Annotated in this window: 57 protein-coding genes, 1 pseudogene and 1 riboswitch (2 of these 59 only partly in view); of the genes and pseudogenes, 22 read left to right on the top strand and 36 right to left on the bottom strand. The window is 58.2% G+C overall.

Going from position 1 to position 57189, the window contains the following annotated elements; translation table 11 throughout:
* The 5 genes from ABJD00_RS14600 to ABJD00_RS14580 all read right to left on the bottom strand — a co-directional run.
* A protein-coding gene (locus tag ABJD00_RS14600; protein ID WP_413836252.1) for a glycosyltransferase crosses the window boundary here: on the bottom strand, positions 1-237 show its beginning. The gene continues 1599 nt to the left of window position 1, outside the view; the window shows 237 of its 1836 coding nt (coding positions 1-237); its start codon is at positions 235-237; its stop codon lies off the left edge, out of view.
* On the bottom strand, positions 234-1766 hold the full coding sequence (locus ABJD00_RS14595) for a hypothetical protein (protein WP_413836255.1): 1533 nt from the start codon (positions 1764-1766) through the stop codon (positions 234-236). The genes ABJD00_RS14600 and ABJD00_RS14595 overlap by 4 nt, the downstream gene beginning before the upstream one ends.
* A gap of 89 nt (positions 1767-1855) precedes the next feature.
* A complete protein-coding gene (locus tag ABJD00_RS14590; RefSeq protein ID WP_413836257.1) occupies positions 1856-3076 on the bottom strand; it encodes an NAD-dependent epimerase/dehydratase family protein in 1221 nt (406 codons plus the stop codon).
* 151 nt (positions 3077-3227) lie between these two features.
* Positions 3228-5765: a response regulator gene (locus tag ABJD00_RS14585; protein ID WP_413836260.1), complete on the bottom strand. Its 2538-nt coding sequence runs from the start codon at positions 5763-5765 to the stop codon at positions 3228-3230.
* Between the two features lie 44 nt (positions 5766-5809).
* Positions 5810-6325: a molybdopterin-dependent oxidoreductase gene (locus tag ABJD00_RS14580; RefSeq protein ID WP_413836262.1), complete on the bottom strand. Its 516-nt coding sequence runs from the start codon at positions 6323-6325 to the stop codon at positions 5810-5812.
* A 144-nt stretch (positions 6326-6469) separates the two neighbouring features.
* Here ABJD00_RS14580 and ABJD00_RS14575 point away from each other — a divergent pair, with 144 nt between their 5' ends.
* Positions 6470-7087 (top strand): response regulator, encoded by a 618-nt coding sequence (locus ABJD00_RS14575; RefSeq protein WP_413836264.1) that lies wholly within the window; start codon positions 6470-6472, stop codon positions 7085-7087.
* A 241-nt stretch (positions 7088-7328) separates the two neighbouring features.
* Here the strand turns inward: ABJD00_RS14575 and gcvP are convergent, their stop codons facing one another.
* From gcvP to ABJD00_RS14555, 4 genes are all read right to left on the bottom strand, one after another.
* A complete protein-coding gene (gene gcvP / locus ABJD00_RS14570; RefSeq protein WP_413836266.1) occupies positions 7329-10166 on the bottom strand; it encodes an aminomethyl-transferring glycine dehydrogenase in 2838 nt (945 codons plus the stop codon).
* Between the two features lie 13 nt (positions 10167-10179).
* Entirely contained in the window at positions 10180-10539 is a 360-nt protein-coding gene (gene gcvH, locus ABJD00_RS14565) for a glycine cleavage system protein GcvH (RefSeq protein ID WP_413836268.1), read from the bottom strand.
* 16 nt (positions 10540-10555) lie between these two features.
* Entirely contained in the window at positions 10556-11680 is a 1125-nt protein-coding gene (gene gcvT, locus ABJD00_RS14560) for a glycine cleavage system aminomethyltransferase GcvT (RefSeq protein WP_413849880.1), read from the bottom strand.
* A gap of 161 nt (positions 11681-11841) precedes the next feature.
* Positions 11842-11926, bottom strand: a riboswitch (glycine riboswitch).
* Positions 11927-12086: 160 nt separating this feature from the next.
* On the bottom strand, positions 12087-13124 hold the full coding sequence (locus tag ABJD00_RS14555) for a hypothetical protein (RefSeq protein ID WP_413836273.1): 1038 nt from the start codon (positions 13122-13124) through the stop codon (positions 12087-12089).
* 76 nt (positions 13125-13200) lie between these two features.
* Between ABJD00_RS14555 and ABJD00_RS14550 the strand changes: the two genes are divergently transcribed.
* A complete protein-coding gene (locus ABJD00_RS14550) occupies positions 13201-14280 on the top strand; it encodes a trypsin-like serine peptidase (protein WP_413836276.1) in 1080 nt (359 codons plus the stop codon).
* Here the strand turns inward: ABJD00_RS14550 and ABJD00_RS14545 are convergent.
* The 11 genes from ABJD00_RS14545 to ABJD00_RS14495 form a co-directional block, all read right to left on the bottom strand.
* A complete protein-coding gene (locus ABJD00_RS14545; protein WP_413836279.1) occupies positions 14277-14696 on the bottom strand; it encodes a hypothetical protein in 420 nt (139 codons plus the stop codon). The two genes, ABJD00_RS14550 and ABJD00_RS14545, sit on opposite strands and share 4 nt — an antisense overlap.
* 12 nt (positions 14697-14708) lie before the next feature.
* Entirely contained in the window at positions 14709-16208 is a 1500-nt protein-coding gene (locus ABJD00_RS14540) for a hypothetical protein (RefSeq protein ID WP_413836282.1), read from the bottom strand.
* A 1-nt stretch (position 16209) separates the two neighbouring features.
* Positions 16210-16536 carry a hypothetical protein gene (locus ABJD00_RS14535; protein WP_413836285.1) on the bottom strand — a complete coding sequence of 109 codons (327 nt, stop codon included), beginning with the start codon at positions 16534-16536 and terminating at the stop codon, positions 16210-16212.
* A gap of 9 nt (positions 16537-16545) precedes the next feature.
* Positions 16546-17538 carry an NADH:flavin oxidoreductase gene (locus tag ABJD00_RS14530; RefSeq protein WP_413836287.1) on the bottom strand — a complete coding sequence of 331 codons (993 nt, stop codon included), beginning with the start codon at positions 17536-17538 and terminating at the stop codon, positions 16546-16548.
* Positions 17535-18380, bottom strand: coding sequence for a hypothetical protein (locus tag ABJD00_RS14525; protein WP_413836289.1), 846 nt, complete (start codon positions 18378-18380; stop codon positions 17535-17537). Before ABJD00_RS14525 ends, ABJD00_RS14530 begins: the two co-directional genes overlap by 4 nt.
* Positions 18377-19993: a peroxidase family protein gene (locus ABJD00_RS14520; protein WP_413836291.1), complete on the bottom strand. Its 1617-nt coding sequence runs from the start codon at positions 19991-19993 to the stop codon at positions 18377-18379. The genes ABJD00_RS14525 and ABJD00_RS14520 overlap by 4 nt, the downstream gene beginning before the upstream one ends.
* The gene (locus ABJD00_RS14515) at positions 19990-20163 is read right to left on the bottom strand and encodes a hypothetical protein (RefSeq protein WP_413836293.1); all 174 of its coding nucleotides are present in this window, start codon (positions 20161-20163) and stop codon (positions 19990-19992) included. The genes ABJD00_RS14520 and ABJD00_RS14515 overlap by 4 nt, the downstream gene beginning before the upstream one ends.
* 198 nt (positions 20164-20361) lie before the next feature.
* Positions 20362-21294, bottom strand: a complete 933-nt coding sequence (locus ABJD00_RS14510; protein WP_413836295.1) for an OmpA family protein — start codon at positions 21292-21294, stop codon at positions 20362-20364.
* Positions 21295-21296: 2 nt separating this feature from the next.
* On the bottom strand, positions 21297-21863 hold the full coding sequence (locus tag ABJD00_RS14505) for a peroxidase-related enzyme (protein ID WP_413836297.1): 567 nt from the start codon (positions 21861-21863) through the stop codon (positions 21297-21299).
* Complete coding sequence (locus tag ABJD00_RS14500) at positions 21860-22585, bottom strand: GNAT family N-acetyltransferase (protein ID WP_413836299.1); 726 nt, start codon at positions 22583-22585, stop codon at positions 21860-21862. Before ABJD00_RS14500 ends, ABJD00_RS14505 begins: the two co-directional genes overlap by 4 nt.
* On the bottom strand, positions 22582-23304 hold the full coding sequence (locus ABJD00_RS14495) for a competence/damage-inducible protein A (protein WP_413836302.1): 723 nt from the start codon (positions 23302-23304) through the stop codon (positions 22582-22584). Before ABJD00_RS14495 ends, ABJD00_RS14500 begins: the two co-directional genes overlap by 4 nt.
* Before the next feature lie 48 nt (positions 23305-23352).
* Between ABJD00_RS14495 and sfsA the strand changes: the two genes are divergently transcribed.
* Together sfsA and map are read left to right on the top strand one after the other, a co-directional pair.
* Positions 23353-24057 carry a DNA/RNA nuclease SfsA gene (sfsA, locus tag ABJD00_RS14490; protein WP_413836305.1) on the top strand — a complete coding sequence of 235 codons (705 nt, stop codon included), beginning with the start codon at positions 23353-23355 and terminating at the stop codon, positions 24055-24057.
* A gap of 55 nt (positions 24058-24112) precedes the next feature.
* Positions 24113-24937 (top strand): type I methionyl aminopeptidase, encoded by an 825-nt coding sequence (map, locus tag ABJD00_RS14485; protein ID WP_413836308.1) that lies wholly within the window; start codon positions 24113-24115, stop codon positions 24935-24937.
* Between the two features lie 29 nt (positions 24938-24966).
* Here the strand turns inward: map and ABJD00_RS14480 are convergent, their stop codons facing one another.
* The 7 genes from ABJD00_RS14480 to ABJD00_RS14450 form a co-directional block, all read right to left on the bottom strand.
* On the bottom strand, positions 24967-25878 hold the full coding sequence (locus tag ABJD00_RS14480; RefSeq protein WP_413836310.1) for a metal ABC transporter permease: 912 nt from the start codon (positions 25876-25878) through the stop codon (positions 24967-24969).
* The gene (locus ABJD00_RS14475; protein ID WP_413836312.1) at positions 25879-27078 is read right to left on the bottom strand and encodes a metal ABC transporter permease; all 1200 of its coding nucleotides are present in this window, start codon (positions 27076-27078) and stop codon (positions 25879-25881) included.
* Between the two features lie 4 nt (positions 27079-27082).
* Positions 27083-27895 carry a metal ABC transporter ATP-binding protein gene (locus ABJD00_RS14470; RefSeq protein ID WP_413836314.1) on the bottom strand — a complete coding sequence of 271 codons (813 nt, stop codon included), beginning with the start codon at positions 27893-27895 and terminating at the stop codon, positions 27083-27085.
* The gene (locus ABJD00_RS14465; protein WP_413853634.1) at positions 27892-28845 is read right to left on the bottom strand and encodes a metal ABC transporter solute-binding protein, Zn/Mn family; all 954 of its coding nucleotides are present in this window, start codon (positions 28843-28845) and stop codon (positions 27892-27894) included. The genes ABJD00_RS14470 and ABJD00_RS14465 overlap by 4 nt, the downstream gene beginning before the upstream one ends.
* A 114-nt stretch (positions 28846-28959) precedes the next feature.
* The gene (locus ABJD00_RS14460) at positions 28960-29871 is read right to left on the bottom strand and encodes a sensor histidine kinase (protein WP_413836318.1); all 912 of its coding nucleotides are present in this window, start codon (positions 29869-29871) and stop codon (positions 28960-28962) included.
* A gap of 29 nt (positions 29872-29900) precedes the next feature.
* Complete coding sequence (locus ABJD00_RS14455) at positions 29901-30593, bottom strand: response regulator transcription factor (RefSeq protein WP_413836321.1); 693 nt, start codon at positions 30591-30593, stop codon at positions 29901-29903.
* Entirely contained in the window at positions 30590-32083 is a 1494-nt protein-coding gene (locus tag ABJD00_RS14450; protein ID WP_413836323.1) for a DUF4153 domain-containing protein, read from the bottom strand. Before ABJD00_RS14450 ends, ABJD00_RS14455 begins: the two co-directional genes overlap by 4 nt.
* Before the next feature lie 174 nt (positions 32084-32257).
* On the opposite strand from ABJD00_RS14450, the gene deoC reads away from it, so the two are divergent.
* The 4 genes from deoC (at position 32258) to ABJD00_RS14430 (ending at position 38886) form a co-directional block, all read left to right on the top strand.
* Positions 32258-33256: a deoxyribose-phosphate aldolase gene (gene deoC / locus ABJD00_RS14445; protein ID WP_413836325.1), complete on the top strand. Its 999-nt coding sequence runs from the start codon at positions 32258-32260 to the stop codon at positions 33254-33256.
* Between the two features lie 3 nt (positions 33257-33259).
* On the top strand, positions 33260-33517 hold the full coding sequence (locus ABJD00_RS14440) for a DUF1272 domain-containing protein (protein WP_413836327.1): 258 nt from the start codon (positions 33260-33262) through the stop codon (positions 33515-33517).
* On the top strand, positions 33514-35856 hold the full coding sequence (locus ABJD00_RS14435) for an aldehyde dehydrogenase family protein (protein WP_413836329.1): 2343 nt from the start codon (positions 33514-33516) through the stop codon (positions 35854-35856). The genes ABJD00_RS14440 and ABJD00_RS14435 overlap by 4 nt, the downstream gene beginning before the upstream one ends.
* A 387-nt stretch (positions 35857-36243) precedes the next feature.
* Positions 36244-38886 carry an AsmA family protein gene (locus ABJD00_RS14430; RefSeq protein ID WP_413836332.1) on the top strand — a complete coding sequence of 881 codons (2643 nt, stop codon included), beginning with the start codon at positions 36244-36246 and terminating at the stop codon, positions 38884-38886.
* 257 nt (positions 38887-39143) lie between these two features.
* Here ABJD00_RS14430 and ABJD00_RS14425 read toward each other — a convergent pair whose 3' ends face one another.
* From ABJD00_RS14425 to ABJD00_RS14395, 7 genes are all read right to left on the bottom strand, one after another.
* Positions 39144-40463 carry a M16 family metallopeptidase gene (locus tag ABJD00_RS14425; protein ID WP_413836335.1) on the bottom strand — a complete coding sequence of 440 codons (1320 nt, stop codon included), beginning with the start codon at positions 40461-40463 and terminating at the stop codon, positions 39144-39146.
* Positions 40460-41818, bottom strand: coding sequence for a M16 family metallopeptidase (locus ABJD00_RS14420; RefSeq protein WP_413836337.1), 1359 nt, complete (start codon positions 41816-41818; stop codon positions 40460-40462). The genes ABJD00_RS14425 and ABJD00_RS14420 overlap by 4 nt, the downstream gene beginning before the upstream one ends.
* 97 nt (positions 41819-41915) lie before the next feature.
* Positions 41916-42422 (bottom strand): DUF3035 domain-containing protein, encoded by a 507-nt coding sequence (locus ABJD00_RS14415; protein ID WP_413836339.1) that lies wholly within the window; start codon positions 42420-42422, stop codon positions 41916-41918.
* Positions 42423-42474: 52 nt separating this feature from the next.
* A complete protein-coding gene (gene lspA / locus ABJD00_RS14410; RefSeq protein WP_413836341.1) occupies positions 42475-42966 on the bottom strand; it encodes a signal peptidase II in 492 nt (163 codons plus the stop codon).
* 7 nt (positions 42967-42973) lie between these two features.
* Entirely contained in the window at positions 42974-44557 is a 1584-nt protein-coding gene (gene purH, locus ABJD00_RS14405) for a bifunctional phosphoribosylaminoimidazolecarboxamide formyltransferase/IMP cyclohydrolase (protein WP_413836343.1), read from the bottom strand.
* Between the two features lie 18 nt (positions 44558-44575).
* On the bottom strand, positions 44576-46321 hold the full coding sequence (locus ABJD00_RS14400) for a heparinase II/III family protein (protein ID WP_413836346.1): 1746 nt from the start codon (positions 46319-46321) through the stop codon (positions 44576-44578).
* Positions 46322-46395: 74 nt separating this feature from the next.
* A complete protein-coding gene (locus tag ABJD00_RS14395; RefSeq protein WP_413836352.1) occupies positions 46396-47667 on the bottom strand; it encodes an RsmB/NOP family class I SAM-dependent RNA methyltransferase in 1272 nt (423 codons plus the stop codon).
* Positions 47668-47745: 78 nt separating this feature from the next.
* On the opposite strand from ABJD00_RS14395, the gene ABJD00_RS14390 reads away from it, so the two are divergent.
* From ABJD00_RS14390 to ABJD00_RS14375, 4 genes are all read left to right on the top strand, one after another.
* Complete coding sequence (locus ABJD00_RS14390; RefSeq protein ID WP_413836355.1) at positions 47746-47928, top strand: DUF1674 domain-containing protein; 183 nt, start codon at positions 47746-47748, stop codon at positions 47926-47928.
* A 107-nt stretch (positions 47929-48035) separates the two neighbouring features.
* A complete protein-coding gene (locus ABJD00_RS14385; protein ID WP_413836357.1) occupies positions 48036-48431 on the top strand; it encodes a hypothetical protein in 396 nt (131 codons plus the stop codon).
* A gap of 100 nt (positions 48432-48531) precedes the next feature.
* The gene (locus tag ABJD00_RS14380; protein WP_413836359.1) at positions 48532-49716 is read left to right on the top strand and encodes a M24 family metallopeptidase; all 1185 of its coding nucleotides are present in this window, start codon (positions 48532-48534) and stop codon (positions 49714-49716) included.
* Between the two features lies 1 nt (position 49717).
* On the top strand, positions 49718-50491 hold the full coding sequence (locus ABJD00_RS14375) for a carbon-nitrogen hydrolase family protein (protein ID WP_413836361.1): 774 nt from the start codon (positions 49718-49720) through the stop codon (positions 50489-50491).
* A 13-nt stretch (positions 50492-50504) separates the two neighbouring features.
* Here the strand turns inward: ABJD00_RS14375 and ABJD00_RS14370 are convergent, their stop codons facing one another.
* Complete coding sequence (locus ABJD00_RS14370; RefSeq protein ID WP_413836364.1) at positions 50505-50858, bottom strand: dihydrodipicolinate reductase; 354 nt, start codon at positions 50856-50858, stop codon at positions 50505-50507.
* Positions 50859-50942: 84 nt separating this feature from the next.
* A complete protein-coding gene (gene dapB, locus ABJD00_RS14365; RefSeq protein ID WP_413836366.1) occupies positions 50943-51770 on the bottom strand; it encodes a 4-hydroxy-tetrahydrodipicolinate reductase in 828 nt (275 codons plus the stop codon).
* Between the two features lie 88 nt (positions 51771-51858).
* Between dapB and rbfA the strand changes: the two genes are divergently transcribed.
* The 10 genes and pseudogenes from rbfA to ABJD00_RS14315 form a co-directional block, all read left to right on the top strand.
* Positions 51859-52266 carry a 30S ribosome-binding factor RbfA gene (gene rbfA / locus ABJD00_RS14360; protein WP_413836368.1) on the top strand — a complete coding sequence of 136 codons (408 nt, stop codon included), beginning with the start codon at positions 51859-51861 and terminating at the stop codon, positions 52264-52266.
* Positions 52263-52997 carry a phosphodiester glycosidase family protein gene (locus ABJD00_RS14355; RefSeq protein WP_413836371.1) on the top strand — a complete coding sequence of 245 codons (735 nt, stop codon included), beginning with the start codon at positions 52263-52265 and terminating at the stop codon, positions 52995-52997. Before rbfA ends, ABJD00_RS14355 begins: the two co-directional genes overlap by 4 nt.
* Before the next feature lie 59 nt (positions 52998-53056).
* Positions 53057-53962, top strand: coding sequence for a tRNA pseudouridine(55) synthase TruB (gene truB, locus ABJD00_RS14350; RefSeq protein ID WP_413836374.1), 906 nt, complete (start codon positions 53057-53059; stop codon positions 53960-53962).
* 158 nt (positions 53963-54120) lie between these two features.
* Positions 54121-54624: a hypothetical protein gene (locus tag ABJD00_RS14345; RefSeq protein ID WP_413836376.1), complete on the top strand. Its 504-nt coding sequence runs from the start codon at positions 54121-54123 to the stop codon at positions 54622-54624.
* A gap of 107 nt (positions 54625-54731) precedes the next feature.
* Positions 54732-55256 (top strand): DUF1643 domain-containing protein, encoded by a 525-nt coding sequence (locus ABJD00_RS14340; protein WP_413836378.1) that lies wholly within the window; start codon positions 54732-54734, stop codon positions 55254-55256.
* A gap of 96 nt (positions 55257-55352) precedes the next feature.
* Positions 55353-55694: a calcium-binding protein gene (locus tag ABJD00_RS14335; RefSeq protein ID WP_413836381.1), complete on the top strand. Its 342-nt coding sequence runs from the start codon at positions 55353-55355 to the stop codon at positions 55692-55694.
* A 12-nt stretch (positions 55695-55706) separates the two neighbouring features.
* Positions 55707-55844 (top strand): annotated as a pseudogene (locus ABJD00_RS14330) (calcium-binding protein); the annotation flags it as partial.
* A complete protein-coding gene (locus tag ABJD00_RS14325; RefSeq protein WP_413849888.1) occupies positions 55821-56258 on the top strand; it encodes a hypothetical protein in 438 nt (145 codons plus the stop codon). The pseudogene ABJD00_RS14330 and the gene ABJD00_RS14325, both read left to right, overlap by 24 nt.
* A 158-nt stretch (positions 56259-56416) precedes the next feature.
* The gene (gene rpsO, locus ABJD00_RS14320) at positions 56417-56686 is read left to right on the top strand and encodes a 30S ribosomal protein S15 (protein ID WP_108839422.1); all 270 of its coding nucleotides are present in this window, start codon (positions 56417-56419) and stop codon (positions 56684-56686) included.
* 305 nt (positions 56687-56991) lie between these two features.
* Positions 56992-57189: the beginning of a class I SAM-dependent DNA methyltransferase gene (locus ABJD00_RS14315; protein WP_413836384.1), read on the top strand. It continues 531 nt past the right edge of the window; only the first 198 of its 729 coding nucleotides appear in the window; the start codon lies at positions 56992-56994; the stop codon falls past the right edge of the window.

Raw genomic sequence — 57189 nt, 5'->3', positions numbered from 1 at the left:
GATACGGATGGCGATCGCGTGCCGGCCGGAGTGCGCAGAAAAGACGTAGTCGCGGTTGGGAAACACCTGGGAAACAAGTTCTGTGTTCACGAACCATAACTGAGCTGCGGCAATGATTGCGAAAAGCCCAAGCATCATTGGTGCTTGCCACACAGAGACTGGACCGGCAAAGCGCTTGGGTGCGCTGTCAACAGAGATGAAATTGATCTGTTCGCGTTTGTCCTCACTATCGCTCATGACGACACCTGTGGGATGTCGATTGTGGTTGGGACAATCAAAAGGGCCAGTGCCGAGCGCGGCACTTCACTGCCGGCATCTAGACGAGTGACAGTCAAACCGTCTGTGCCATGAAAAACTAACCAGCCCGTGTTTAGGAGCTGCAATTCAGGGCTGTCAGGCGTGACAACCACGATATGCGCTTTTGTGTCGCCGGGTTTGAGTGTCGCCTGTGGCGGCACGATCTCGGACAACCAATCGCTGGCCAGCGCTGCATCCAAGGCCGTAAGAGAGGTCAAGGTCGCGACTTTGATCGGATCCGTCCCAGACAACATCGCCCGTAACTCAGTGAGTGGGCCACTGTAGGTCACGTCACTGAGAACGAGTTGCGTTTCTGGCAACATCTCAGCCACCATTTCCGGCCCCCGGTCACAGAAGCCGGTATGCGGCGCGCTGCTTGTCGCGACAAACTCCATCTCATTGTGCGACATCTGCATGGCATCCGGCAGCTCAACGAGAACGCTGTAATCTGATTGCGTGCCATCAATGTGGTCCTGAAACACCAGCCGGTTGTTCAGCGTGATAGTAAAGGTCCAGCTATGCCCACCGATCAACCGACCAAAAACCATGTTTAGATCAAGGTGTGACGGTATCTTTTGGGGTCCATTTCCATCGAGGGAGTAGCGCTCCCGCCAAACGGCTTTGCGATAGAACTGGCGCACGCCGGTGTTAGCCCGTGCCAGCGTCTGGACTGGGGTGGTTTGTGGTTCGGACGCGGATGGGAAAACGGTCAACGCTGAACGCAGCCCGTCCGTTGTCAAAGCATCGCTGTTGCTTGCGCCGTCAAACACCGTCTTCACGCCGCGTTGCTTGAACTGTGTCGCTAGCACCAGCCGCCGCACTTGTTCATCGCGCTTAAGCCACGCGGGCCAGGCAACGCGCACTAGGTTGCCCCATGCGTGCACTTGATCGCGTGCACTTTCCAAAGGGCGGTCCAGCGTCAGGAAAACTGCGCTGGTCGTCTCGATTTCGACCACAGCTGGGGTGCTGTTATCTTGGGAACACTGTTTTTGGGGACCAGTGCCTTGGAGCGAAAAAGAGACGACCAGCTGGTTCCCTGCAAAATCCATTGGTGAAAGTGGAATTTGCAGGGATCTCCCCACCTCGCCTGAACGCAGCAACAATTCACCGCGTCGCGCGTTGCGGATAGAGATACGAAGCACCCCTTCCACACCGTCGAGCACTTGTGACGTTGCATTGATTTGGAGGTATCCAGACGTTGGGCGTGCGTCCACTGGCATGATGAACACAGCGCTCTGGTAGGCGGGGAAACCAGATAGAATGATAGGTTGATCAGAGTTGGCGCGCGCAAGGACCGCTTGATTGGTGCTGTCAGAGACCGACGCGGTGCGGTGCTCGAAGACCAATTGTGGGCCAGACGTGGCCTCAAGAATGTAACGTTGTCCTTTCTCAAGGATGTTCATCGTGGAAAGCAGGAGGGCGATACCTGCCAAAAGAAATCCCATGAGCCCAATGCCAATCATGCGCATGCCATTCACCAACTAATTTTTCACTACAGTAGAAACACATGTGTGAAGCCCACCTCCAAGCAGGCCTCACACACGCGTGTTACGAAGGGTTAGGCCGCTTTGCGTGCCTTTGGAGTAACCACACCGGGACGCTGATTGTCTGTGCATGTGGACACGCAAGGGATCATCTTGCGGATGCAGCGGTCGGCGTATTTTGCGGCGATCTGTTGTGTTTCATCGATCAACCCTTCGGCAAGTGTGACCGGATTCAGACCCAGAGAGAGAAAGGTCTTGTTGGACACACGCAAATCGTTTTCTGCCGCCTCGTTGCGTGGATTATCCACGTTGGCGATGGTTGCACCCGACACATCGGCCACCAGCTTGGCGAGGGTGCGCACTGTGTGCGTCTCGGTCATCTGGTTGAGGATCGCGACCTTGTCGCCTTTGGCGGGAGGGTTTTCGACAGCCAGTGCCAGACACTTGACCGTGTCCTGGATGTGAATGAAGGCGCGCGTCTGACCGCCGGTGCCGTGTACCGTGAGTGGGTGGCCAACAACTGCCTGCATCAGGAAACGATTAAGAACTGTTCCATAGTCACCGTCGTAGTCGAAACGGTTGATCAGGCGCTCATCAAGGCGCGTTTCATCGGTCTGCGTGCCCCACACAATCCCTTGGTGCAGGTCAGTGATCCGCAGGTTATCGTTCTTTGCGTAGAACTGGAACAACAGCTGATCCATGGACTTTGTCATGTGATAGACGCTGCCCGGGTTCGTCGGATAGAGAATGTCACGCTTCATGATCTGCTTGTCGTCACCGGGCACATAGACCGGCGAGTATCCCTCAGGGATTTCCAGACCGCCGTCGTCATACCCGTAGACACCCATTGTGCCGAGGTGGACAAAGTGCGGGTCCAGACCCAACTCGACAGACGCTGCCAGCAGGTTGTGTGTGCCCGAGATGTTGTTGTCGACAGTATAACGTTTCTCACCCACACCCTTCATCGAGTAGGGAGCAGCACGCTGTTCGCCAAAGTGGATGATTGTGTCAGGCTGAACTTCCGCCAACAGGTCGGTCACCGCGTCAAAGTCGCGGGCAACGTCAATGTTTTCGAATGCAATCGTGCGGCCAGTGTGCTCTTTCCATGCGGCCAAACGATCTGCCATGGATGCGATTGGAGTCAGGCTGTCTGCTCCCATTTTTGCATCAATCTCACGACGCGACATGTTGTCGACGATTGTGATGTTGTGTCCCAAGCCAGAAAGATGAAGGGCTGTTGGCCAGCCACAAAAACCGTCACCACCGACTACGATAATACTTTTTACTTGTGCCATGTCTTTGTTCCTTGTTGCGGGCCCCTCCAGGCGGCCCTGTTTTCGATGAACAAAGGATTAATAGGGATGTGCACCTGAAAGTTGCGCGCGAGGTTATAGAAAGGCGCGCGGAAGGATGCGACAGCTATCCCTTGGGATAGGCGGTCTCTTCCTATGGAGTGCCAGATTCAGGCGGAACTGCGGCAGCGATGGAATCTTCGGCCTTCTGTGCGCTCGAATCGAGAGTATTCGCCCATGCAGCCAAGTCCCCCAAAGTATCGCTGCGTGCTTCGTGCTCAAGTTCACTGAGTTTGCCTTGCAACTCGGTCTGCCCAAGCAAAGACGCTGCGCCTTTGACCTTATGGACGGCTTCCGCCAACGCCGCCTTATCCGAATGCACGGCATTGACCCTCAAGTCAGCTATGAGCGCGTTAAGTTCCGCAAAGAACGTATCAGCGACCGTGCGCACCCGAGCATGTCCAAGCATGTCGATCATTTCTGTCAGCGCTTCAGGGAATTTTGCGACATCGAGTTTACTGGGTTTTCCGGATGCCAGCTCGATGAAGATACTGCGCAACGCGTCGAGGCGGATCGGCTTGGTGTGGAAACGGTTCATACCCGCAGCAACTGCCTGTTCGCGAAACTCCTCCCGCCCGTGCGCGGTCAGACCAATAATCTGGGTTTGCGCGTTCGGACCCTGATCTGCGCGCAAGCGCTGGGTGGCCTCAATCCCGTCCATCACCGGCATGCCGATATCCATAAAGATAACGTCGAACACCGTTTCATCCGCTTTTTGGATACACTCGAGACCGTTCACCGCCTCAATGACGCTGTGTCCCATCGCAGTGAGCATGCCGCTCAGAACGCTCTGATTGATCGCGTTATCTTCGACGATCAGAACATTGCGCGTCTGTAAGGGTAGGAGTTCCTCAACACTGGGCTCTACGTGAGTATCTTCCTCTCGCGCGGCGCTCAACGTCGAAAAAGTGAGTGTGAAAGTTGATCCGGTTTCTTCACTCTGCGTCAGCGTCACATCACCGTCCATGGCCCGCGCAATCCGTCGTGAAATAGCCAGCCCAAGCCCGTCGCCTCGGTCCTGTCGTCCGGAACTGCTGGCCAGGATCTCGAAATCATCAAAGACTTGATGCTGCTTGCCCTTGGGAATGCCGATACCAGTGTCGCGAACCTCAAACCGAAGCGAGGAGGATTTGGGACCATGGATGCCACTGACTTGGAGATGCACGCCGCCTTCATCCGTGAACTTGATCGCATTGCCGATCAAATTGGTGAGGATCTGCCGGATGCGTCCGGCATCCCCGTGAAAGCGTTGCCGCATAGCCGCGTCAATCTCTAGCGTGCAAGTCAAGTTCTTTTCCTGCGCCAATGGCTCAAAAACGTCCATTAGCCCGCGCATCAAGTCGCCTAAATCAAAATCCTGAAACGACAGTTGCAGTTTGCCATTCTCAATCCGCGTGATGTCCAGCGCTTCATTCACATGTTCCAAAAGCACTTCGCTGGACGAAGTTGCAATCTGGGCATAGCGCCCTTGTTCCTCAGAGAGAGGCGTCGTCTTTAACAAATCTAGCACGCCAAGTATGCCATTCAGCGGCGTGCGCATTTCATGACTCATGACCGTAAGAAACTGTGATTTGGCCTTGTCAGTACGTTCGGCCCGATCACGCGCATCGATCAACTTCTGTTCATTGATCTTCCGCTCGCTGATGTCGCGGATATAGGCAATAAAGATCGTATCAGTACCGTTTTGGGTGGTGGTAATGTTCAGCTCAACCGGAAACTCTTCGCCGCCCTTGCGCAGCGCAGCGAGCTCAACACGGCCTGCATCAACAACACGCGGTGTGCCCGTTTCAAGATAACGTTTCATACCGTTGTGATGCGCGTCCCGCATGCGGTGTGGGATAAATGTGTCTTCCATCGTTTGGCCAACAATTTCATCCCGCTTCCAGCCGAAAATGCGCTCTGCCGAGGTGTTGAAATCAATGATCTCACCACTTTTATTGGCAGTCACAACAGCGTCCAACGAGGCCGTTACCGTTGAAGCCAGTTGTTTGGTCGAGGCGGAGAGTTCTGCATCACGGTGATCAGCCCGGCGCAATAGTCGATCCAGGACAATCATCAGAATGGCCATTAAAACGAGGAGGGCCATCGCAATGCCACCCGTGCGCGTCAGTTGGTTGGCAAACTGAGTGCGGCGCAACTCGGCCTGTTCTGCACCAAGCCGAACGCCCAACAGCGCAATATCACGGACCAACGGACGAACATCACTGACAAGTTGCTGCATTTCTGACAGCGCATCGCCCGCAAGCGGACCCGGTGCATCTGAAAGCGCAATGGCGGCGTCAGCAAAATCGTTGATTGGCTCGATTAGTAAACGCGCTTCTTCGCTGTCACCAAAGATTTCGGCTGACCGGCCCGAATTGATGATCGCAAGACGGCTGAGCGCGATATCTACTCGGAGACGAATTGTCTCTTCTGGCAAGGATTGCGTGGCGATTTGCCTACTGATGACAGCGTCCAGGTTCGCAAACTCAGTGTCAATTTGCGTGATACTCCACTGCAAATTATCCTCGGCCGCGCGCGACAGTTCCCGCAGTTGGGACGGCAGGTTTGCGGCCATCGCCGCAAGCAGGACAATGAGAACAAGAACACCCCCAAAAATCGCCAGCCGGTAGCGGTTCAAACCTGTTTTCACACGTGACCTCTTTGTCTACGGCCACTGCAAACTCATGAAGTCCGTCAATCCACGACCTTCAGACGATTCAGTTGCCAGATGCTCCATGCATACGTCGTTTCAGTTTGATACTTCGTATCCGAATCATAGGGAAACACCACCCAGTAGGGACCCTTATCGCGCACCGACATTGTTTCGCCATTCATTCGTGTGGCCAGAATGGGAGCGCCGTCTTCTACACGATTCAACGGCATATCAACTTTGTAATCATTCAAAGCGACCATTTCGACCACGCCGCTTTGTCCACTCAATTCCCCAAGCAGAGCCTTCAGAGGAACACCGGAAAACATGACCGTTCCATCTGTCCAAATGGTTGACGTTTCAAAAGTGACTTGCGGCATTGCGTCCAAGTCGGCCAACTCCAGATAGATCGGACCAGGTCCTGAAGCCACACCAGTGATTTCGAGAGCGGTCGCGGATTGTGCCTCAACCCCGGAATGCCAGCCCAGAAAAAGTGTAAACATCAAAGCACAGGCGAGCGTATAGATAGCCTTGACCATGGCTGCTCCTTTGGTTTGCATTGTGACCACCTAATCGATACGACGGAATAGGTCTTCATGGCATTGGCATAGTCACCTATACCAAAGTATATTCAGGTCATGTTTTGACCAAGTTTTTAGGTCATGTTAGGGCCATGTTAGTGACGAGCTGAGAGAGTAGAAGACATGCCAAACATTTTGATTGCTGATGACCACGATCTCGTCCGTGACACGATCGCCGCCTACTTGGAGACGGTGGACGGGTTCACCGTTTTGACTGCAGCTAATTTGCAGGACGCGATGGATAAAATGCGCGGCCTCGACGCCATCGATCTATTGATACTCGACTACCATATGCCAGGAATGAACGGCCTAGACGGGCTTGAGCAAGCACGCAAAGCCTTTCCAGCAGTGAAGGTGGCGTTAATGTCAGGCGTCGCAAGCCGTGAAGTGGCCACATCGGCCATGGCAAACGGGGTGCATGGCTTCATTCCAAAGTCACTCACCGCGGCATCTTTGGTCAATGCAATAAAATTTGTACTCTCTGGCGAGCGTTACTTCCCATTTGATTACGGTTCTAGTGAACAAAACTCAAAACCAAACAGCGCGTTTTCGGACCTTTCTGATCGCGAAATGCAGACTCTGGAACAGCTCAGCATCGGGCTGTCCAACAAGGAAATCGCGCGCAACCTTGGCGTTCAGGAAGTCACAGTAAAGCTGCACGTCAAAAATGTCTTTGCAAAGCTGGGCGTGTCGAACAGAACCCAGGCAGCATTGCTCGCCAAGGAAAATCAACTATTTTGACCCGCAACAAACGCAGCACGCCAACTTTTTGGAACTGACCCAAGTTTCGCACTCTGAACTTTTGAATGTCAGCTTTGGCGAAATGCTGGGATGTATGCGCTTCGAAAAAGCGACCCTCCATTCCAGATTTTGATAACACCAGAAAACGCCATTGCGGCGCGCGAAAACCCGTCTGCTCGTTTACCAGCATGCAGGACTCAAGTTTTCGGCGCTACATAGCCACCCGAGGTCGGCTCCGACCTTACGATTTGGCGTAATCCTCCATCGGCGGGCATGTGCATGACAGGTTTCTGTCCCCCCAGACGTTGTCGACCCGATTGACCGGCGGCCAATACTTGTCAACGCGGAACGACCCGGCCGGAAAACACGCACTTTCGCGGCTGTAGGGGCGGTCCCAGTCGCGCACCAAATCTTCCATCGTATGTGGTGCGTTTTTGAGGGGGTTGTTTTCGGCGTCCAACGTGCCGTCCTCAATGGCCTGAATTTCAGCGCGGATGCCCAGCATGGCGTCGCAGAACCGATCGAGTTCGGCCTTGGTTTCGGACTCTGTTGGTTCGATCATCAGCGTGCCAGCCACAGGCCAGGACATTGTGGGCGCGTGAAAACCACAATCGGCAAGACGTTTGGCGATGTCGTCAACGGTGACGTGCGCACTGTCCGCAAAGGGCCGGGTGTCGATGATGCACTCATGCGCAATTCGGCCCGTTGGTCCTTTGTAAAGCACGTCAAACGCTCCTTCGAGGCGTTTGGCGATGTAGTTGGCATTCATGATAGCAACGCGCGTCGCCTGTGTCAGACCCTCACCGCCCATCATCAGGCAGTAGGCCCACGAGATCGGCAAGAGCGATGGCGAACCAAAAGCGGCAGCACTGACCGCACCCGAGCCTCCGTTGGGGTCTCCGGGCAAGTGGGGTGTCAAATGCGCTTTCACCCCGATCGGCCCCATGCCAGGGCCACCGCCGCCATGCGGAATGCAGAAGGTTTTGTGCAGGTTCAGGTGACTGACATCGCCGCCCAGATCGCCCGGGCGGCTCAGGCCCACCATCGCGTTCATGTTGGCCCCATCAATATAGACCTGCCCACCTGCCTCATGGGTGATCTTGCAGACGTCAATCACCGTCTCTTCGAACACTCCATGCGTCGACGGGTAAGTGATCATGCACCCGGCGAGGTTGTCGCGGTGCTCCTCCACTTTGGACTTGAAATCATCCACGTCGATGTCGCCGTTCGCAGCCGACTTCACCGGCACAACCTTCCAGCCGACCATCTGGGCAGAGGCCGGGTTAGTGCCATGCGCACTCATCGGGATCAGGCAAATATTGCGGTGCCCCTGACCGTTGGCACGGTGCCAGCTTGCAATGCTCAGAAGCCCCGCATACTCGCCCTGTGCACCCGAATTGGGCTGCATAGAAACGGCGTCATAGCCCGTGATGTCACACAGCTTGGCCGACAGATCATCGATAATCTCGATATAGCCCGCCGCCTGATCCTTGGGGCAATAGGGGTGCAAAAGCGAAAATTCGCGCCAGCTGACGGGCATCATCTCGGCCGCCGAGTTCAGCTTCATCGTGCAGGACCCTAGGGGGATCATCGCGCGGTCCAGCGCCAGATCACGATCCGCAAGGCGGCGCATATAGCGCATCATTTCCGTTTCCGCCCGGTTCATATGGAAAATCGGGTGGGTCATGAAATCAGACGTGCGGATCAGCTTGTCCGGCATGTTGTAATGCGGTGTGTAATCCTTGTCCTGCCGTTCAATGCCAAAGGCGCGCCAGACCTTTTCAATGGTGGCAGGCCGCGCCCGCTCATCCAGCGTGATCCCAACGGCTGTATTGCCTACAACGCGAAGGTTGATCCCCTCATCCAAGGCCGACTTGATTACCGCCGATTGCAGTGGCCCAACATCAACAGTGATCGTGTCAAAGAATGCGGCAGGCCGCACATCAAACCCGGCCTGCTTCAGCCCTTCGGCCAGTCGTGCCGTTTTGCGGTGGATACGTTGAGCGATGGCCCTGAGCCCATCAGGGCCGTGAAACACGCCGTAGAAACCGGCCATGACGGCCAGCAGCGCCTGTGCGGTACACACATTCGACGTCGCTTTTTCGCGGCGAATGTGCTGTTCGCGGGTTTGCAAAGACAGCCGGTAAGCGCGATTACCATGGGTGTCGACGGACACGCCCACGATGCGGCCCGGCATGTTGCGGGCGTAATTCGCCTTGGTCGCCATATAGGCGGCGTGTGGACCACCATAACCAACCGGCACGCCAAACCGTTGCGTTGTACCAACGGCAATGTCGGCGCCCATGGCGCCCGGCTCTTTGAGCAGGGTCAGTGACAGAGGATCGGCCGAGATGATGCCAATCGCCTTGTTCTCATGCAGTTTGGCGATTTCACCGGCGAAATCCCTGATGTGACCGTAGGTGCCGGGATATTGAAAGATCGCGCCAAACACGGCGCTGGCGTCCAGATTGTCAGGGTTCCCAACGGTGATCTCGATTCCAAGGGGTGCGGCGCGCGTCTGCATCACCGCGATGTTCTGGGGGTGACAGTTTTCGTCGACAAAAAAGCCAGTCACCTTCGATTTGCTCACCCGTTGCGCCATGGTCATCGCCTCGGCGCAGGCTGTCGCCTCGTCCAAAAGCGACGCGTTGGCAATCTCAAGCCCGGTCAGGTCCGACACCATGGTTTGAAAGTTCAGCAACGCCTCAAGCCGACCCTGACTGATCTCGGGCTGATACGGGGTGTAGGCCGTGTACCAGGCCGGATTCTCAAGGATGTTTCGCTGGATCGCTGGGGGTGTGACCGTCCCGTGATAGCCTTGGCCGATCAGCGACGTGAGTACCTTATTCTTGGACGCCGTCACCCGCATGTGGTGCAAAAGCTCGCGCTCGGACTTGGCCTTGCCAAAATCCAGCGGCTCTTTTTGCCGGATGTTGGCTGGGATGGTGTCATCGATCAGCGCATCAAGATCTTTCGCCCCCACCACGTCCAGCATATCGTCCATTTCTGCGGGCGATGGTCCGATATGTCGGCGGTTTGCAAAATCGTAAGGAAGGTAGTCGGTGGGTTTGAAAGTCATCGCGCGCGTTCCTTTAGCCGATCAGAGCGTTGTAGGCATCTTCGTCCATCAACCCGTCGAATTGGGAGGTGTCGGATGGCTTGATCTTGAAGAACCAGCCATTGCCCAGCGGATCGCTGTTGGCGAGGCTTGGGTCATCCGCAAGGTTGGTATTCACGGCGACGATTTCACCATCTACCGGGGCCATGATGTCCGAGGCCGCCTTGACGCTTTCGATGACGACGATCTCATCGTCCTTGCTCACGACCGTGCCAACCTCGGGCAATTCGACAAAGACGAGGTCGCCCAATTGGGTGGTCGCATGTTCGGTGATGCCAACAACATACGCATCCCCGTCGGCGCGCAGCCATTCGTGTTCTTCGGTGTACTTCATGGATTTCCCTCTTTGGTTATCTTTTGAAATTGGCGGGTGTGAACGGTGTCTTTGCGACGGTCAGGGGGTGGCGCTTGCCGCGCAACTCTCCGTAAAGCGTGGTGCCGCGCGCGGCGTGATCAGAGCTGACATAGCCCATCGCAACAGGGCCACCGACCGTAGGACCAAACCCGCCCGAGGTGATTTCCCCGATGGCGTCTGCCGCGTCTTCACTGGCAAACAGTGCAACGCCTTCGCGCATGGGTGCGCGGCCCGTGGGCAGCAGGCCAACGCGATTGCGGGCCACAGGGTTGCCAAATTGTCCAAGGATAACGTCCGCTCCGGGAAAGCCCCCTTCGCGCTCACCGCCCGCGCGGCGCACCTTCTGGATCGCCCAGACAAGAGCAGCCTCGACCGGCGAGGTGGTTTGATCGATGTCATGACCATAAAGGCATAGCCCTGCCTCAAGCCGCAGAGAATCCCGCGCCCCAAGGCCGATGGGTTCAACATCCGGATGATCAAGAAGCGCCTGCGCGACCGCCGCGGCCTCTTCAGAAGGTATAGAAATCTCGTACCCGTCTTCGCCGGTGTATCCAGACCGGGATACCCACGCTTCAACCCCGTCCAAATCCAGCGTTGCGACATCCATAAACCGCATCTCTGCGGCCCGCGGATCAAGCGTGCCAAGCACGCCTTCGGCGGCAGGCCCTTGCAGCGCAAGCAAGGCGCGGTCTGTAATCTCTGTCACTGTCAAATCCGGTTCAAGTTCAGCTTTCATATGTGCGATGTCGGCATCTTTACAGGCCGCATTCACCACAACAAAAACGTGGTCTCCACGGTTGGCCAGCATCAGGTCGTCTTCGATCCCGCCATCCGCATTTGTAAAAAATCCATAGCGCTGACGATTTTCACCAAGGCCCAGCACATCGACGGGGATCAGCCTCTCAAGGCCCGTTGCCGCAGCGTCAAAAGTTGAACCACGCACAATGACCTGGCCCATATGGCTGACATCAAATAGTCCGGCATTCGCTCGCGTATGGAGATGTTCCTTCATCACGCCAAGAGGATACTGCACCGGCATATCGTAGCCCGCAAAAGGCACCATCTTGGCGCCAAGCGATAGGTGCAGCGGGTGAAGCGGAGTTTGTTTGAGAGATGTCATGCCGTCACCGCCTGTCTGCAAGCCGACGAGATTACATCACATCACGCGGCACCCATTGGAACGCAGACAAACATCTGCGCATCGGTGCCTCCTCTGTCCTCTTTGCCTGAGATCATTATCCCTTCGGCGGGTGCATACGCACCACTCTCCAGAGTATTCGTTGTTTGGCGCTGGTCCTGTGGCCTGAGAGTTTCCGAGGCAGTTGCTCCTTCGGCACCAGATAACTGGTTCTCCCAACGTCAAACGTCTTTTGTTTCGTATAGGAAACACATCGCGGATGGCAAGTCATATCTGGAACCGCGCTGTGACAGCACTCGGATAACGGCGTGCCCCGTCTCTACGGCACGCACCTGACAATATCAGAAACAGCCGCCCACTCATCCACGACGGGCCAAGACCAACCCGCTTATCCGCCCGTCAATGCTCCATTCAGGGCCACTCGGAAGCGTTGGGTCACCTTGGTAAAACCTTCGTCGGTGCCGTGAATTTCATCGGCCCAATCGGTCACCTCTGACATTGCGCCCCGGCAATCAACAACAACAACGTCGTTGTGGTTCTGCGCCAAGTCATCGAGCATGTCATAGAGTTGGTCGATCAACCTGATGACGATGTTGCGCCGCAGATCGCGTTGCGCCTGAGTTGCGGTCGGGAAATTGCGCTGGTCCAACGGCTGCCCCAACCACTCGTTGTTGGCCGCATGAATCGGATTGCGCGGGTCATTTTCAAAGTGCGGATACGGAAAGGTATAGTCATATCCGTGCACGATAATCGGAAGGGTTTCGAGCCCCGGTTCTGCACGCACATCCGTAATAACCCGAGTGTAAGCGTCCCGCAGGCTGGTCAGCCGTTCCTGCAACACAACCGCATTGATGTGTTCGTCAATGTCCGTCCGGGCCGGATCAAAGTCGTTGATGATATCAAACAGCGCGGATTTGCCCGTTTGCGGGTCTTCGCCAATGATATCGTTGCCAGCGGCTGAGAATAAAAAAGCCCGCACGTGATCTTTTTGCTTTCGCAGATTGATCATGTATTCGCGCCCGCCAGATTGCTCGGGACCATCGACAATGTTTTCCGCCGTGTCTCCCGCCGCTGCCAGCGACAGGATCGCGAACGTGTCGGACAGGTGGTCTAGGATTTCGTCGATCAGAATTGGAAACTGGAACCAACTGTCTTCTTCTGCGACAAGCACGGGCTTTTTTCGGTTAAAGATGCGATCAAGGTTGAAGGCCAGACGCCGGGCGGTGCGTTCAATGCCATTGCCCGCCTGCATCGCGTTTTCAAGTTCGATGTCGTCCGGGATGTCCACGACCAGATCGGGATTGGGCACAACGGTAAAATCAAATCCGCTCTCCCCGGGGATCACATTGGAATAGGCGCGGAACTCTTTGCGTCGATTTCGGTCTGCTGAAAGAGAGACGTAGGTGTCGTATGAAATTTTATCCATGGGAAAATACCTTGCATAACAAAGCCTGGTTTCTAGGCTTACGGGTATTCTACACCAATTTTGATTGCGAGATGACATGTCCATTACACCACAGGATTTGGGGTCAGGCACACTGGATCAAAGCATTCAACGCCTGCGCGCACGTAAAGATACGTGCCAGAAATCAATACAAAATATTGCCCGCGGAAATGGGCGCGCATTAGAAAGCGATCAACGCAAGCTCAAGGCCGAGTTACGGCAAAATGCGCTGGCCGAGGTCGAAGTAGACGAATCAGAGCGATTTCTGATGCTCACGCCTAGGTTGGGACAAGAAGCCAAAATCGATGAGCGAGACAACATCCTTTCGGGCGAGTTTCTGGAGATTGGCATCCTGACGGCGCGTGCTGTTTGTCACATTTCCCGGGGCCTCGAAACAGGGACCGGGTTTCTGGTCGGAAATGGGATCGTTGTCACCAACTACCACGTCATCAAGGACAAAGCCGAGGCAAAGACCGCAATGTTCGAGTTTCTGTTTGACGACAACAGGATCGGCACACCGCGCAGTACGGAAGTGTATGTCGCCGACACAGACCACTTCTTTTGGGCGGATGAAGCGCTCGATATCTGTTTTCTTGGCCTGCAAGTTGTGACCGACATCAATATCTTTGGGTGGATCCCGCTCTTGCGGGAAGAGGGCAAGGCACTGATCGGCGATGCGACCAACATCATCCAGCACCCAGACGGAGAAAAGAAACGCATCGTGGTGCATGAAAGCGTGTTCACCTTGGTCGACAACGGTACCGATGCCGATGCGTTCTGCTGGTACTCGGGCGATACCAACCCCGGCAGTTCCGGCTCACCCGTTCTAAACAACCGTTGGGAAGTCTTGGCAGTGCATCACAAAGCAGTCCCCGACACGGACGTGAATGGCCACGTGTTGGACGTCAACGGCAAGAAGATCTCAAAAGAAAGGTTTGCCGAAAACAACGCTCAGGTGCACTGGCTGGCCAATGAAGGCATCCGCGTGTCCCGCATCGTCGGCGCGCTAGAAGCCAAGGTTTTCGACAATCCGCAATATTCTACGGTGCGTGATGACCTGCTGGCCCTATGGGCAGACCCGATGTGCACACAACGGGCGCGCCGTGCGTCCTATGATGGCATGGGCAAGCAGCTTTAGGGGCGCGTTTGCAGCTCTGCGATCAGCGCGCGGTAAAACAGAACCGACAGGATCACCGCAAACAGGGCATCAAAGGCTGCAAACCGCCAGAACGCAGCCCCAAGGCACAAATAGATAACGACCATTAGGAACCGCCCAAGCATCGCTATCGTCACCTGAAAACGCTGGGTGATCGGGTCGAGATAGGCAAACAATTGCAACGCCGTGGCGACAATCACCATACCGCCCCAGATCGGCAAGAATGGCAGTGCTTCCAAAGGATCAAGCCCGACAAGCCGCGCCCCGAAGCGCGGCGCAAGGATACAAGCCAACGCGATCAGGCTTTGCAGGATCAGATTGATTGCAAACACACGACGAAACCGGGTCAGTGCGCTGCGCGCCTGTGCCTCAGTCCATCCAATTTCCAGCGAAGACATAAAAATACTCCTTTAGAACGTCAGCAAGTAGGCGATCAAATCAGACTTGTCCGGTGCATCCAGATCAGTGCCCCACACGTGCCCCAAGTTTGAATTTCCGCGTGTCGCGGTATCGAAACAGGCGGCCTCGGTCGTGCAGGAAGGCGAAATAAAACCACCCAGCGGATCAATCACGTCACCACCCCGCACAAACGTTTTGGGTCGCTCGGGCGGCGGGGTCAGCAGGTCAGCCAAGGTCGGAACCGATCCGTTGTGCAAATAAGGACCTCGCAGCCACAGACCATCCAGCGGCGCATTGGCGTACCCGTCCGTTTTCTGGAACTGGCGGAACGCATGGGGCGTGTCCTTGAACAATTCAGACACTTGCTGGTCGAGAAAGGCCTGCGTGTAGCTGTGCAATCGGTTCGGGTCGGTGCCGACCTCGTCCATCGGGGTTATGTCGCCCAAAAGGTCGCCTTCGAACACGTATCCATCCGGGCTTTGCCAGCCGTGGCAGATTGCGCAATCGCGCATGTAGATGTCGAACCCACGGGCCACTGCGTCTGCGTCCGGCTGGTGCGGGCTGGTAGGTGGTTCCAGGTCCAGCAGCCATTCCGCAACCCGTTCGATTGACCCGTGGTCCACCGTTTCGGGCGTGACCCCGGCCCCGAGGGCAGCGGACAGGTTTCGTTCCGCCAGCGACGGGTTGTTGCCATCCCAGTGCAGCTGCATATCCGCACGCGGTCCTTGCAGAAAGACGGACGGGAAATCGGATGCGCCCACGACCTCTTGTTCGCTCAAGGTGTCGGTCGGCCAATCAAACTCAAGCACCTTGTAGGGGTTGAACGTATCAACCCGGCCATTCGCCCAGTCCGGTTGTTGATCAAGCAGGGGCTGCAACCTGCTGGCCCGCGCAATCATGCCCTCGCGCAGGCGAGGAAAGACCGCCAGGTTCCACAAGATGCGTTCAACCAGACCCAACCCAACACCCGCGTCTGACATCGCGCTACGCACCGAGTCTGGCGCCATCCGTGGATCAGACGCAGCCCGCAAAACAACGGTCGTGAACCCATGCAAATCCAGCTGATGTGCCGGCATACCCGTAACGATCCGAGGCGCATCTTCTTCGCTTTCACGATAGGTACCCGCATGGCAAACGGCGCAATTGAACCAAACCAGATCGACACCGCTAACCCTGCGTTTCGAGATGCCAATCGGCAAGTCCCCTGTGCCGTCGTACAGAAACCCAAAACTGCTGTAGTCGCCCGCTGGGAAGTCTTCGGGGAAGAGCACAGGCAGAGCCTGCCACACTTTGTATGGAATGCCAGACACCACCTCAGCCCCGATCGAGCCGTAACGGAAGTGCTGGTCATCGTCGCTGTAATACGGAGTGCCCGACTGCAACACGCGGATGATCAGACCAAGCGCGATGAACACAACGACCAGCACAGCGGCGAGGATCAGCCACAAAACGGGGCGCCAACGGCGGCGGCGTTGTGCAAGGGCGGCTTCGACAGCAGACACGGCGGTCATGTCATGAGGCCTCCGGTATTTGCAGTTCAGCCTTGGTGTCATAGACCTCCATCAGCTGATCGATCATAGCATCGCGCGATGGGAAGCGTTCAAGTTCGTGACAGCCCATTGGAAGCTTGGGCGCACCCACAAGGCATTTGTTGCAATGGGTGCACGGCGCAGGCGGCAGATCATGGCCCGCAGCCCAAATCTGCGGCAAATCCGGGTTGGCAACCAGCGCGCGGGCCATCGACACCCCGTCGATGTGCCCCAAAGCGTCGCGCACTGACGATGCGGTTTGCCACCCGCCTGTAGACAATACTGGGATAGTCACAGCATCCTTGATCAACCGCGCCTCTTAAAATCCGACACCTTCGACGGGTCGGCCCTTTTTCATGCGAAACCACAGCCATCGAAAAATTGGGCGCAGCATCGGATAGCGAAACAACAGGAAGTTCCGAAACCCACTGACCCCTGACGAAATCATTGCATCATAAGTCACGGCCAAAACATCCAGCGGCAAATCACCCGGCGGGTTCAACGGGTGTGGAAACAGTGATCCGGTTGAGATGTGCAGCGCATCCGCCCCCAACGCCTCGCACCATTGCGCCACCTCAATCGTATCTGCGACGGTGTTTCCTTTGCCCTCCCACGGCAGGACATTGTTGTGATCGGTCGCCGACAATTTGACCTGCAGGTGAAAATCACGGCCGACCTTGTCCCGGATCGCCTCGATCACCTCCAGCAAAAAGCGGGCGCGGTTGCGCAGCGACCCGCCATAGCAATCAGTGCGGTCATTGATGGCGGAACTCAGAAACTGGGTGAACAGGTATCCATTCGCCGCGTGCAATTCTATGCCATCAAGCCCGGCTTCGCGCGCACGCCATGCCCCTTGGGCAAAGTCACGCACTATCTGCCGCACTTCGCCTGTCGACATCGCCTGACACAGAAAACCATGCAGCGATTCCATATTCGACGTCGGCGCGGGGCTGGGGCGGTGCATGTTGTGCACCCCCGGAATATCCATCTGGCGACCCGAATGGCTAAGCTGAAGGATGTATTTGGCACCATGCGCCCGCACGGCCTCTCCCAGCTTTTGCCACAACGGGATAAACTCATCGCGGTGGATCGTTGCGTAGCCTGCGATGATCCGCCCATCCATACGCACCGGCACATAGGACGAGATGACGGCCCCTGCCCCTCCGGCGGCAAAACGGCATTCCCAGTTGATCCGGGTCTGAGTGAGCGAGCCGTCTTCGTTGTCAAACCGGCCCGAGATGTTCGAGCGGAAAATGCGGTTCTTGACCGTGAGGTTGCGGAATTCCAGTGGTTCAAAGATCGGATCGCTCATGGCGCGCCCCCCGCCTCGATCCAGATCCGGCGCAAAAGGTCAGGCACCAGCGCATGAGCAGGGCATCCACTCCAGGCATCCCGCAGGAACGCGTCGCGCGGATCAAGCGTGCGCCGGGTGACATCGCTGATTTGCAAGATCACCAAGGTGCCGCTGTCCACGCCACCGGCACGCGTCTCTGCCGGGCACTTGCCCTGACGGACGACTTGAGTGGGCGCGGTCATGGCCCGAGCCAGCGCAACTTTGGCCTTAGTCTCTAGCGGCAAGGACCGCAGGATGTTCAGGGACGCGGCAAAATTCTGCGAGGCAATCCCCAACGTATGCACTGTGTTCAGATCACCATCGCACGCTTTGAAAAGGATAGAACGGGCACTACGCGATCCCCCCACAATCCAGTCCAGCGCTTGCCGCAAAAGCCCGCCATTCAAAACACGGCCAATGTCCTCAGCCGCTTTGACGGTTTGAGTGCTGGGCTGAAAGGCATCCAGAACCACACAGCCAAGGACCGCTTGCGTGACGTGCATCGCATCGCCCGATCCGCCGCGCACAAAAGCGGCAGCCTCACTGACGGCGGCGGCACACCTGTCGCCCAGATCGGGGGCCGCAATCCGTTGGGCCAAAGCCGCGCGCATATCCAGCCTCAGTCGGTCATCCGGTGCGCGCCCACTGGGCAGCTCGCGCCCCTCTGCGCGAAAAAGATCGGCAGCCATCTGCGCGATGAACCGGTTCACCAGAGGCCCGCGACCTGGCGCAACCCGCCCAAGCCTTGTCTCCGCCGCGACAGATCGAACAACGCCCGGATCACGCACGCGCTGTACGTCGATCAGGCCGGGGATCTTCATGACGCGCGCGTCCAGGGAAAGAACATATTGCGCGCATTGCCAAAGGCCGGGGCAAGGTCCGGGCAATGCCGTTTCACAACCGTCTCCATGGTGTTTTCGTGCACCCACCGGAAACCGGTCTCAGTGTAAATCTCGGGCCGGAAATCATCGGTAAAGAAACGATCTGATTTCAAACGACGGGACGCCATCAGGATAAAGATGCGAAATGCGGTATCAGAAAAGCCAAAGCGCGGCGGCTGTCCGCGTTCGGACTGGCTTTCAGCTAGTGTGCCAATCAACAGATCAACCTTGTCCACCGTGCCATAGACCTCCTGCAGGTCGGCCTGCCATGCCTCGTTGGACGTAATTTCGGCAAAGGTGGTGGGCACCTTCATGCCAAGCTGTCTGCGGAATTCGCAAAAACGGGGGACGCCGCGTTCGCGGTCGCGCAAGATATCGACGGCCGCCAGATCAATGCGGCGCCCATTTTCACGCGTCATATCGCGCAATGCATCGGGATAGTTGTGCAGGACCAATGCGCCGGGGTTCTCAGTGCACAAGCTGTAGCAGACATCGTCAAAGCTCAGTTTCTCGTACAGTCCTCGGGACGCGCCAAAGCTGACCTGCTTGAGGTCAGCGTCCAGAACATGGGCGTCGTTCGCACTGCGCCGGAAATTGTAAGCATCTGGCATCAGCGAATGCAGACGATAGACAGCAGCAAACTCTTCGGTCATCGCATAGGGTGCACCATGATGATCCACAGGTGATCCCGGTATGCCATTGATCACCTCACTGTCAGACGCGCGCCCGAACGCATTTGTGACCCGCTCCCCCATCAGGCCCCAGTAATTGCCACGCATCGCCATGCGACCCACGGGGCTGTCCATCAGCGCCGGTGTCCACTCGACGGTGTGGATCTTGGCAAGCAGCGCCGAAACCACCAGCCGCGCTTTGCCAAACAGCCATTCGCCGGATGCATTGGGGTAATCCACCTTCAACCGCGCAACGACCGCATTATGTTCGCGTGCGAACAAAGTGTGCAGAACGGACAGACCGATCCACCAATTCCCGTTCACGCCAGTCAGCTCCAGGTTTTTGGTGGCTGATTGGCTGTCCACGGGCAGCAGACCCTTGTCATCTAACGCCAATGTACCATCCGGTAAAACGGACGTGCCCGATCCTGTGCGAACCCGATCTAGGCGCGCCTGACTGGACCCATAGATCTGGCTGGCATCCCACCAATGCGTCTCGACATTGACAAAGGCTTGCGGGCGTCCGTCTTCGGCATCGGGTCGGGTGGTGGCCAGCACCTCCATCTTGTCGCCCCAGTCGTCGCCTTCGGGCAATGGGATTTCCATCGGGCGGGTCTTGTCGTTCCTGCCGTGGGACAACCAGTCATGGACCATGAACTGAATCCAAGCGGCGGCCAGCACATTCAGATGCGGCACCGGCACAAATTCGCGGCGCTTCATCAGCTTGTTGGAGACCAGTCGCGGCGACGGTGTCATCAGTTCTTCGCCGGTTTCGCCAAAGGTCGCGTCCATCGCAACATTGCGCCCAAAGCGCACCCCAGCCATGCCCATCCACGGCTTGCCCATGTCGTTGTAACTGCCATCGGCGGTGCGAAAGTTCACCGGATCGTCTGCGCCGGGGGGCTGGGTGGTGACACCTCTGTGTCGATCAGATTGTCACGCCGCATGTTCTCGCGGTGCCCCAAAATAATGGCCAGAGCGGGCACAAAGTTCCAACGATACCAGACGCGGCGGTCTTCAGTTTTACGGGCAAGCAGCCCCAAAATGGACATCAGCAGCCTCAAATAATAAATCTAGCAATGGTTGAACGATAGCAAATTTCCCTGCTCGTATAAAGTGTGGTTCCAAAAATTGGGGACTCTCAGACTGAACGCTATGGATCAGCCACCGGAAAAGCTCACTGCTCCGAGCCAATCGGGAAATCTGTTTCCGGAGCACAGAGGCCGCCATGGCCTGCCAAAACCCAAGCCCTATTCAGCTTCCTCTGACACGACGATCACTTCCACACGTCGGTTGGCTTCACGCCCCTCCGCCGTCAGGTTTGAAGCGACGGGCGCAAGGTAACCCATTCCGTTCGCTTCAATCCGGTCGGGCGCGACGCCATAGCGATCAATCAGCGCTTGCCGCACTGATTGTGCCCGTGCGCGCGAGACGGAGATGTTGGCCTCAAGTCCACCAGCTGTGTCCGTGTGCCCCACCACCGCGATGCGCAGCCCAGCGCGCTCTTGCATCAGACCGGCGACTTGCGCCAGTTCCGGCATATCCTCGCCATTCAGCGTGGTCTTGCCAACTTCAAACTCAAGGCTGCGCAGAATAGCACGCCCATGCTCCAGCAATCGCGATGTAACCGTGCCGTTGTCCGCGATCACGGCAACCGGTGGGGCGACCGGACGCTGCGTCGCGATGCTTGCGGGCTCGCCGACCTGCACAATTTGCAGATACCCCGCCCCAGCCGCCGCACTGGCCAAGAGCGTCACAGCGGCCTGACCGTCGGCTGACACCGCGCTTAGGAAATGGTAGTCCCGGATATTGACGTACATGTTGGGTGCAGGCAGCACATCCAGCGCAAAACGGAAATCGAACCCGCCACACATGGCCTGACCACAATCCAGCAGAACCACATACTCGGCCGCCTCAAGCTGTGCACGCAGGGGCGCCAGAATTTGCAAGGAGGTCAGCCCCAAGGAGGGTATGCGAAAGGCGCGGGTACTGACAGGCCCTTCGAACATGCGGGTCGGGAGCGCGCCATCAACGATTGGCCCTTCTGGCACGGCTTCCTGCGCCAGTGCCCAGTCGCGCGAGGCGGTTTCGCTGGCCCCTGTTGGCAATGTCAGGTCCAGCGCGGCCAGAGGCCACGCAACCAAACACAAAAGTGCAGTAAGACAGAGCCGCGCCCGCCCCATTCCTAGCGCGCCTGCGCGTGGTATTCTGGGTTCGGTTCCATCGCAGTGGCGCTCGCCACCCGGTTGGACATGTTGAAGAACGCAGCCACGTTGATAACGTCCCAGATGTCGCGATCACTCAGCCCGTGACTGCGCAAAGTCTCCCGGTCGCTCTCTTCGATCTGAGCTGAGGCCAGCGTGACCTTTTCGGCAAACAGCAGCATAGCGCGTTGGCGCGGTGTTACCTCGGCCACGCGCCAATTCATGACAAGGGCTTCGCCCAAGGCAGGATCGCCAGACAACTGCCGCACCGCCGCTCCATGGGCCGTCAGGCAATAATGGCAGCGGTTGGTCGCGCTGACCACAACGGCAATCATTTCGCGCTCCAGCTTGCTCAGGGCGCTCTCGCCCAGCATCAGGTCATTATAAAGCGCGGTGAAGGTGTTGAGCTTGTCGATGTCAAAGGCGTGCGCCTTAAGCACATTAGGGATCATCCCCAGCTTGTCCTGACAAATGTCAAAGTACTTTTGTGTTTGTGCGGGCAACGGGTCGACCATGGGCAGATCAAGTGCAGTAGGTGTGTCGGTCATGGCGATGTGTCGTCTTTCGTCTGTAAGATGCGGTAATGATAGCCGGGCGCAGAAGCAAAGCCCAACTGTTGATAAAGCGCGTTTGCAGGTCCGTTGTTGGCCGTGGTCAAAACGGCCAGAGTGTGGGCTCCGTTGTCTCGTGCCCAAAACGCCGCCTGCCGCATGATCCATTGGGCCACGCCTTGGCGGCGCTGGTGTTCCAGCACTTCGACCGCATGCACCATCGCGACCCCTTCGTGGACGGCGACAAAACCCACCCCAGCCGGTTTTTCGTTCCAACGGGCAAGGATGCCTGTTTTGGTTTCAGTCCGCTCCATAATGTTGAGGCGGGCTGGGCCAATGCCGCCCTCGGCCCAAATCTCTTCCATAATGGCCAGCGGTTCCCAGATGGCAAAAGCAGTGACGCGGGGAATGGGAATATCGGTGAGGGTTTCAACGGGCGTTACATAGCCATTGGTGGGGTCAATGATCTGATACCCACGCGCGTGCAGATCGGCATCAAGAGCGGTGTCGCCCTCGCGGATCATAAAAAGCGGGGTTTGGGCCAAGGCGCGCATAGCGTCTTCGGCCTGCTCAATGTCGCCCGTTGCGTCCCCTGTGGCCGCGCTGGCACGCTTGCCGCCGCCCTGCCCGTCGCGGATCGTCCAAGACCCTATGTGCTGCTTGGACGCCGCAGGCCATGTGCCGTCGATGGTGTCGTAAAAGGCCTGCGCGTCAATCATCCCGGAAACTGGGTTTCGAGTTCGGCGAGGGCTGCGTCCACCAGCGTGCCCTCTGTGCCCCGGATCACAATGTTCGCCCCGAACTTGCCGTCCTTCTGAAAGGGATAAGAGCCGATGCTGAGGTCCGGATAGGCGTCGGCCAGCACGCCAAGCGGGCCCGCGATATCGCCCTCGCCCCGGTCGATCCGCAAGGTCTTGGAAATCAGCGGCGCACCCCCGGTCAACGTGGGCAGCACGGTGGCCACCATAGCCTGAAAAACAGACGGAACCCCGGCCATGACATGCACGTTTTCAATGGTGAACCCCGGCGCGACCGAAACCGGGTTATCGATCAGTGTCGCGCCATCCGGAATCCGGGCCATGCGCAAACGGGCGGCGTTCAACTCTGATCCGGTTTTGGCATAATGCGCAGCCAGCAAGGCCCGCGCGTCGTCCCGGACGTCGATAGGCGTGACAAAGGCCGCGGCGATGCAATCGGCGGTGATGTCATCATGGGTCGGGCCAATACCCCCAGAGGTAAAAACAGTGTCGTGGGCCGCCGATAGGGCCTGAACTGCCGAGATGATCGCCGGGCGATCATCACTGACAATGCGCACTTCCTTTAGGTCGATGCCAACATTCGTCAGCTCTCCGGCCAGATGGTGCATGTTAGCATCGCGCGTACGCCCGGACAGGATCTCGTCACCGATCACCAGCATGGCGGCTGTGGGGTTGGGCATGTCCGGGACTCCTTGAGGTGCAACCTGTCACGGTATAGGCCCCCGCCCATGCGCTTTCAAACCGAACTTGTCCCCGCCACGCTGATCCGTCGCTATAAACGCTTTCTGGCAGATTGCCGTCTGCAAGATGGGCGCGAGATTACGGCCCACTGTGCCAATCCCGGCTCGATGATGGGTCTGGCAGAGCCGGGGATGCGGATCTGGCTAGAGCCCAATGACGATCCCAAGAAAAAGCTGAAATTCGGCTGGCGTCTGGTGGAACATGGCGATGGCCATTTCACCGGTGTGGACACATCGGTGCCCAACCGGGCGCTGCGGACCGCGCTTGAAGCGCGCGAGATCAAAGGGCTTGAGGCCTACACCACCGTGCGCCCAGAGCAGAAGTATGGGGAAAACAGCAGGATCGATTTCCTGTTGCAGGGCGATGGCCTGCTTGACGCCTATGTCGAAGTGAAATCGGTGACATTGTCGCGCGCGCCCGGTTTGGCCGAATTCCCCGACTCTGTCACCGCACGCGGGGCCAAACATCTGGGCGAATTGGCGCGGGTGGTTGAGGCCGGGCACCGGGCCGTCATGCTCTATCTGGTTCAGCGCACCGATTGTTCCCGGTTCACTCTGGCGGGCGACATTGATCCCACCTACGCCACCGCCTATGCCGCAGCGCGACACGCGGGGGTGGAAACCCTATGTCTGGGGACCTACATCACACCGCAGGGCGTAACGGTGGCAGAACCGATAGATATCGACATCTGACCGACTGGCCCTTTTCGCCGCAGTGCAGTATGAATATTAGCAAAGAGATCCTCCGATGGAGCACAAAGTGAACCATGCAAGCCGCGCCCGTCAGACCAAGGACGGGATCCGCATTTATGACGAAGCTGACTTTGCCGGCATGCGCGCGGCGGGCCAACTTGCGGCGGACATTCTGGACGCGATGGCGCCACAGGTCTTTCCCGGCCAGACAACGGGCGAAATTGACCGCGTGATCACCGAGATGGTCGATGAGGCAGGCGCCAAATCGGCCACGATCGGGTACAAAGGTTACAAGCACGCCAGCTGTATCAGCGTGAACCACGTGGTCTGCCACGGCATTCCGGGTGACAAGGTGCTCAAGGACGGCGACATCCTTAACATAGACGTCACCGTGATCGTGGATGGCTGGTTTGGCGATACAAGCCGGATGTATGTGGCCGGCAAACTGCCCCGCAAGGCCGAGCGGTTGATCCAGGTGACCCATGATGCGCTGATGCTGGGGATCGAGGCCGTGAAGCCCGGCAACACCTTTGGCGACATTGGCCACGCGATCCAAGGTTTTGTTGAAAGCCACCGCATGTCCGTGGTGCGTGATTTTTGTGGCCACGGCTTGGGCCGCGTGTTTCATGCGCCCCCCAATGTTCTGCATTACGGTCGCCCCGGAACAGGCGCGGTTTTGGAACCCGGCATGTTCTTTACCATTGAACCAATGGTGAACTTGGGCCGACCAGAGACAAAGACTTTGGCCGATGACTGGACGGCGGTCACGCGAGACAAGTCTTTGTCTGCGCAGTTCGAGCATTCGGTGGGTGTCACCGAAACGGGATTTGAAATCTTCACCCCTTCAGCGGCAGGCTTGTTCCACCCAACATTTGATTGAGATCGGCGCAGAGCACATCGCTGCGCGCCTTAACTGCCCCGCGTGCGGTGTGGTCCGGCAATAACCGCGACTGCAAGTATGATCCCAGAAACGGTCGCAATCATCCCCGCTGCACTGACCGAGGCTGACGCCCCAATCCAAAGCGGACCATAGCCAGCCAGCACGTAGCCAATAATCGCTGCAAGGGCCGCAAACAGCATCGACCATGCCACCTGGTGTCCCAACCGGTTCGTCATCATCCGAGCGGCGGCGGGTGGGCAGATGAACATGGCAATCACGATGATCGACCCCACCGCATCAAAGGCCGCAACCGCTGCAATCGCCGACACCACCACCAATGCAAGCCCCAAAGGACCAGTACGCAGTCCCAGCCCACGCGCAAACCCTTCGTCGAACGTGGACAGGGCGAGCGGTCTCCAGAACAGTGCGATGAAGGCACCAACAACCAACAGGGCCAGCGCCATGCGGGGCAGTTCCACGGGTAGGCCCGCAAGGGCCGTGGCATCGATCAAGGATCCCCACCCTGTGGCGTCAAGCCAGATCAGGCTTTCCAGATTGCCATAAAGCGCGTGCTCCACATCAAGATGCACACTTGAGGTGTCGGAGCGTTCAAGAAGCAGCACACCACCGGCGAACATGGCCGTAAACACCACACCCATCGCCGCCCCGGATTCGATACGGCCCAGACGCCGGATGGCCTCAATCGCGATCACCGCCAGAACAGCAGCACCAGCGGCGCCCAGCAGCATCGGCCCTGTGGTCACGGTGCCCGTCAGCAAAAAGGCGACCACGATGCCGGGTAGCACCACGTGGCTGATGGCATCCCCGATCAATGCCTGGCGCCGCAACAGCAGAAAGTTGCCCGGAAGAGCGCAGGCCACAGCAACACAGACCCCAATCAGTATCGGCGTGAGAGACAATGCAACGAATTCTGCGCCCATCTAAACCGCCTTGGGCGCGGTGATCCGCCCGTCTACGTCTCGAAGTTGATCTGGCGTCAGTACATCCTCGATCGGGGTCAGCCCGTCATAACGGGTGGCCGCAGCAGCAAAGCTGGTATCGGCACGTACAAGCGACCAGCGGGTTTCGTCGAGCAGGGCCTTAGAAGCCGCCGCCTGACCCGCTTGCGTCGCCACCCCATCGGGCAGGATCAATCCCGCGCGATGCATCAAGCGCCGAGTGAGCGCCTCGAAAATCGGTTGGCCTTGCGCAAGGGCCAGCAACCCTTGGCGCATATGCACCCGGCGCTGATAGCGACGGTGCGTGAGCAGCGAAGCGAGCACACCACGCCCGGGAGAGAAGAGGAGGGAGACGAGGAAGAGCAGGAAACCGACAAGTACAACAATCGGACCTGTGGGCAGGGCCGGAGCAACGGCAGAAGTTGCAGCGCCGACATAACCAGAGACACCGCCCACCGCCCCCGCAATGATCACAACGTGGCTTGCTCGATCTGTCCAGAAGCGTGCGGTGACGGCTGGAACGATCAGAAGGGCGACGATCAGGATGAGGCCAACGACCTTTAGCCCGACCACCGTTACAACCAGCACAATACCCATCATTGCCAGATCGATGCGCCCCAACGACCACCCCGTGGCCTCGGCATACCCGGGATCAAAGGCCGCAAGTTCCAGTGGGCGGCGCAAGATCAGAACCAGCACCAGAACGGCTGCTGCAGAAACAGCCAGCAGGATGGCGTCGCCGCGCAACATGCCCGCGGTCGAGCCAAGCAGGAACCCTTCCAGCCCGGCCTGCTGACCCGCTGTCATGGTCTGCACGACCGTCAAAATCACAATGCCAAAGCCAAAAAAGACCGACAGGACCGCGCCAATCGCAGCGTCCTCGCCCAGCCGTGTCGCGCGGGTCAGGCCCTGAACACACAGCAGGCCAATGGCGGCGCTGGCCGCAGCCCCCAGCAAAAGGCCCGGCAACCAACGCCCGTCGCCGCCAAGGGCGACCATCAGAACAAATGCAAGGCCTACGCCGGGCAAAGTTGCATGGCTGATCGCGTCACTCACCAGTGCCCGCTTGCGTAAAAAGAGGAATGTTCCTGCCACCCCTGCGGCAATACCGAGCAGGGCCGCGCCCACGGTCACCAGCGTCGCGTTGTAACCAAGCTGCAAGAGCAGTGCATCGCCCAGCATGGGACTAGCCTGCAACGCTTTCAGGATCGACGCGCGCCGTGGTCAACCGACCTCCATAGGCGGCTTGCAGGTTGTCTTCGGTAAACACGTCATCGACAGGGCCTGCGGCGATGACTTGGGTGTTCAGCAACACGACATCGTCGAAATAGTTAGGCACCGTGGCCAGATCATGGTGAACCGCAACAACAGTGCGCCCGGTGTCCCTCAGGTCTTTGAGCACAGCGATGATGGCCCGTTCTGTGGCGGCATCTATTCCAGCAAAAGGTTCATCCAGCACGTAGACGTCGGCATCCTGCGCAAGCGCACGGGCCAGAAAAACGCGCTGTTGCTGCCCACCTGAAAGCTGACCGATCTGGCGGGTGGCGAAATCTGTCATGCCGACGCGGTCAAGCGCGTCCATGGCAGCCGCACGATGTTTGCCCCGAACCCGCCCCAGCAGACCCAATTGGCGATACATTCCCATCAGAACCACGTCGATGACACGGGTTGGGAAATCCCAATCCACGCTCGCGCGCTGAGGAACATAGGCAATCCGGTCGCGCATCACAGCAAGTGGTTCGCCAAAGACGGTTACAGTGCCCGCCAGCGGCTTAATCACATCAAGTGCCGCCTTGAGCAAAGTAGATTTGCCAGCACCGTTTGGCCCGACAATTGCGGTCATGGCCCCCGCGCGTACCGTCATATCGACAGAGAATATCGCAGGCGTTTGCCCATAGGACACCGTCAGGTTGCGTACCGCCAAAGGGCTGGCTGTGCGCGCCTCTTCGGCCTGAGCAACGGCCTCATCCGTGACAAGATGGATGTTCTGGACGTTCATGCGGCCCCCTTCAGGCGACCCAATCGTCCTTTTGCAGGGACGTCGGCCCCTAGCGCACGGGCGATGGTCGTTACATTATGGTCAATCATGCCTAGCCACGTGCCCTCATAGGTGCCTTCCGGCCCCATCGCGTCAGAGAACAACGCACCACCAATGATAACGGTGTGCCCTTGGGCGGCGGACCCTTCGATCAGGGCACGAATATTGCGATCAGAGACGGAGGTTTCCACGAATACTGCCGGCAGTTTCCGCTCGACCAACATATCGACCAGGGTACTGATGCGGTTCAGGCCCGCCTCGCTTTCAGTCGAGATGCCCTGAATGCCCAGCACTTCAAAATCATAAGCCCCGCCGAAATACCCAAAGGCATCATGGGCGGTCAGCAACACACGAGCCGGTTGAGGAACCGCTTCAAGCGCTGCGCGGCTGTAGTTTGAGAGCGCCTCGGCTTCGGAAATGAAGGCGCTGGCGTTGACCTCAAACATCTCTTTGCCCTTTGGGCGCAGCGCCGTCAGCGCTTGCACAACGGCCGGCACACATTTGACCCAAAGGTAAGGATCCATCCAGATATGTGGATCAAAGCGGCCTTCGTAATCTTCGCTCCCGATCAGCAGATCGGTATCGACAGTTTCTGCAACAGCATGGACCGGACGCTTGCGACCAAGATCGAGCAGGAACTCTTCCATCTGCGCTTCAAGATAAAGGCCATGCCAGAAGGTGGCATCCGCCCGCGTCATGTCGACGATGTCGCTGCGGGTCTGGCGATAAGCGTGTGGGTCAACACCCGGACCCATCAGGGCCTGCACCTCAACTCCAGCTCCCCCGATGGTGCGTACCAAATCGGCAATCATGCCGGTGCTGGCCACCACATTGATCTTGGAGGCCGCCAGCGACGGTGTCGCGACCATGGCAGCAGCGCCAGCAAGAAGTGATCGTCGGGAAAGAAGCATCAGAACCTTTATTTGGGTGTTTGGTGGACTTAAAATTGAATATGAGAGTCATTCGCAAAAAGTCAATGAGAATGAGAATGATTCGCAGGTAATACTGGGATATGGCAGTGGATTTCAGTCGAAATTGATCAAAAATTGCGCACCAGGGCCGTCTGACAGCAAGGAAATTTGCCCACCACGCGCCTGCACGAGGCTGCGCACGATGCTGAGCCCCATGCCCGTGCCACCCTGTTCGCGCCGTGTTGTAAAAAAAGGATCAAAGACGCGGTCCCAGTTGCCAGCGCTTATCCCCGGACCGTCATCAGCAATGTGCAGCGTTGTTCCGCTGGACGTCAGCGTCAATCTTTGCGCACCATGTTCGGCGGCATTGCGCGCCACTTGGGTCAGGATCGTTGTCAGGTCCGCTGCCAAAAGTGGGATCTCGCCGTCCTGCATTACCTCAATGAGCAAGTCCGCCTTGATGTCCTGCGCTACGGCGCTGAGTTGGCAGGTGCCGGTGCCTGCGCTGTTGGCCGCGCGCGTGTGGTGCCCAAGATCGTCCAGCAGCATCTGCATCCGCGCACTCGCCTCGCGGATCGTATTGGTCAGATCTTCGGCATCCTTTCCACTTGCCCCGGCCTGCATCAACTCGCTGGCGCCACGGATGGCGGTAAGCGGCGATGTCAGTTCGTGGGTCACATGGTCTGCATAGGCTTTCATCCCCTCCGCCCGGCTGTTCAGGCTTTCACCCATCGCCGTGACGCTGGCCCCCAACGTGCTGAGTTCGGGCGTCCCAAAGTGAACCGGCACCGGGGCCGTCTGCCCCGCCTTCATGGCGCGCGCATAGGCCGTGAGCGCATAGATCGGGCGCAGCACAAGCCGCCAAAGCAAGAAACCAAGCACCGACGTCGCAATGACCGCGAGCCACACGATCAACCACGCAGCCTCGCCCCACCCTAGAATGTTACCCCAGAGCCGCAGGTAAATGATGCCGAACAAGGGCAGCACCAGCACAGCCGCAAGCGTGCCGCCGATGACCAATGCCAATGGAGGCCGCCATTTGGATGCAACAGGTTTCACTGGCCCCGACACAGGCCCATCCGAATTCCGATCCCGTGCACCGTCTCTATCGCATCCGCGCAACCTGCCTCTTCAAGCTTGCGGCGCAGATTGCGCAGGTGGCTGTCAAGCGTACGGTCGCTCACTCCTGTCCCGGTCCCATAAAGTGCATCCGTGAGTGCAGGCCTTGCCGCGACCCGGTCGGGGTGGGCCATGAGGTATGCAAGGATATCCATCTCGCGCGCGGTCAGCGTGACGGCGGTGCCGTTCACATGGCAGCTGTGGGTCGTGGCATCGACACTCAGCACACCACGGGTCTGTGTCGGGCCCGCCCTTTGTACTGGCCGGGTCCGTTTCAGGATCGCACCGATCCGCGCCACCAGTTCGCGGGGGGAAAAGGGCTTGGTCACATAGTCATCCCCACCCAGCTCGAAACCAAGCACGCGGTCGATCTCGTCCTGACGTGCGGTAAGAAACAGCACAGGCGTATTCTGGCTGGCCCGCAGGGCGCGACACAGGGCCAGCCCATCCATTTCAGGCAGGCCGATATCAAGCACGATCAGGTCAAAGCGCCCGGAACGGGCCTTGACCAACCCCTCGGCCCCGTCGCCCGCCTCGGTCACGTCGTACCCCGCTTGCCCCAACGCGATCCGTAGGACCGAACGGATATGCGGGTCATCATCGACAATCAAAAGGTGCGGTGCGTTCATGGGGCGGGGGCCTGTGCAGTCATAGCCGCAAGGCTACGGCGCACCCGCCAGTTGCGAAAGCCCCATTCGCGCCAGTCGTCTGGGTAGGACAGGCGGGGCACGCGGTAGGTGGACACACATTCCCTTGGCCACTCAGGGCCAAAGCGCGCCGTCATGGCCGGAATGACGTCTTCGGACAGACCACAAAGCATAAAGATGTCCGGATCACTGTGCCGGGTCAGATTATGACGCGCGATCGTTGCATCGAAGCTGAGGAAGGCACAAAGGTACAGCACAGCAGCCCCCAGCGCCCCGCTGCGCACCAGCATCCATGCGGCGGGTTTGTCCCTCCAGATCTGCCAGACGACGACACCAAGGCCCGCAGCCACCAAACCCATCCAGATATAGGCCGCCAACCGCAGTCGCGTCAGCCCATAAGCATCGACATAAGCGTCAAGACGAAACAGAGACGCCCCAACCAATGCCAGCGTCTGGGCAAGCCACAGCAGCATAAGCCACCGCAACAAGGGCCGGCCAGCCAAATGAGAACGGGCAAGGACTGCAAACACACCCGCCAGCAGCGCAGTCGCCAAAAGCGGATAGGCCCCGCGATGGGCATAAGTGGCCGGGCTGATCCCCTCGGGCAAGCCGACGTTCCCATAAAGGAACAGAATATCCATGACAGTCTGCACCGCAAACAACGCATTGAAAGCGACCAACGAGCGGGCGACAGACCCTGCATTCACAATCCCCTGACGCCTGACCGTGACACGCACAGGGCGGCGGGCCCGCAACCTTTCGTGCAAGCGGGACGCCACCAGCACTGGCCAGATAAGAGCGCCCAGCAGAACCCAAAACCAAAGCCGCCAAACGTTTGGCGCGGGCATCTGCCACGTGGTCAGCTGCGACAAGACCCGATCCAAGACCGGATTGGCCCCAATCAACAACAGCGCGAACAGGGCGGTGGCCCCCAACGGCAGTGCCCAGCCGATCAACAGAGCGCGTATGTTGAACGCCCCCGAATTGATGTCGCCCAAACGCCGCGCACCTGTGACCGCGTCGACCCCGGTCTGTGCTGGGGCGAACCACCACGCACGTGCCGCACCGCGCAGCAAATCACTGCGCCCAAGCCCGGCAAGAGCGGCCAACAGAACAGATATGCCAGTGAGAACGATCAGAACGGACAAGGGTTGCACCTGTTCGATCAACGGCAGAACGGTCAACACGGCCCCTGCCCCGACGCCAAAACGGGCGCGCACGCTCAGACCCGGCCATGCCAAGACAAGCCCTGCTATCACAATCAAAAGCGCCAGCAGCGCAAAACTCAGCGCAGGCGCTGCATCCCAGACCAGCAGATCACCAACAGCAATCAATGCCGCGAGCAGTACAACCTTGAACCCGTCTCGTTTGCGCACTGCACGCATATCGCGTCGGGGACCCTTTGGTGTATCCAACCACCACCCATCCTGTTGCATACTCAACGGCACACCACGAAAAGTCCCTGTCGTCATTGCCTGTCCCTTTGTCTTTGGCCTCGATTGCCCGACAGTGTGACAGGGGCGCGTGCAGGGACTCCCACCGTGGTTGTGCAGAAAATGTGCAGGCGGTTGCGCCGCGGCAGCGCTTGCCAAATGCGATCAGCCATGCCACGTCAGTGACCTTCACCCGTCCGAAAGGATCCCCAGATGCATGTGACGACCACACATTCCGAAACCCAAAGCGCAAACCAGTTGCAAGTGACAGAGCCGCGCAATCCCGGCATGGCACTGGATATGGATTGGGTGCGCCGCGTGCAGGCCAATACGTCTGCGATTGAACGGCGCTGCGCGACCCTGCCCGGACGGCGATCCATCAAAAAGGACCATCAGGCGGCGTGGCTGCTAAAGGCGATCAGCCTGATCGATCTCACCACCTTGTCCGGAGACGACACAGAACGGCGTGTCCATCGCTTGTGTGCCAAGGCCCGCCAGCCGGTACGTGCCGAAATGCTGGAGGCGTTGGGAATGCCCGGACTGACCACCGGCGCAGTCTGTGTGTATCACGAAATGATCCCGGCGGCTGTCTCCGCATTGCAAGGATCAGGCATTCCCGTTGCGGCGGTTTCGACAGGGTTTCCCGCCGGATTGTCACCCTTCCACCTGCGCCTGCAAGAGATCAAAGAAAGCGTTTCGGCCGGTGCAGCAGAGATCGACATCGTCATCTCGCGCCGCCACGTGCTGGAAGGAAACTGGACCGCTCTCTATGATGAGATGGCACAAATGCGCGAAGCCTGCGGCGCGGCACATGTCAAAGCGATCCTCGCCACGGGCGAGTTGGGCACCTTGCGCAATGTGGCGCGCGCCTCGCTGGTCTGCATGATGGCGGGCGCTGACTTCATCAAAACCTCGACAGGCAAGGAAAGCGTGAACGCCACGCTGCCCGTGAGCCTCGTGATGATCCGGGCGATCCGGGAGTATTTCGAGGTCACAGGACACCGCGTGGGCTACAAACCTGCCGGTGGGATTTCCAAGGCCAAGGACGCGCTGGTGTCCCTGTCGCTGATCAAAGAAGAACTGGGCGACCGCTGGCTGCTTCCAGACCTGTTCCGGTTCGGGGCCTCGTCACTTCTGGGTGACATCGAACGGCAACTGGAACACCACCTGACCGGCGCCTATTCCGCCGGGTACCGGCATGCGATTGGATAACGGATGCTTGCCCTGCGCCCCAATTGCGAATGCTGCGACTGCGATCTGCCCCCTGAATCCGAAAACGCCGTGATTTGCTCTTTTGAATGCACGTTTTGCGCGACATGCGCATCGGATCGGTTAAAGGGGCTGTGCCCAAACTGTGGCGGTGAGTTCGCACCGCGCCCGATCCGGCCAGCTTCCGCTCTTTCCAAATTCCCCGCCTCGACACAACGGGTAAATAAACCCGCAGGGTGCCCTGCGTCAGGAGACATGCGATGACCGTAAAAGACATCTTTGAAACCATGGAATACGGCCTTGCCCCCGAGGCAGCAGGCGATGCATTGGCGTGGATCGTCGATCAGGGCGCAAGCTTTGGTCACTTTATCGACGGCAAATTCACCGCGCCCACCAAAGACTTCCATTCCCGCAACCCTGCCACCGGCGAAACCCTCGCCGACCTAAGCCAGGCCACTCAATCCGACATCGATGCCGCCGTCAAAGCGGCCCGTGCCGCCCAACTCAAATGGGCCAAATCCGGCGGCCACGCCCGCGCCCGCGTGCTCTATGCCATTGCGCGCCTGCTTCAGAAACACAGCCGCCTGTTTGCCGTGCTCGAAACCCTCGACAACGGCAAGCCGATCCGCGAAAGCCGTGACATCGACATCCCCCTCGCCCAGCGACACTTCTACTACCACGCTGGCATGGCGCAGCTAATGGAAGCCGAGTTGCCTGACCGATCTGCGTTGGGCGTGTGCGGGCAAATCGTGCCGTGGAATTTCCCGCTCCTGATGCTGGCATGGAAAATCGCGCCCGCACTGGCTATGGGCAACACCGTGGTGTTGAAGCCTGCCGAATACACATCGCTGACCGCCTTGCTGTTTGCCGACATCTGCACGCAGGCGGGCGTGCCCAAAGGTGTGGTGAATATCGTCACAGGTGACGGCGCGGTTGGCGAGATGATCATGAACGCTGAGGTAGACAAGATCGCCTTCACCGGGTCCACCGCCGTTGGCCGACGCATCCGCGAGGCGACCGCAGGCACAGGCAAGGCGCTGACCTTAGAACTGGGCGGCAAATCCCCCTACATCGTGTTTGATGACGCCGATCTGGATTCGGCAGTCGAAGGGCTCGTGGACGCCATCTGGTTCAATCAGGGTCAGGTCTGCTGTGCTGGTTCGCGCCTGTTGGTGCAGGAGCCCGTGGCCGACGCCTTCTATGCCAAACTGCGCGCGCGGATGGACAAGTTGCGCATTGGCGACCCGCTGGACAAATCCATCGACGTCGGCGCCGTCGTGGACCCTGTACAGTTGGAAACGATCACCAAAATGGTCGCCGAAAACACAAGCGGCGAGACCTATCAAACTCAGGCAGCTTTGCCCGCCACAGGCTGCTATTACCCGCCAACGCTCATCACAGGTCTCAATTCAGCCGACACGCTAATGCAGGAAGAAATCTTTGGCCCGGTCCTGGTCTCAACCACGTTCCGCACTCCTTCCGAAGCCGTAGAACTGGCCAACAACACCCGCTACGGGCTGGCCGCCACGGTCTGGAGTGAGAACGTCAACCTCGCGCTCGACATCGCGCCAAAGCTGGCCGCAGGCGTGGTCTGGGTGAACGCCACCAACCTCTTTGACGCCGCCGCAGGATTTGGCGGCGTACGCGAAAGCGGCTTTGGACGCGAAGGCGGTTGGGAAGGGCTCTTGGCCTATACCAAACCCAAAGCAGCCTCCAAGCCGTTAAAAACCATCGCGGCCTACAAAGGCAACGATGCGCCCACTGACCCGCTTGACCGAACGGCCAAGCTCTATATCGGCGGCAAACAGGCACGGCCCGACGGGGGCTATTCGCGCAAAGTCTATGGCAAGAATGGCGCGCTTCTGGGCCAATCCAGCCTCGCCAACCGCAAGGACCTGCGCAACGCCGTCGAGGCCGCACAAGCAGCCAAAGGCTGGGCCAAAACCACAGGGCACCTGCGCGCACAAATCCTCTACTACATCGCCGAAAACCTGTCCGCACGGGCAGATGAATTCGCAGCTCGGCTCAATGCAATGCAAGGCGGCAGAACCGGCGCGAAAGAGGTCGAAACCTCGATCCAGCGCTTGTTCACCTACGCGGCATGGGCGGACAAATACGATGGGGCGGCCAAGGGCGTGCCCCTGCGCGGTATCGCTCTGGCGATGAACGAACCCACCGGGATCATCGCCGCTTTGTGCCCAGACGAGGCTCCTCTGCTTGGGCTGATTTCCTGCATGGCGCCGGCGATCGCAATGGGTAACCGGGTGGTGCTGGCCGCATCCGAACCCTTCCCACTGGCCGCCACGGACTTTTATCAGGTACTTGAAACGTCAGATGTGCCGCCCGGTGTGGTCAACATTTTGACGGGCGATCATGCAGAACTCGCGCCCCACATGGCCAAACACCTCAATGTCGATGCGGTCTGGTCCTTCTCAGGCCAAGACCTCTCCAAACAGATCGAACAGGGTGCCGCCGGAAACCTCAAACGCACGTGGGTCAACAACGCAATGACACGCGATTGGATGTCCCCTGACGGTGAAGGACGTGCTTTCCTGCAAGCTGCAACCGAGGTCAAGACCGTATGGGTACCCTACGGAGAGTAGCGCCCCCAATTCTCTTAACCGAAAATATCATGGGAAAGCTTCGCCGCTGCGAGGGGTGAGCCCCAAACACACACTGTTGGGGAAATGTCAGGCTGTCTAGTTCAGATGGAATGCCTCCAAATACCACTCTGTGGACAAAGCGGCCTGTCGCTTGCGGGTCGGAAAATGAGCTGCATGACCATGCGAGCACAGGGGCAACAAGTCTGAATGTGTTCCTGTTCTTGAAACACAGAGACAACTACTGTTTGACTAAATCTCAGAAAGTTGCTGCTTGAAGCCCAAGCCCATCCAGTTTTCTTGAGGCCGGCGGAACCTGACACTCCGTCGGCCGTTGGTAGGAATGAACCGGGCTGCGCATCATGTAGTTCAGAACCTCAGGAGTAGAGCGTGCGATACGTAGCCAAAGGTATGATAGTTTTATGCGCCATTGCGGTTTTCGTTACCGCTGCAGCTTGGCTACTTCTATCCTCCTCTCTGTTTTCATCGATCAGGACCACTTTCGTCGAAAACCTGATCTCCAAAAAGACTGGCCAAAGCGTCGTCATAGAAGATGGGGTAAGCTTGGGTCTTGGTCGCCAATTGCGGGTCTCGGCGGCGGGGCTTGTGCTTCCTGGCTCTCCGGGCTTCGAAATGGATCTGGCGGTAATCGAAGGGTTGAATTTCGAGGTGTCCGCGCAAGACCTTTGGAACAAGAAGTTATCGCTAAGCAACGTAGCTGTGTCAGGCATTCATTTGAACCTGATCACAAACGACAAAGGAGAAACCAGCTGGCAGTCAATTTCCCCGACGACGGCTGAAGCCGATAATTCTGACAGGTCCTCTGGTCTGTCATTGTCAGAAATTCTTGCGGATCGCAGAATTGACCTGAGCGATGTCACTTTGTCATACGAAAGTGAGCTGAACGGCCTGGCACTGGACTTACAGCTTCCTGAACTGGTGTTGGCACGTGAGAAAGAAACTGACATCGCGACCGTGACCGGATCAGGCCAGCTAAATACTGTGCCCTTCACTCTGGAAGGAGAATTTCCGCCCGAAGATCCGCTTCGGGCAAAAATCGACTTCGGAGATGTTGTGATTACCGCCGAAGAAATTCCGCAACCCACAGGAATTCAAATCAAGACAGAAGTGGAGATCGGCGAGCTTGGGCAACTCCTCGACGTTTTGAAACTTAACCGCGTCTTGGAAGGATCAGGGCGCGTCCATGCATTGTTCAAAACCGTGGATGGGGTCGCTCGAATAGACGACCTGGACGTGATGGCAGAATTGGAAGGGGGGCAAAGCCTTTCGGTCACCGGGCAAATTGGAGAATTGGGCAACCCGGCTGATGTTTCGCTGACCACCCTAATTCGACTTTACCCGGAAGATGCCGAACCGGTCCCTGCCGCTTCTCGGTATGATTTGAAACTAGTTTCCGTTGACATGGTTTTGGACAGCGTGCCGGGACAGGTGCCGCAGCGGCAGATGGTGATAGAGACAAATGGCTTCACGCTGGACACCTCAGGAGAAGGGCCGCCCCCAATTAAGTTCTCTGATATCACCAGAACGCCGGAGGGTGCGTTGCGGGTTGGAAACGTAGAATTTCGGATTGGCGTCCCGGCAGATCCCTTTGTCATCCTGAACGGTTCAGTCGACGACGCACTTCAGTTGCAAGGGATCTCAGCGGAAGGGCTGATGGACATTCCGGCCAGTAGCCTGATTTCACCGGAACTTTTGGGGCAAGATGATACGCTGGGGCGGTTCACGGGCAATTTTCATTTGAATGGTGACATCAATGAGCTTTCGCTAACCGGTTTGAATGGAAAAACGAGTGATACAGAGATCTGGGCACTCACAGTACTCGGCACAGTCAAAAACGTACTCAAGTTCGAAGATCTCGACCTATCGATTGATGTAGGGGTGCCGTCGGGAGCAGACCTGTTGGAAGCCTTGTCTCTGGAACCCGTAAACACCGGAAAGGCCCAGCTTGAAATCGCCCTCTCTAGCAAGGGAACGGATTGGAATGCCAAAGCCAACGTTGAAGTCGCCGACTCTGTCCTTCAAGTCACAGCTGATCTTGACGATGCAACAACCGACCCTGTGCTGAAAGGGACCGTTGAGAGTGACCTAATAAAGATTGATCAGATACGAGATATCGTAATGGCGGCCGCACAACTGCGAAAATTGGACAGCGCAGGGTCTGCAGATAAAGCCTCCGCAACAGATGATACCAGCCCACTTAGGGACGTAACGCTCAGACCTCTCGGAAGATCAATACTCTTGTCCGGCATGAACATGGATGTAGATATCGACCTTCGCCATATCGAGGGCAGCAAAGGTATCAGCAGCTTGAAGAGCGAATTGACGCTTAACGGAAACGAGCTCAATGCCGGACCAGTGAAGTTTGAATACGGCGGCGCCCATTTCGACGTGAACGGGCACATGGACTTGTCGGACGATGCGCACTTGGTCACGTTGAAGGGAAAGGCCGGAGGTTGGCAAGTGGATGATCTTCTCCACAGTCTGAACTTCAAAAAGGGTGCGAGCGGTACGATTTACGCCGATTTCTCCGTTTCAGGTGGGACAGATTCAGCCAAGCACTTCGCAACTTCGATGAGCGGAAACGCCACATTGTCGATGCGGGATGGTTCGATCGAAACCCGCCTCCTAGATCTTGCCGGGCTCGGCGTGTTGCCTTGGGTGTTTACCAAGGAAAAACATAAAGTCGCACCGATCGTCTGTTTGCGTGCACCCTTGAGCATTTCCAATGGCATAGTTTCGACGAAACAAACCACATTGGAAACTGACCATGTGCAAGTCGTCGTCTTCGGTGATGTCAATATTGCGCAGCGCGGCCTTGATTTGAACATACAGCCCCGCAAGATTGGTGAGCCGCTTTCAAAGAGCCCATGGCCGGTCACAGTAAATGGGCCAATGGCTGATCCGAAGATCAAAGTTAAAGACGGACCGAAGCGGCTAAAACGCTCCGATGGTGCGGATCAGATGCCGGCGAAAAGACAACCATGCGTTCCCGATATCTTGCAATTGCAATAGTTGAGAAGTCGGTTGCAGACAGAAACTTGCAGTTCGTCAGACGTTACTTAAACGTCGGAGAGACCCAGTCTATGTCGGATTCAAAACCGCCCTTCGCTGCTGATGGACAATTGGCGCGGTGCACTGTTGTCTTTCCACCAGACACACTCCATCCATCATCAGGCGCTTGTCCCCCAATCCTAAAAAGCCTCTGAATCCGACTCTGCAACCCATTGATTTTGAGCAGGCGGGTAGATGTCCCAGTATGGGACGCTGGTTCAGTTGGCGACAGAGCTTTCGAGGCCGACGGGCTGGCCCACCACGACAAAGTGCAGGTTCTCGGGTTCCAGCAATTCGTCCGCCACACGAGACACATCTTCCAGCGTGACCGCATCCACCTTGTCATTACGGGTCGCAATGTAGTCGATGGGCAGCCCCAGCATCTGCATGCCAACCATAATCCGCGCAATCGGCCCGTTGCCGTCAAACCGCAAAGGATAGGCGCCGGTGATGTAGGTCTTGGCCGCGTCCAGTTCTTCCGGAGTGATCCCGTCATCTGCGGCGCGCGCCCACTCGTCGCGGATCACGGATACAGCCTCGGCAATGCTCTCATTGGCTGACGCCACCTGCCCTTGCAGAGTTGCGGCATAGTCTTGCGGCACAAGGTAGGAATAAACCCCATAGGTCAGGCCGCGTTTCTTCCGGACTTCATCCATCAGGCGGCTTTCAAACCCACCAGCCCCCAGTACCTGATTCAGCACGGCGGCGGCAAAGTAGTCAGGATCGTCCTGTGCAATACCGCGTTGGCCAAAGATAGCGACCGATTGAGGGGTCTCAAACTCTACAACTGTCGTGCCACCCTGGATCATGATCGGTGCGGGGTCTGGCATCGGCGCCCCGGTTTCAGGCAGCTCACCAAGCAAGGCATCAAGCAGAGGCCCCAACTCTTCAGGCGTGATATCACCGGCCACGCCGACGTAAAGGCGGTCCCGGGCAAATACAGCTTGGTGTGCTGTCAACATGTCGTCACGCGACAGGGCTGTCACACTTTCAATCGTCCCGGCATAATCCGTGGCATAAGGATGATCTCCAAAAGCCATGGCATCAAAGGTCCGGCGCGCGATTTCGTCGGGGTCTTTTGCGTCAGAGCGCAGGCCTGTCAGCACCTGTTCCCGCACGCGCTCCAGGGCCTCCGGAGCAAACGAAGGCTCGATAATAGACTTGCGCAGCAACTCGACGGCCTCATCACGGTTTTCGCTCAGGAAAGTGCCCGATACAGACAATGCATCGTCGCTAACATCATAGCCAAACGAAGCCGCAAGACTTTCCTGCGCTCGGGCGAATCCGCGGGCATCGAGATCACCAGCTCCCTCCTCTAAAAGACCGGACATCAGATTGATGGCACCGCGTTTGTCTGGTGCATCCAGCGAGGCACCTCCGCGAAAGCGCAGTTCGATCGCCATGAAAGGTATCGACGCTTCGCGGACAAGCCACGCCGTGATCCCGCCGGGGCTGACCACTTCTTCGATCTCAACATCCGCACGGGCGGGCAAGGCAGCAGCGAAGGCGATGGCAAGGATAAGGAACAGACGGGTCATTGGCTGATCTCCTCAGGTGAGATCGGACGGGTCAGCCACCCGGTCACCGATGCATCACGGTCAAAGACGTTGCGGGCGGCCTCCATGATATCCTCAGGCGTTACCGCCTGCAGTACGTCGGGCCAAGTCTGAACGTCTTGGACGCTCAGACCCACCGCCATTGCAGCACCGTAGCGCCGGGCGATCCCATCAACATTGTCGCGCTGGTAAATCTGGCTGGCGCGCAACTGGTACTTGATCCGATCAAGCTGTTCTTCGTCCACGCCATCAATCAGGAACTGGGCGAGCACAGCGTCCATCGCCTCTTCAGCCTCTTCCAACTCGAGGCCCGGCACAGGCACGATCACCACGTCAAAGGTGGTGTCATCAAGGCTCGTGCCTCGGTAAAACGCTCCGGACCACACGGCCTTTTGCTCTTCGAATTGCAGCTTTTCGGTCATGTAGCTTGTCTGCCCACCACCCAGCACCTCAGCCAGTAGAGTCAGCGCTGCTGCGGCCTCCTGATCTCCGGGGTCGCGTTCAGGGGCGAGGTACGAGCGGCTCACATATTCCTGTGCCACCCGCGGGTCGCGGAAGATTATGCGGCGCTCTGCGTTCTGGGGCGGTTCGGCGCTGCGCACCCGCTCGGGAAGGTCAGGATTGGCCGGGATCGCGCCGTAGTACGTTTCGGCCAAACGCTTGACCTCTTCTGGGTCCACATCGCCCGAGACCACGAGGATGGCGTTGTTCGGGTAGTAGTAGGTGTTGTAGAAACCCAGCGCGTCTTCTTTGTCCAGGCTCTCCATCTCATGCATCCAACCGATGATTGGCACGCCATAGCGATGGTTGAGGTACTGGGCGGCATTCATCTGCTCGCCGAACAGGGCGCGCGGGTTGTTTTCGGTGCGCTGGTTACGTTCTTCGATGATCACACGGCGCTCAGTCGCCACATTTTCCTCGGTAAAGCGGATGTTGCGCATCCGGTCGGATTCCATCCGCATCATCAGCTCAAGCCGATCTGTGGCCACGCGCTGGAAATAGGCTGTGTAGTCGTAGCTGGTAAACGCATTGTCCCGCCCACCATTGGCGGCCACGGTCGAGGAGAGCTCTCCATCAGCCAGCGTGTCCGTTGCCTTGAACAAAAGATGTTCAAGGAAGTGCGCGACGCCAGAAGAGCCGACGGGTTCGTCCGCCGATCCGGCTTTGTACCACACCATGTGTTGAACAACCGGGGCACGGTGATCTTCGACCACCACGACGTCCATCCCGTTTTCAAGGGTAAAGGTTGTCACTCCCTCTTGATCGGCGCGCAAGCTGGCGGGCACGAGGCTGATGGACAAGGTGAGAGCAGCGAAAAGGGCGCGCAGTCGGGTCATGGCAAATCCTGATGAAGTCCGGTGTTGCTAACAGATACGCCAGTCGGGCCGGGGTTCAAGCGGCGCTGGCGGCTTTGTGAGATATCGGGCGCAATGCCTAGCGACGTCCCGGCGGGGCCGTAGGTGTCGGAATGCCAGCGCGTTGGAATTGCCGGGCTACAGCACCCGGGCTGATCGCCTCGCGCCGGTAGGCAATCGCATAGGTGTCTTCGGCGAACAGGCGGATTTGGCTAAACCGGGCTTGCCGTCTGCGAAACTCTGCATCGGCTGCAGCCAGCGTGGCACGGATATTGGCCTCGCGACCAAAGCGGCTGGTATGGTTCACGAGGGCAGCATCGTTGCCTGGGATCGGCGCCGTGGGCGATCCACTTTGCCCACCCAGTGTCGCAACGGCATCCTCAAGCGGACGTTGGTCAGTACGATTGAACCCGCCCGGCGTTGGCTGCGGCAAGGCGGCTAAACTGTCTGGGGTTTCAAGAGGTTTGGCCGGAACAATGATGAATTCATCCGGCCCGTTGCCTTGCTGCTGGATCTGGCGCAGCCCTTTGTTCTCGCAAGCCGCGAGGGTCAGGATTGCAATCAGGGCGCAGACGATCAGGCGCATGAACGAACTCTCCTTGGGCTCAGCTTGCATTATCGCAGCTTGGGCGTGCTTGTCACGCACCCTTTTTGCCCTGCTTCTTTTGCGCAGGTGTGCCGTCCTGCCCAAAAAAGACAAGGCCGATGGCACCGGCAAAAATAAAGATGTCAGCCACATTGAACACAAACGGGTTGTCGATCCCACAGCAGGACATGTTGAGGAAATCCAGAACAAAACCATAAAGAAGCCGGTCCAGCACATTGGCCAGTGCGCCTCCCACCAGCAGGCCTGCGCTGATATTGGCGAGCAGTGGCTGCGGATGTCGGCGCACCCACCACAACACACCAACGCAGATGACCAGAGCGATCGAGATCAGCACCCAGACGCTGGTGCCATCCCCGAACAGCCCAAAGTTGATCCCCCGGTTTTCGCCGTAGCGGAAATTCAGGAGTGGGGGCAGTACGTCGATCGGCTTGAACTGAGACACACCAAGCACATGAATCACCAAATACTTCGACAATTGGTCGAGGACAAAGGCAAGTGCAGCACTGATCCCAAGTAGCTTCATAAGGCCCCTAATGCCGGAAATGGCGCATGCCGGTAAAGATCATCGCCAGTCCGGCCTCATCTGCGGCGGCAATCACCTCATCGTCGCGCATCGACCCACCGGGCTGGATCAACGCCGTCGCACCGGCTTCGGCCGCTGTGATCAAACCGTCGGCAAAAGGAAAGAACGCGTCAGAGGCCACAACGGACCCTTGTGTCGGCGGGGCAGGCAAACCCATGACCTCGGCCATGTCTTGCGCTTTGCGCGCTGCGATCCGCGTGCTGTCAACCCGGCTCATTTGTCCGGCCCCCACGCCGACGGTTGCGCCGTCTTTGACATAAATGATTGCGTTGGATTTCACGTGCTTGGCCACAGTCCACGCAAACAGCATGTCGGCCAGCTCTTGCTCGGTAGGTTGGCGTTTGGTTACGACCTTCAGATCATCTTGGCTGATCCGACCCACGTCTTTGTCCTGCACCAGATAACCGCCTGACACCTGTTTCATTGCCAAAGCGGCTGCTGCAGGGTCGGCCAACCCGTCCGTGGTGAGCAGCCTTAAGTTCTTCTTCTGACCAAAAATACCAATGGCGTCGGCATCCGCCCCGGGCGCGATCACGACTTCGGTAAAGATGCCGCTGATGGCCTGCGCTGTTTCCCCGTCCAGTGGTTTGTTCAGGGCGATGATACCCCCAAACGCGCTGGTGCGGTCACAGTCAAAGGCGCGCGTGTAGGCCTCAGCCAATGTGGCACCAGTCGCCACACCACACGGGTTCGCATGTTTGATGATGGCGCAGGCCGGGCCTTGCCCCGCGAACTCGCTCACCAGTTCAAACGCCGCGTCGGTGTCATTGATATTGTTATAGCTGAGCTCTTTGCCCTGATGCTGGGTCGCTGTGGCAACGCCGGGACGGGCCGTGCCGTCAGTGTAAAAGGCCGCCGCCTGATGCGGGTTTTCGCCATAGCGCAAATTCTGCGCCAAGGTTCCACCAAAAGTACGACGGCGTGGGGTTTGCCCAACTTCGCCTGCCATCCAGGTGCTGACGGCTGTGTCATATGCCGCGGTGCGCGCATAGGCGGTCTGCGCAAGATGTTGGCGCAGCGCATAACTGGTTTTGCCCAAATGTTCGGAAAGTTCAGATAACACCGCCTCATAATCGGCGACGTCCACAACAACGGTAACAAACCCATGGTTCTTGGCCGCTGAACGGATCATGGCGGGACCACCGATGTCGATGTTCTCGATCACTTCACCGTAAGGCGCGCCTTTGGCAACGGTTTCTTCGAACGGATAAAGGTTCACCACCACCAGATCGATGGGCCCAATTCTGTGTTCCTCCATCGAGGCCACGTGCTCATCATTGTCGCGCAAGGCCAGCAAACCACCATGCACCACCGGGTGCAGCGTCTTGACCCGGCCATCCATCATTTCGGGAAAACCGGTGACGTCTGCCACATCTTTTACGTTCAATCCCGCGTCGCGCAAAGCACGGGCAGTCCCGCCGGTACTCAGCAACTCGATCCCCTGGCCAGCCAATGCGGTGGCAAATTCAACAAGTCCGGTTTTGTCAGAAACGGAAATCAGGGCACGGCGCATTGGCGTGAGGTCAGTCATGATTGGCAGCAATCCTTTTTAGTCGTACATCTCGACCGGTTCATCCCGGTTCAGGTCGCGGATGCCCATGGCAGTTTCCTGCGCTTTGGACAAGGACCAGCGGACACGAGTGGCATATCCCATGGCGCGTCCCGACAGGCGGATTTGCTGACTGGCACGCGGTTTCAATCGGCCGGTTTCGAGATAAACGCTTGGCTCAAGGGATAATTCCTGTGTCCCATCGTGGCGGAACACCCACATCTCACCGCTTTTGAGTGCAATCGATACCGCAGTGCCGCCCATATCCAGTTCGGCATCCACCTCAGGGTGCAGGTGAAAACGGATATCGTAGGGAATGCCGCCCAACGTTTTGGCATCCATCACTTTATCAAACACCCGCTTTTCGTGTTCTTCCAGTGCCAGCAGCATGTCCTCACCCGCCATGCCGCGCCCGTCAAAGGTCAGCTCCAGTTGGCGCGCATGTGTCAGACCGTGCGTTCGACTGTAGCCATTGTGTCCACCCTGAAATCGCAAGCCATCTGGCGCGTGGCTCACTTCGATGGGCACATGATCAGGCGGGTCAATCAGTACTTCACTGGCTGGTGCGCGATCCGCATCGCCAAGCCGCGCGCTGGAATAACCGTCCAGTGTCAACGTCGAGTGGGACGGCGTGGCGCGCCCTGCCCGTCGCCAATTGGCGCCGAAACTGGCCCCCGAACCACAGTTTACAATCAGCGGACGACGCCCCGACGTGACCTCAAATGCAAGAGTTGAGGCATGGGCATTTTGGCTCACAGCGGGCAAAGGCGGTCTGGCCGCGTCAATGATGATGCTGGTCCGTCCCGCACTCAGCCGCGCATAACCCATGGACAACCCGTCGGCCTGACGTGTGCGCACACCAGAGGCGGCCAATGCATTGTCCAACCAGCCTTCCTGCCCGCGCCCGCCACCATGAAACCGGGCCAACCCACCGTCAGAATGGCGCAACGTGCGCAAGGTCGGCGTGATCCGTTCGATGGCCGCCATATGCGCATCGGGAACGGGCTTGCCTGCTTCCTCAAGGGCACCAGCAGCCCACGTAAGCAGCGTGTAAACGTCCAAAAGCTCTTCGGGATTTCGGGTGGGTATTCCACCTTCATGGTCGATCTTTTGCTTACATTCGCGCGCTAGCGCTGCGATGGCAGGAGGGGCCAAATCTTCCATCCCCTCCAGCGACAGGCCCGCATAAATGAGGCCCGTGAGAGCCTCAAACCGGGGCAGCCCCGGCGCCGCAGCGTGCCAGCGTTTGGCAAGAAAGCGGGTTTGCTGAGCGAGCGAGAGGTAAAACGCGTCCGGCTCCTGACCTTCCAGTCCGCGCAAAAGGAACAGAGCATGGTTGATCCAGCGGATAAGACGTCGCCCTGTTAGATCAGGCGTCCAGCCCGGGCCGCGCCCTTTGCCGTAGCGGTCAATCCACCCCCACAACCAGTGCTGCGCGGCTTCGCGGCTTTTGCCGTCCCCGACAGCTGCGAGATCGTCGAGCCAGGCAAAACCCTGAAGGGCATCTTCGAATGTCGCGTCAGGCGCGGTCACGTCCCACAAGTTGGTGCCCGGTGCTTCGACCAGCGCGCCAGCGAACAGATAGTTGCCCGCCACCAACTGCCGCCCACGCGCGAAACTGCCGATTGTGCGAGGTTCGGGCGCAGAGACAAAGGCGGTAACGGTTCCTCCACGGGTCGCGCGCGCCGCGTGCCAGCGGTTCAGGAACCGGGCCTTTCGTGCGGAAAACCCAAGTGTGGTGGTCATGTTCACTGCCTCGTGGCGCCTCTACGCGCGCTTTCGCGCATCATAGCCCCAGCCGCGAGCCAAGTCACGCTTCCTCAAGCTGATTTGCGCAAGCTTGCGACGTAAAATCCGTCCATGTGGCCATGTTCCGCCCATAGGTCGGGGCGCAGACGCAGTCCGCCTTCTTCGGTGATCCAGGCAGGATCTATGCCGGAACGGTCCAGCGCGTCGCGATCCACCTGTAATCTGGGGTGACGCTCCAAAGCCTCTTCGATCTGCACTTCGCCCTCGTCCGGAAGCAGCGAACAGGTACAAAACACAAGCCTGCCACCGGGTTTTAGCAAGGTCAGCGCGTGATCCAGCATGCGGCCCTGAAGCTCGATCAATGCGCCGAATTCTGACCCATCTTTTGCAAAGGGGAGATCGGGGTGGCGCCGAATGGTGCCCGTGGCCGAACATGGCGCATCCAGCAGGATGGCATCGTATTGACCCGTGATATCAAACACATCCGCAACTTCGGTCGTGGCGTCCAGCCCCGTGCGGATCAGGTTCTGTTTCACCCGCTCCATCCGCCCGGCCGAGATATCGACGGCCGTGACATTTGCCCCGCTCGCGGCTAGTTGCATCGTCTTGCCGCCGGGCGCGGCGCACAGATCAAGCACGGCTTCACCCGACTGCGCGTTCAACACGCGGGCCGGAACAGCCGCGGCAGCGTCCTGCACCCACCAATCCCCTTGCGTGAACCCCGGCAGGGTCGACACCTGCCCCGCGTCCACCAGTCTAACGGACCCTGTGGACAGCACCGTGCCGCCTGTCGCCTTGGCCACTGCCTCCACATCAGATTTTGGTGTGAGATCAAGAGGCGTCTGTGCAAAAAAAGCTGTCTCCATGCCCCCAACGGCCTCTGCCCCCCATGCCTGCACCAGTGGTTTGCGCAGCCACGACGGCAGGCGCGGGGTGCGTAAGGTCGGCCATTGCTCAGGGCCTTTGTCGGCCACCTTGCGCAACACCGCATTCACGAGACCCTTAAGGTGCCCATAGCGTTTGTGTTTGGAAATGATTGTGACCATCGCGTTGACCACACCATGCGCAGCCTCGCCCTGACACAGCTCGTAAGTACCAATACGCAAAGCATTGCGCACAGTGGTCGCAGGGTATTTTTGCAAATGGCGTTGCAGCAGGCGATCAACGCGTTCCATGCTGCGCAATGTCTCGGTCGCGAGGCGTTGCGCACGTGCACGATCCGCGGGGTCGAGGCGATCAAGTGCCCCTGCCCCAATCACTTCGGACATCAGTTTGCCCTCGCCCATAATCTGGTCCAGAAGGTAAATGGCGCTACGCCGCGCGGGGATGCCAATATCGCTCATGATGTCTTCCGATGCATTGCCCACCTTGCCGGGGCCAAGTTCGGGCGTATATCAAGCACACAACCCAAGAGGAACCCCATGAGCGAGACGTCCGACAAGAGTGACCTGCCCCCAGCCGCCCAGCGCGCTTTGGCCGAGGCCGAAGAGCGGCGCAAGGCAGCCAAGGCCCTTGAGTTGCCGACCGAGCTGGGCGGGCGTGATGGGCCAGAGCCTGTGCGTTACGGTGATTGGGAGAAGAAGGGTATCGCCGTCGATTTTTGACGACCAGCACCCAGCACCTTGTCCCTGACCGTTGCCCTTGCGTTGACACTCGCCACAGTTGAACATGGCCCTGGTGCGATCAGACTTGCAAAAGGGCCCTTCATCAAATGGACAGTGCAGCCGCCTATGACATAGCGCTCAAAATCGCTGGTCTCTGTTTCAAAGTTCTGCAATTTTTCATCGCCATTTGCACACTCTTTGGCGGCTGGATTGTTGTTAGCGGATTGCCTCCCGATCCATCTACCCGATGGGTTTTGGTCATTGCCTTTGTTGCATCAACCGGAACACTTCTTTTGGGCCAATTGCAGCTTCTCAAACGAAGCAACGCCGCCGTTGCACTATCAAAGAAACTTCTTGAGGCAGAAGGGACCACTCTCGACCCGAACACTGCCAAGCTTTTCAGCGGCAAGGGAGAAAAGCCCCATTGGGTGACAACCGTATTGGGAATGGGCGGCACGATCGTGGCGATTGTCATTCTAATTTTGTACGGCCCCGCCCCCTAGGAGTGATCGCCTGCCATTATGCACTAGCCCTCTGTCGCTGCCCAAGTGTCGATGTCGGAAACACGTTATCTTAGCCAAATTCACGCGCTAACCTGAGCGCATGGACAAAAAGACAGAAAATCACCCGATGCTCGACGAAGCCGTTTTAAGAACCACCGCCTTGCAAGCCCGGATGCGGGATCTTGGGATAGGGCATGCCGTGTTCACCTCGGAAAGCTCAATCGCGTACCTTGCCGGGTTTTGGGGATATCTGGGAATTGAATTTGGTCGTCCAACGATGCTGGTCGTGTCCGCACAGGATGCGCCCACTGTAATCACCCCGCTGATGGAAAGCGAAATGGTGGCCGAGATGACATGGGTCACTGACGTACGCACATGGGAGGACGCAGGCCAGCGCAGTTGGGGCCGTGCCCTGTCCGGCGCTTTGCCCGACACCACCAAAGAAATCTGGATCGAGCGTGCAGATGTGCCCGCGATTGTGCGCAACTTTCTGGACGATCAGTATCCCGGGGTTCCGCTAAAGGACATCGGTCCGGTTTTGGGTGCCCAGCGGACCATCAAATCGACCTTCGAGATTGAGGTGATGAAACAGGCCGGTCAGATCGCGGGTGCAATGATGAAAGCCGCCCATGGGTCACTATCAGAAGGTGCGCGCGAGTATGAAAGTGCGTTGGCCGTCATTGATGCAGGCACACGTGCAGCGGCAGGGTTTTTGACGGATCAGGGCTGGGAGCGGTTTGTCTCGCCCATGATCCACAACCTCCAAATCCTGCAAAGCGGGCAAGATGCTTCGATGGTGCATCGTCGTGCGTCGATCAAACCCTATGCCCGGTTCGATCCCGTCTATTTCTGCTTTTGCAACATGGCGCAGTTCAAACAGTACAAACTGGGCTTTGACCGAATGTTTCATATTGGGGACGTGCACGAAGACGCAGCAAGGGTTCAGCAGGCCGCCATTGATGCGCAGCAAGCAGCCATCGCCGTGATCCGCCCGGGTGTGCAGGCCCAAGAAGTCGCCGAGGCGGCCAATGCGATCTACACAGAGCGTGGGTACGAAACCGGGTATCGCACGGGGCGTTCCATCGGAATGGCCTATCTGGAAGCGCCAGAGTTGAAGGCGGGTGACGAGACCGTGTTGCAGGCAGGCATGACATTCGCCGTGGATGGTGGGATTTCGGTAGATGGCGTCACTGCAGGTCGGATCGGCGACAGCATCGTGGTGACAGAGACCGGTTTTGAATACCTGACCGAATACCCCCGCACACTCCATGTAACCGACACCTGAAATGCGGCTTGCTGTTGCCCAAGCCCCCGCAAACTTACCTGACCCGCGAGCGCGGCTGGACTGGTTGCGCGCGGAATTGCCAGACATCGCGGCACAAGGTGCGAACCTTGTATTGCTGCCTGAGCTGTTCGCCTGTGGCTACAATATCGGGGCGGATCTGGCGTCTCGCGCTGAGCCCGTCAATGGACCAACCTTTGATGCAATGGCGAAGATGGCCCAAGAGTTCAACATTGCCATCCACTATGGGTTTTCCGAACGCTCCGGCGATGATCTGTTTAATTCAGCCCTCTGTGTATCCGCCAAGGGCCAGTGTCTGGTACATCAGCGCAAGCTTGCGATCCCACCGGGTTTTGAGCGGGACTATTTCTCGCCCGGCGCAGGTTGTGAGTTGTTTGAGCTTGGCAGATTGAAGATCGCGACACTGATTTGCTACGACGCTGAATTCGGAGAAACCGTGCGGCATGTGGCGGGTATGGGCGCGCATCTGGTGCTGGTCCCAACGGCACTGGGGGCTGACTGGGGCTGGGTCGCTAAGACGATGATTCCAACACGCGCCTATGAGAACGGCGTTTATCTGGCCTACGCCAACGGTGCGGGAACGGAAAATGGAATGGACTTCCTTGGCGCCAGCGTCATTGCTGCACCGAATGGTGCAGAGGATGCGCGGGCGGGGTCAGCAACCGAAGTGCTATATGCTGATTTGGACATCGCGCGCGTTAAAGCTGCGCAAGACAGATTGCCATACCTCAATGACCGCAAACTGATTGTACTTTAGATCGGCGTTGGCCTCAGCGCAGGCTAAACATCGCACTGTCGCCAGCACCGCGGTCTGACGTGAACTTGATCCTGCCGTCTGCGCTGGCCTGTACTTCCTGACAATTGTAGCCAAGCTCATCACCGCCCCAGAACAGGTCACGGCAGAAGTAGCCATCTTGCCACGACCACGAACCTTCGATGTCCCAGAGAGACCCGCGCCCAGCGATCTCCCCGTCAGGAGATACTTTGATCTTGATCAGAGGGCGCGTAAGCGTCTTGCCATTAATCAATTGAACAAACTGGCCCTGGTCGTCGACCTTTACCAGATCCGCCCAGACAGGGCTAGCTGTGGCAAGCGCTATGGCGGCAGCAATCATCATACGCATGGACGAAATTCTCGAGGCTACAGTAGATGTTAGTCTGTATACGGGCGAAAGGCGTGACTGGTTCACTTTTGACGCGGAATTTTTTTATGCGTTAGTTGGGGGCTTTAATCCAAGAACATCCAGCATGTCATATTGGCCCGGCGCCCGGTCGAGCGCCCATTTTGCTGCCTTCAAAGCGCCCTTGGCAAAGAGCGCCCGGTCAGTGGCCATGTGACGCAGCACAATGCGTTCACCGGGCCCAGAGAACAAAACGTCATGCTCGCCAACAATATCACCGCCGCGGATCGCGCTAAAGCCGATGTCACCGCGTTTGCGTGCGCCGGTAATCCCGTCGCGACCCGCATCCCGGACATTCGGCAGCGTCACACCACGCCCTTCGGCCGCAGCTTCACCCAGCATCAGCGCTGTGCCAGAGGGGGCGTCAACTTTGTGGTGGTGATGCGCCTCGATCACCTCGATATCAAAATCTTCGTCCAAGGCCGCGGCAACTTGTTTGGTCAGTGTCACCAGCAGGTTGACCCCCAAACTCATGTTCCCGGCTCGCACGATGGCACAGTGACGCGAGGCCGGTTCCAGCTGCGCAATCTGGTCGTCCGTCATACCTGTGGTGCCGATGATGTGCGCCGCACGGGCCTGTGCAGCAGTGTGCGACAACGCAATAGTCGCCTCGGGCGCGGTAAAGTCGATGACTGCGCGCGCTTTCGCCATTGGCTCCAATGGGTCGTCCCAAACCAACGCACCCAGCGCCTGACCGCCCATGGCCGTGCCTATATCCTGACCGATCCAGTCATGCCCCGGCCGTTCGAGGACTCCGACCAATTGCCACTCGCCGCTCTCTACAACAGATCGGACCAGCATCTGGCCCATACGTCCGGACGCACCTGCAATCACGATCCCTGGCAATTCTGACATGGTTTTGGCCCTCACTTGGCAGTTTCCCGCTCTCCTACCGCGTGCGGGGCCGCTTGGCAAAGGGCGGCTGGCCGCTTAGATGGGGCATATGGGAAAGAACAAATTTCATGAGGGCAGCGGCCCGTCACAACGGCAGTTGCGTGTGGCCGAACTGATCCGGCGGACGCTGGCCGAGGTTTTGGCGCGCGGTGACGTGCACGACCCGGAGCTGAACCGGATGTCGATAACGGTAGGCGAAGTACGCACGTCGCCCGATCTCAAGATCGCGACGGCCTATGTCTTGCCGTTGGGCGGACAGGGGCAAGAAGACGTGCTCAAACTGCTGGCCCGCAACAAGGGCGAGTTGCGCCGCGCAGTGTCCAAAAAGCTAGCACTGAAATTCGCCCCAGACCTGCGGTTTCAGCTCGATGAGACCTTTGACCGGATGGACGATACACGGCGCATGTTGGCACAGGACGATGTGCGCCGGGACACCGATGCAGGATCTGACACGTGATACGTGCCGCGGTGTTGGCTTTGCTGGCATGGACAGCCCCCACTTGGGCTGTTGACTGCGAGACGACCACCCACGACGGCAATTCCTATGCGATATGTTCCGTCGATCTAAGCACGGATAAACTGCGCCTGTTCCTCAACGATGAAACGGGGGTACTCTTTGGCCAGTTTGGTGCCATCGAACGTGACTTGCGCAATCAGGGTAAGCGCCTTGGCTTTGCGATGAATGCGGGCATGTATCACAGTGATCGCGCGCCAGTCGGGCACTACGTGGAAGACGGCAAAGAGGTCATGCGCGTGATCCCTCACGCGGGTCCGGGCAACTTTGGCCTGCTGCCTAATGGCGTGCTGTGTATCCAAGGCGCGCGCGTAGACGTGATCGAAACCCTGCGTTTTGTTGATGAGGCGCCCGCGTGCACCTATGCCACTCAGTCCGGGCCAATGCTGGTGATTGATGGCGCATTGCATCCGCGGTTTCTAGTCGACAGCACCTCGCGCTATATCCGCAATGGCGTGGGCACCAGTGCCGACGGGCAACGGGCCGTTTTTGCCATTTCGGACAGCCCGGTGACGTTTCACGAATTTGGGCGGCTCTATCGCGACCATTTGAACCTGCCAAACGCGCTGTTTCTGGATGGCAATATCTCTCGCCTCTACGCACCCGACCTAAATCGCAGTGACATCGGGTTCTCACTGGGCCCAATTGTCGGGACGGTTGAAGCGGCTGATTGACAAGCTGTGCGGGGCGGCTTAGGCGCCTGCCCTTGTTTTACTAGCAATAAGGGACCTCCATGGGCCGTACACGCAAAGGGCGCGACATATCCGGTTGGCTGGTGATAGACAAACCTGCCGGACCGACCTCAACCGCCGTTGTGAACAAGGTTCGCTGGGCAATGGGCGCGAAAAAGGCAGGCCACGCTGGCACGCTCGACCCCGATGCGACCGGCGTTCTGGCTGTGGCCTTGGGCGAGGCAACCAAAACCGTGCCCTACATCACGGAGGCGCTGAAGGCCTATCGGTTTACCGTTCGATTGGGTCAGTCAACCAACACCGATGACGCGGAAGGCGAGGTGATCAACACCTCGGATGCCCGCCCGAGTGATGATGACATCAAGGCGGCCCTTGGCGCCTTTGTTGGTGATATCATGCAGGTGCCGCCCAAGTTTTCCGCTGTAAAGATCGACGGTGAACGCGCCTACAAACTGGCCCGCAGCGGCGAGGATGTAGAGATCGCAGCCCGCCCCCTTTGGGTCGATGAACTGATCATGACCGACCGACCGGATGCAGATCACGTGACGCTCGAGATGGTATGTGGCAAGGGCGGTTATGTCCGCTCGATCGCGCGCGATCTGGGGGCGGCACTGGAGTGCTTTGGGCACGTGCGCGACTTGCGTCGCATCTGGTCCGGGCCGTTTGAGGCCGAGGACGGCCTGACCATGGAGCAGGTCGAAGCGATGGCCCAAACGCCTGAACTGGATACTTACTTGCGCCCTGTGGCTGACGGTCTGGCTGACCTCCCGGAATTACGCGCAACACCCGAAGGCGCGGCGCGGCTGCGCAACGGCAACCCGGGCATGGTTCTGGCGTCAGACGTTGAATATGGCGACGAGGCCTGGGCGTCCCTGGACGGGGTTCCGGTTGCCGTGGGCCGCTACAAAGCGGGAGAGTTACACCCGGCGCGCGTCTTTAACCTCTGAAACAGCTCGCCTTGCCGAACGGATGCATCCGTTCGGCCCATTTGGTCAAATGTTACAGAAATGGCCGGGCGATCAGCCCTGCGTGAGGTGTCTTTCGATTTGGAACCAAGTGGTCCATATCAATCCCATCAGACACACAACGCAGGGAAACATGACCCATGACTCAGATATCACTCCGCACCGTTGGCACTGTTCTCACCGCGGGCGCCTTTGCCACCATCGCCTTTGACACCTTCGGTCAGGCGCTCAGCCCCCTCTTTGGATATGCCAAACTGGCCCCGGTGGGTCTTGCCGGCGCCTCGCTCAAAGCGATCATTGGCGCAAATCCATCGGGTGCCGCGTATTTGCTGCATACGCTGACCGGGTTGATCTTTTACGCAGTTGGGTACTTTGCCATCGCACGTCCCATTCAGCTGATGGTCGCGCCACGCCTTCACTGGTCGGTCACTGCCATCGCGTACGGTGTCGTACTGTGGGTTTTTGCGCTCTACGTGATGGCGCATCTAGTGACCAGCAATAAACCATTCCTTGGATGGACGGGGATCACTTGGGTCGCGCTGTGGGGCCATATCGTTTATGCGGTCGTGGCTGCGAGCTTCATGGAAGCCAAAGGCGCCGTCCTTGACCTGCGCCGCAATCCAGTGGCTGTGCCCGCTGAATAACCCCACCCCGGTTGCCGAGACATTTGGGCCGCGCTGGACGTTTGCGCGGCCCTTTTTTACGCCTCAAGCCGTTGCGCGTGGTGGGTTGCACTGGCACAACCGCTGCCATGATCACCCGGACCCATATCAAAGGCGACGCGCCCTCAACCGCCATCTACTCCGATTGCGAACGGTATCGTTACAGCCTGACGCGGGTTTGGGACGAAGGTGGAAGCCGCGTGAACTTTGTCATGCTCAACCCCTCCACCGCAACAGAAGTCCAGAACGATCCCACCGTCGAACGCTGCGAAAGACGCGCCCGCGCGCTTGGGTTTGGCAGCTTTGCGGTCACCAACATCTTTGCATGGCGGGACACCGATCCAAGGGCCATGCGTGCGGCCGCTGACGCTGTGGGACCCGGCAATGACGCAGCCATTCTGGACCGCGCAGCCTGGGCCGATCATGTCATCGCCGCATGGGGCACGCACGGCGCGCATCTGGATCGTGGGGCATATGTGGCGTCTCTACTACGCGACTCTGCACGCCCGCTGTTTCACCTTGGATTGTCCAAAGCCGGTCACCCCAAGCATCCGCTCTACCTGCCCTACTCCCAAGCCCCGGAGCCATGGACACCAACGCCTGTGATGTCTTAGGACGGCGTTAACCAGTTGATCTAAAACACTTTGATTTCAGCCAGCGGTCAGGCGTAGGTATCCTCCGGGCCTTTCGCCCAGGGACTGGATCGCGACATGTTGTGGCTTGCAGGATTGGTGGGAATTTTAACAGTCGGCGCAGTTGGCGTTATCGATGCGGACCCGACCTCAGACAAGGACATGTCTGAAGACGATGCCGGCACTGGCGCCATAAGCGACGAACAGACCGACACCGACATCCTGACGACGGCCAGCGCTTCGGTGTCCGAAGAAGGCAGCGACGAAGATCAGGTTCTAGATGGATCTGACACGGATGACACTCTGGCAGGCGGAACGGGCAATGACTCGCTCCACGGTCAGGATAGCGATGATGAGTTGGCGGGCGAGAGTGGCGATGACACGCTTGTTGGCGGAAATGGCGAGGACTCTTTGGAATGAGGCAGCGGTAACGACGAGCTGCAAGGTTCATCGGGGGATGACGTTGCCAGCGGCGGCGAAGGTGATGATGCCGTACAGGGCGGACTCGGCGCCGACACGCTGGCGGGTGGATTGGGCAATGATAAACTGTTTGGTGGCTGGGGCGATGATGTCATCAACGGAGTCGAAGACGACCCCGATACCGCCGAAGCGGATGACATAGACGGATCCGACTACCTAAACGGGGGCAGTGGCGATGATATAATCGTGGCGGGCAACGACGACATGGTCACGTCCGGAGAGGGCGCTGACACCGTAGTAGGCGGAACTTGGATTGCAGACGACCCGGCCATGGACATTGTCGATTTCGACTCAGAAGACGACAATATCCTGCTGGTTTATGAAGACGGCACCGAGGTGCCCGATGTCAGCCTGCTCGCCGATCCGGACGATCCGGACGTGACACAGGTGTTTATGGACGGTGTCGCTGTCGCCAACATCCTGAATGGAGCAGATATCGGAATGGACGATATCTCGATCATGCCGCTCAGCCTCGCGCAGTCCGCGGGGATGGCACCGCTCTGACGAAACGACCATTCGGCGCAGCGGTAAAAATAGGCTTTGCCATCCAAGTGATTCTTTCCTATACGCGCGCAATTCCGGTTACCGCCGGATCTAATGGCCCCGTGCTGGACGACATCCCGGCCGGCGGCGTCTCACTCTAACCTGAAAAGGAGATCCCGATGTCGATCACAGCTGAAGAAAAAGCACGCGTCATGAAAGAATTCGCAACCAAAGAGGGCGACACCGGTTCGCCTGAAGTTCAGGTTGCGATCCTGTCCTCGCGCATCGCGACGCTGACAGAGCATTTCAAGACTCACAAAAAAGACAACCACGGTCGCCGTGGCCTGTTGAAAATGGTTGCTCTGCGCCGCAAGCTTCTGGACTACACCAAGGCAAAAGACGAGGCGCGCTATCAGGACCTGATCAAGCGTCTGGGTCTGCGCCGCTGAGGATTTCTCCTCTTGGAAAAATACTGAAAAACCGCGCTGGTTCGGCGCGGTTTTTTTGTGTCCTGAGGTTGAGTTTGGGGAATGTACAAAATAGAGACGCCTGATCGGCGATTGCATTTCAATGAGTTTCAAAGGCGCTTCAGCTGTTTGGCAGGAAATGCCGAAATGCCAAAGTTTCTTTTCCCTCCGTCGCAATGACATCTGGTGCCACCCCAAGCCATCGTGCCCAGCACCGGCGTAGCACTTTGCCTGATAGTCCGGTAACAATCGACCGGTTCGGAGAGTGATCCAAGGAAACCAATTCAATGAGCAATGACGGATACTTCGACGAAGACGTCGCCAGAACCTACGATCAGGATCACGGCGGCACCGATCCGGTGTTGATCGAACGGACAGTTGATTGCCTGGTGGATTTGTCCAGCTTTGGCGATGTTCTCGAGCTTGCCATTGGAACCGGACGCATCGCGATACCGTTGGCCGAACGTGGTGCGCAGATTAAAGGC

Source organism: Tateyamaria sp. (assembly GCF_039945315.1).
Lineage (GTDB): Bacteria > Pseudomonadota > Alphaproteobacteria > Rhodobacterales > Rhodobacteraceae > Tateyamaria.
The sequence above is the reverse complement of the archived record's forward strand: the minus strand, read 5'-3'. Positions and strand labels throughout refer to the sequence as shown.

Coding starts and splice junctions, on each gene's coding strand:
- ABJD00_RS14440 (WP_413836327.1), top strand. CDS start 33,260: ATGCTTGCCCTGCGCCCCAATTGCGAATGCTGCGACTGCGATCTGCCC.
- ABJD00_RS14420 (WP_413836337.1), bottom strand. CDS start 41,818: ATGACCCGACTGCGCGCCCTTTTCGCTGCTCTCACCTTGTCCATCAGC.
- ABJD00_RS14450 (WP_413836323.1), bottom strand. CDS start 32,083: ATGACGACAGGGACTTTTCGTGGTGTGCCGTTGAGTATGCAACAGGAT.
- ABJD00_RS14375 (WP_413836361.1), top strand. CDS start 49,718: ATGCGGCTTGCTGTTGCCCAAGCCCCCGCAAACTTACCTGACCCGCGA.
- ABJD00_RS14580 (WP_413836262.1), bottom strand. CDS start 6,325: ATGCAAACCAAAGGAGCAGCCATGGTCAAGGCTATCTATACGCTCGCC.
- dapB (WP_413836366.1), bottom strand. CDS start 51,770: ATGTCAGAATTGCCAGGGATCGTGATTGCAGGTGCGTCCGGACGTATG.
- ABJD00_RS14415 (WP_413836339.1), bottom strand. CDS start 42,422: ATGCGCCTGATCGTCTGCGCCCTGATTGCAATCCTGACCCTCGCGGCT.
- ABJD00_RS14465 (WP_413853634.1), bottom strand. CDS start 28,845: ATGCTTCTTTCCCGACGATCACTTCTTGCTGGCGCTGCTGCCATGGTC.
- ABJD00_RS14380 (WP_413836359.1), top strand. CDS start 48,532: ATGGACAAAAAGACAGAAAATCACCCGATGCTCGACGAAGCCGTTTTA.
- rpsO (WP_108839422.1), top strand. CDS start 56,417: ATGTCGATCACAGCTGAAGAAAAAGCACGCGTCATGAAAGAATTCGCA.
- ABJD00_RS14530 (WP_413836287.1), bottom strand. CDS start 17,538: ATGAGCGATCCGATCTTTGAACCACTGGAATTCCGCAACCTCACGGTC.
- ABJD00_RS14395 (WP_413836352.1), bottom strand. CDS start 47,667: ATGAGCGATATTGGCATCCCCGCGCGGCGTAGCGCCATTTACCTTCTG.
- sfsA (WP_413836305.1), top strand. CDS start 23,353: ATGCGCTTTCAAACCGAACTTGTCCCCGCCACGCTGATCCGTCGCTAT.
- ABJD00_RS14495 (WP_413836302.1), bottom strand. CDS start 23,304: ATGCCCAACCCCACAGCCGCCATGCTGGTGATCGGTGACGAGATCCTG.
- purH (WP_413836343.1), bottom strand. CDS start 44,557: ATGACTGACCTCACGCCAATGCGCCGTGCCCTGATTTCCGTTTCTGAC.
- ABJD00_RS14400 (WP_413836346.1), bottom strand. CDS start 46,321: ATGACCACCACACTTGGGTTTTCCGCACGAAAGGCCCGGTTCCTGAAC.
- ABJD00_RS14385 (WP_413836357.1), top strand. CDS start 48,036: ATGGACAGTGCAGCCGCCTATGACATAGCGCTCAAAATCGCTGGTCTC.
- ABJD00_RS14510 (WP_413836295.1), bottom strand. CDS start 21,294: ATGGGGCGGGCGCGGCTCTGTCTTACTGCACTTTTGTGTTTGGTTGCG.
- ABJD00_RS14335 (WP_413836381.1), top strand. CDS start 55,353: ATGTTGTGGCTTGCAGGATTGGTGGGAATTTTAACAGTCGGCGCAGTT.
- ABJD00_RS14525 (WP_413836289.1), bottom strand. CDS start 18,380: ATGAAGATCCCCGGCCTGATCGACGTACAGCGCGTGCGTGATCCGGGC.
- deoC (WP_413836325.1), top strand. CDS start 32,258: ATGCATGTGACGACCACACATTCCGAAACCCAAAGCGCAAACCAGTTG.
- ABJD00_RS14550 (WP_413836276.1), top strand. CDS start 13,201: ATGTCCATTACACCACAGGATTTGGGGTCAGGCACACTGGATCAAAGC.
- ABJD00_RS14455 (WP_413836321.1), bottom strand. CDS start 30,593: ATGAACGCACCGCACCTTTTGATTGTCGATGATGACCCGCATATCCGT.
- ABJD00_RS14390 (WP_413836355.1), top strand. CDS start 47,746: ATGAGCGAGACGTCCGACAAGAGTGACCTGCCCCCAGCCGCCCAGCGC.
- truB (WP_413836374.1), top strand. CDS start 53,057: ATGGGCCGTACACGCAAAGGGCGCGACATATCCGGTTGGCTGGTGATA.
- ABJD00_RS14555 (WP_413836273.1), bottom strand. CDS start 13,124: ATGGATAAAATTTCATACGACACCTACGTCTCTCTTTCAGCAGACCGA.
- gcvH (WP_413836268.1), bottom strand. CDS start 10,539: ATGAAGTACACCGAAGAACACGAATGGCTGCGCGCCGACGGGGATGCG.
- ABJD00_RS14370 (WP_413836364.1), bottom strand. CDS start 50,858: ATGCGTATGATGATTGCTGCCGCCATAGCGCTTGCCACAGCTAGCCCT.
- ABJD00_RS14470 (WP_413836314.1), bottom strand. CDS start 27,895: ATGAACGTCCAGAACATCCATCTTGTCACGGATGAGGCCGTTGCTCAG.
- rbfA (WP_413836368.1), top strand. CDS start 51,859: ATGGGAAAGAACAAATTTCATGAGGGCAGCGGCCCGTCACAACGGCAG.
- ABJD00_RS14505 (WP_413836297.1), bottom strand. CDS start 21,863: ATGACCGACACACCTACTGCACTTGATCTGCCCATGGTCGACCCGTTG.
- ABJD00_RS14475 (WP_413836312.1), bottom strand. CDS start 27,078: ATGCTGGGCGATGCACTGCTCTTGCAGCTTGGTTACAACGCGACGCTG.
- ABJD00_RS14345 (WP_413836376.1), top strand. CDS start 54,121: ATGACTCAGATATCACTCCGCACCGTTGGCACTGTTCTCACCGCGGGC.
- ABJD00_RS14435 (WP_413836329.1), top strand. CDS start 33,514: ATGACCGTAAAAGACATCTTTGAAACCATGGAATACGGCCTTGCCCCC.
- ABJD00_RS14480 (WP_413836310.1), bottom strand. CDS start 25,878: ATGGGCGCAGAATTCGTTGCATTGTCTCTCACGCCGATACTGATTGGG.
- ABJD00_RS14425 (WP_413836335.1), bottom strand. CDS start 40,463: ATGACCCGTCTGTTCCTTATCCTTGCCATCGCCTTCGCTGCTGCCTTG.
- ABJD00_RS14590 (WP_413836257.1), bottom strand. CDS start 3,076: ATGGCACAAGTAAAAAGTATTATCGTAGTCGGTGGTGACGGTTTTTGT.
- lspA (WP_413836341.1), bottom strand. CDS start 42,966: ATGAAGCTACTTGGGATCAGTGCTGCACTTGCCTTTGTCCTCGACCAA.
- ABJD00_RS14500 (WP_413836299.1), bottom strand. CDS start 22,585: ATGATTGACGCGCAGGCCTTTTACGACACCATCGACGGCACATGGCCT.
- ABJD00_RS14515 (WP_413836293.1), bottom strand. CDS start 20,163: ATGTCCATTTTGGGGCTGCTTGCCCGTAAAACTGAAGACCGCCGCGTC.
- ABJD00_RS14340 (WP_413836378.1), top strand. CDS start 54,732: ATGATCACCCGGACCCATATCAAAGGCGACGCGCCCTCAACCGCCATC.
- ABJD00_RS14575 (WP_413836264.1), top strand. CDS start 6,470: ATGCCAAACATTTTGATTGCTGATGACCACGATCTCGTCCGTGACACG.
- gcvP (WP_413836266.1), bottom strand. CDS start 10,166: ATGACTTTCAAACCCACCGACTACCTTCCTTACGATTTTGCAAACCGC.
- map (WP_413836308.1), top strand. CDS start 24,113: ATGGAGCACAAAGTGAACCATGCAAGCCGCGCCCGTCAGACCAAGGAC.
- ABJD00_RS14595 (WP_413836255.1), bottom strand. CDS start 1,766: ATGCGCATGATTGGCATTGGGCTCATGGGATTTCTTTTGGCAGGTATC.
- ABJD00_RS14540 (WP_413836282.1), bottom strand. CDS start 16,208: ATGACCGCCGTGTCTGCTGTCGAAGCCGCCCTTGCACAACGCCGCCGC.
- ABJD00_RS14545 (WP_413836279.1), bottom strand. CDS start 14,696: ATGTCTTCGCTGGAAATTGGATGGACTGAGGCACAGGCGCGCAGCGCA.
- gcvT (WP_413849880.1), bottom strand. CDS start 11,680: ATGACATCTCTCAAACAAACTCCGCTTCACCCGCTGCACCTATCGCTT.